The 54,878-nt window shown below is 68.1% G+C and carries 58 protein-coding genes and 5 pseudogenes (1 of these 63 running past the window's edge); 33 read left to right on the top strand and 30 right to left on the bottom strand.

Annotated elements, in window-relative coordinates; genetic code table 11:
- Window positions 1-381: the 5' end (the start) of an SDR family oxidoreductase gene (locus tag AB0H62_RS49150; RefSeq protein ID WP_220240289.1), read on the bottom strand. It extends 480 nt beyond the left edge of the window; only the first 381 of its 861 coding nucleotides appear in the window; the start codon lies at window positions 379-381; its stop codon lies off the left edge, out of view.
- A gap of 88 nt (window positions 382-469) precedes the next feature.
- Between AB0H62_RS49150 and AB0H62_RS49145 the strand changes: the two genes are divergently transcribed.
- Complete coding sequence (locus tag AB0H62_RS49145; RefSeq protein ID WP_220240290.1) at window positions 470-1,198, top strand: TetR/AcrR family transcriptional regulator; 729 nt, start codon at window positions 470-472, stop codon at window positions 1,196-1,198.
- A gap of 149 nt (window positions 1,199-1,347) precedes the next feature.
- On the opposite strand, the gene AB0H62_RS49140 is transcribed toward AB0H62_RS49145, so the two are convergent.
- A complete protein-coding gene (locus tag AB0H62_RS49140; RefSeq protein WP_360592802.1) occupies window positions 1,348-1,548 on the bottom strand; it encodes an ANTAR domain-containing protein in 201 nt (66 codons plus the stop codon).
- 94 nt (window positions 1,549-1,642) lie between these two features.
- Between AB0H62_RS49140 and AB0H62_RS49135 the strand changes: the two genes are divergently transcribed.
- The gene (locus AB0H62_RS49135; RefSeq protein WP_360592801.1) at window positions 1,643-2,113 is read left to right on the top strand and encodes a hypothetical protein; all 471 of its coding nucleotides are present in this window, start codon (window positions 1,643-1,645) and stop codon (window positions 2,111-2,113) included.
- 99 nt (window positions 2,114-2,212) lie between these two features.
- Here the strand turns inward: AB0H62_RS49135 and ligD are convergent, their stop codons facing one another.
- On the bottom strand, window positions 2,213-4,207 hold the full coding sequence (ligD, locus tag AB0H62_RS49130; RefSeq protein WP_360592800.1) for a DNA ligase D: 1,995 nt from the start codon (window positions 4,205-4,207) through the stop codon (window positions 2,213-2,215).
- Window positions 4,208-4,417: 210 nt separating this feature from the next.
- On the opposite strand from ligD, the gene AB0H62_RS49125 reads away from it, so the two are divergent.
- The 5 genes from AB0H62_RS49125 to AB0H62_RS49105 all read left to right on the top strand — a co-directional run bounded on the left by AB0H62_RS49125 (window position 4,418) and on the right by AB0H62_RS49105 (window position 7,817).
- Entirely contained in the window at window positions 4,418-5,221 is an 804-nt protein-coding gene (locus tag AB0H62_RS49125; RefSeq protein WP_220240292.1) for an alpha/beta hydrolase, read from the top strand.
- Window positions 5,221-6,468 carry a SpoIIE family protein phosphatase gene (locus AB0H62_RS49120; protein ID WP_360592799.1) on the top strand — a complete coding sequence of 416 codons (1,248 nt, stop codon included), beginning with the start codon at window positions 5,221-5,223 and terminating at the stop codon, window positions 6,466-6,468. The genes AB0H62_RS49125 and AB0H62_RS49120 overlap by 1 nt, the downstream gene beginning before the upstream one ends.
- Entirely contained in the window at window positions 6,465-6,830 is a 366-nt protein-coding gene (locus AB0H62_RS49115; RefSeq protein WP_360592798.1) for an STAS domain-containing protein, read from the top strand. The genes AB0H62_RS49120 and AB0H62_RS49115 overlap by 4 nt, the downstream gene beginning before the upstream one ends.
- 82 nt (window positions 6,831-6,912) lie before the next feature.
- Window positions 6,913-7,299: an STAS domain-containing protein gene (locus AB0H62_RS49110; protein ID WP_360592797.1), complete on the top strand. Its 387-nt coding sequence runs from the start codon at window positions 6,913-6,915 to the stop codon at window positions 7,297-7,299.
- An 11-nt stretch (window positions 7,300-7,310) separates the two neighbouring features.
- Complete coding sequence (locus tag AB0H62_RS49105) at window positions 7,311-7,817, top strand: ATP-binding protein (protein ID WP_255637981.1); 507 nt, start codon at window positions 7,311-7,313, stop codon at window positions 7,815-7,817.
- Between the two features lie 330 nt (window positions 7,818-8,147).
- Here the strand turns inward: AB0H62_RS49105 and AB0H62_RS49100 are convergent.
- From AB0H62_RS49100 to AB0H62_RS49090, 3 genes and pseudogenes are all read right to left on the bottom strand, one after another.
- Window positions 8,148-8,415: pseudogene (locus AB0H62_RS49100) on the bottom strand (cation-transporting P-type ATPase); the annotation flags it as partial.
- Between the two features lie 29 nt (window positions 8,416-8,444).
- Window positions 8,445-9,203 (bottom strand): SDR family oxidoreductase, encoded by a 759-nt coding sequence (locus tag AB0H62_RS49095; protein WP_360592796.1) that lies wholly within the window; start codon window positions 9,201-9,203, stop codon window positions 8,445-8,447.
- A gap of 235 nt (window positions 9,204-9,438) precedes the next feature.
- Complete coding sequence (locus tag AB0H62_RS49090) at window positions 9,439-9,765, bottom strand: helix-turn-helix domain-containing protein (RefSeq protein WP_360592807.1); 327 nt, start codon at window positions 9,763-9,765, stop codon at window positions 9,439-9,441.
- Window positions 9,766-9,961: 196 nt separating this feature from the next.
- Between AB0H62_RS49090 and AB0H62_RS49085 the strand changes: the two genes are divergently transcribed.
- Window positions 9,962-10,993, top strand: coding sequence for an LLM class flavin-dependent oxidoreductase (locus AB0H62_RS49085; RefSeq protein WP_360592795.1), 1,032 nt, complete (start codon window positions 9,962-9,964; stop codon window positions 10,991-10,993).
- Window positions 10,994-11,114: 121 nt separating this feature from the next.
- Here AB0H62_RS49085 and AB0H62_RS49080 read toward each other — a convergent pair whose 3' ends face one another.
- Entirely contained in the window at window positions 11,115-11,801 is a 687-nt protein-coding gene (locus tag AB0H62_RS49080; protein WP_360592794.1) for a hypothetical protein, read from the bottom strand.
- A 379-nt stretch (window positions 11,802-12,180) separates the two neighbouring features.
- Between AB0H62_RS49080 and AB0H62_RS49075 the strand changes: the two genes are divergently transcribed.
- Entirely contained in the window at window positions 12,181-12,498 is a 318-nt protein-coding gene (locus AB0H62_RS49075) for a hypothetical protein (protein WP_220240301.1), read from the top strand.
- Here the strand turns inward: AB0H62_RS49075 and AB0H62_RS49070 are convergent.
- The gene (locus AB0H62_RS49070) at window positions 12,477-13,127 is read right to left on the bottom strand and encodes an SAVMC3_10250 family protein (RefSeq protein WP_220240302.1); all 651 of its coding nucleotides are present in this window, start codon (window positions 13,125-13,127) and stop codon (window positions 12,477-12,479) included. The two genes, AB0H62_RS49075 and AB0H62_RS49070, sit on opposite strands and share 22 nt — an antisense overlap.
- Before the next feature lie 12 nt (window positions 13,128-13,139).
- Here AB0H62_RS49070 and AB0H62_RS49065 point away from each other — a divergent pair, with 12 nt between their 5' ends.
- Window positions 13,140-16,718, top strand: a complete 3,579-nt coding sequence (locus tag AB0H62_RS49065) for a protein kinase (RefSeq protein WP_360592793.1) — start codon at window positions 13,140-13,142, stop codon at window positions 16,716-16,718.
- Between the two features lie 563 nt (window positions 16,719-17,281).
- Complete coding sequence (locus AB0H62_RS49060; RefSeq protein ID WP_255637982.1) at window positions 17,282-17,947, top strand: hydrolase; 666 nt, start codon at window positions 17,282-17,284, stop codon at window positions 17,945-17,947.
- A gap of 584 nt (window positions 17,948-18,531) precedes the next feature.
- Here the strand turns inward: AB0H62_RS49060 and AB0H62_RS49055 are convergent.
- From AB0H62_RS49055 to AB0H62_RS49045, 3 genes are all read right to left on the bottom strand, one after another.
- A complete protein-coding gene (locus tag AB0H62_RS49055) occupies window positions 18,532-18,999 on the bottom strand; it encodes a peroxiredoxin family protein (protein WP_360592792.1) in 468 nt (155 codons plus the stop codon).
- A gap of 46 nt (window positions 19,000-19,045) precedes the next feature.
- Window positions 19,046-19,648: an RNA polymerase sigma factor gene (locus AB0H62_RS49050; RefSeq protein ID WP_360592791.1), complete on the bottom strand. Its 603-nt coding sequence runs from the start codon at window positions 19,646-19,648 to the stop codon at window positions 19,046-19,048.
- 192 nt (window positions 19,649-19,840) lie between these two features.
- Window positions 19,841-20,122, bottom strand: a complete 282-nt coding sequence (locus AB0H62_RS49045) for a helix-turn-helix transcriptional regulator (RefSeq protein WP_220240306.1) — start codon at window positions 20,120-20,122, stop codon at window positions 19,841-19,843.
- A gap of 344 nt (window positions 20,123-20,466) precedes the next feature.
- Between AB0H62_RS49045 and AB0H62_RS49040 the strand changes: the two genes are divergently transcribed.
- Window positions 20,467-20,847 carry a twin-arginine translocase TatA/TatE family subunit gene (locus tag AB0H62_RS49040; protein ID WP_360592790.1) on the top strand — a complete coding sequence of 127 codons (381 nt, stop codon included), beginning with the start codon at window positions 20,467-20,469 and terminating at the stop codon, window positions 20,845-20,847.
- Between the two features lie 277 nt (window positions 20,848-21,124).
- Here the strand turns inward: AB0H62_RS49040 and AB0H62_RS49035 are convergent, their stop codons facing one another.
- The 6 genes from AB0H62_RS49035 to AB0H62_RS49010 are packed head-to-tail and all read right to left on the bottom strand — an operon-like array spanning window position 21,125 to window position 26,409.
- Entirely contained in the window at window positions 21,125-21,673 is a 549-nt protein-coding gene (locus AB0H62_RS49035; protein WP_360592789.1) for a hypothetical protein, read from the bottom strand.
- A gap of 25 nt (window positions 21,674-21,698) precedes the next feature.
- A complete protein-coding gene (locus tag AB0H62_RS49030; RefSeq protein ID WP_360592788.1) occupies window positions 21,699-22,433 on the bottom strand; it encodes an FAD:protein FMN transferase in 735 nt (244 codons plus the stop codon).
- The gene (locus AB0H62_RS49025) at window positions 22,430-22,870 is read right to left on the bottom strand and encodes an FMN-binding protein (RefSeq protein WP_360592787.1); all 441 of its coding nucleotides are present in this window, start codon (window positions 22,868-22,870) and stop codon (window positions 22,430-22,432) included. The genes AB0H62_RS49030 and AB0H62_RS49025 overlap by 4 nt, the downstream gene beginning before the upstream one ends.
- 11 nt (window positions 22,871-22,881) lie before the next feature.
- On the bottom strand, window positions 22,882-24,291 hold the full coding sequence (locus AB0H62_RS49020; protein ID WP_360592786.1) for a ferredoxin reductase family protein: 1,410 nt from the start codon (window positions 24,289-24,291) through the stop codon (window positions 22,882-22,884).
- Between the two features lie 49 nt (window positions 24,292-24,340).
- Window positions 24,341-25,729 carry a HAMP domain-containing sensor histidine kinase gene (locus tag AB0H62_RS49015; RefSeq protein ID WP_220240311.1) on the bottom strand — a complete coding sequence of 463 codons (1,389 nt, stop codon included), beginning with the start codon at window positions 25,727-25,729 and terminating at the stop codon, window positions 24,341-24,343.
- On the bottom strand, window positions 25,726-26,409 hold the full coding sequence (locus AB0H62_RS49010) for a response regulator transcription factor (RefSeq protein ID WP_220240312.1): 684 nt from the start codon (window positions 26,407-26,409) through the stop codon (window positions 25,726-25,728). Before AB0H62_RS49010 ends, AB0H62_RS49015 begins: the two co-directional genes overlap by 4 nt.
- Window positions 26,410-27,364: 955 nt before the next feature.
- Between AB0H62_RS49010 and AB0H62_RS49005 the strand changes: the two genes are divergently transcribed.
- The 4 genes from AB0H62_RS49005 to AB0H62_RS48990 all read left to right on the top strand — a co-directional run bounded on the left by AB0H62_RS49005 (window position 27,365) and on the right by AB0H62_RS48990 (window position 33,738).
- The gene (locus AB0H62_RS49005) at window positions 27,365-27,586 is read left to right on the top strand and encodes a hypothetical protein (protein WP_360592785.1); all 222 of its coding nucleotides are present in this window, start codon (window positions 27,365-27,367) and stop codon (window positions 27,584-27,586) included.
- A 35-nt stretch (window positions 27,587-27,621) separates the two neighbouring features.
- A complete protein-coding gene (locus AB0H62_RS49000; RefSeq protein ID WP_360592784.1) occupies window positions 27,622-28,131 on the top strand; it encodes a hypothetical protein in 510 nt (169 codons plus the stop codon).
- Window positions 28,062-28,583: a hypothetical protein gene (locus AB0H62_RS48995; RefSeq protein WP_360592783.1), complete on the top strand. Its 522-nt coding sequence runs from the start codon at window positions 28,062-28,064 to the stop codon at window positions 28,581-28,583. The genes AB0H62_RS49000 and AB0H62_RS48995 overlap by 70 nt, the downstream gene beginning before the upstream one ends.
- A 94-nt stretch (window positions 28,584-28,677) precedes the next feature.
- Entirely contained in the window at window positions 28,678-33,738 is a 5,061-nt protein-coding gene (locus tag AB0H62_RS48990; RefSeq protein ID WP_360592782.1) for an AAA family ATPase, read from the top strand.
- A 364-nt stretch (window positions 33,739-34,102) separates the two neighbouring features.
- On the opposite strand, the gene AB0H62_RS48985 is transcribed toward AB0H62_RS48990, so the two are convergent.
- On the bottom strand, window positions 34,103-34,321 hold the full coding sequence (locus tag AB0H62_RS48985; protein ID WP_220240316.1) for a hypothetical protein: 219 nt from the start codon (window positions 34,319-34,321) through the stop codon (window positions 34,103-34,105).
- 343 nt (window positions 34,322-34,664) lie between these two features.
- Window positions 34,665-35,717 carry a hypothetical protein gene (locus AB0H62_RS48980; RefSeq protein ID WP_360592781.1) on the bottom strand — a complete coding sequence of 351 codons (1,053 nt, stop codon included), beginning with the start codon at window positions 35,715-35,717 and terminating at the stop codon, window positions 34,665-34,667.
- 557 nt (window positions 35,718-36,274) lie between these two features.
- Between AB0H62_RS48980 and AB0H62_RS48975 the strand changes: the two genes are divergently transcribed.
- The 6 genes from AB0H62_RS48975 to AB0H62_RS48950 all read left to right on the top strand — a co-directional run bounded on the left by AB0H62_RS48975 (window position 36,275) and on the right by AB0H62_RS48950 (window position 40,484).
- Entirely contained in the window at window positions 36,275-37,210 is a 936-nt protein-coding gene (locus AB0H62_RS48975; protein WP_360592780.1) for a hypothetical protein, read from the top strand.
- Window positions 37,211-37,350: 140 nt separating this feature from the next.
- On the top strand, window positions 37,351-37,611 hold the full coding sequence (locus AB0H62_RS48970) for a hypothetical protein (protein WP_360592779.1): 261 nt from the start codon (window positions 37,351-37,353) through the stop codon (window positions 37,609-37,611).
- 10 nt (window positions 37,612-37,621) lie between these two features.
- The gene (locus AB0H62_RS48965) at window positions 37,622-37,888 is read left to right on the top strand and encodes a hypothetical protein (protein WP_220240320.1); all 267 of its coding nucleotides are present in this window, start codon (window positions 37,622-37,624) and stop codon (window positions 37,886-37,888) included.
- 136 nt (window positions 37,889-38,024) lie between these two features.
- Window positions 38,025-38,768, top strand: a complete 744-nt coding sequence (locus AB0H62_RS48960) for a hypothetical protein (protein ID WP_360592778.1) — start codon at window positions 38,025-38,027, stop codon at window positions 38,766-38,768.
- A gap of 573 nt (window positions 38,769-39,341) precedes the next feature.
- On the top strand, window positions 39,342-39,617 hold the full coding sequence (locus tag AB0H62_RS48955) for a hypothetical protein (RefSeq protein WP_220240322.1): 276 nt from the start codon (window positions 39,342-39,344) through the stop codon (window positions 39,615-39,617).
- 66 nt (window positions 39,618-39,683) lie between these two features.
- Window positions 39,684-40,484: a hypothetical protein gene (locus AB0H62_RS48950; protein WP_360592777.1), complete on the top strand. Its 801-nt coding sequence runs from the start codon at window positions 39,684-39,686 to the stop codon at window positions 40,482-40,484.
- Here the strand turns inward: AB0H62_RS48950 and AB0H62_RS48945 are convergent.
- Window positions 40,481-40,651 (bottom strand): annotated as a pseudogene (locus AB0H62_RS48945) (TetR/AcrR family transcriptional regulator); the annotation flags it as partial. The gene AB0H62_RS48950 and the pseudogene AB0H62_RS48945 overlap by 4 nt on opposite strands.
- Window positions 40,652-40,758: 107 nt before the next feature.
- Here AB0H62_RS48945 and AB0H62_RS48940 point away from each other — a divergent pair.
- Window positions 40,759-41,265: a TniB family NTP-binding protein gene (locus tag AB0H62_RS48940; RefSeq protein WP_360592806.1), complete on the top strand. Its 507-nt coding sequence runs from the start codon at window positions 40,759-40,761 to the stop codon at window positions 41,263-41,265.
- Here AB0H62_RS48940 and AB0H62_RS48935 read toward each other — a convergent pair.
- Complete coding sequence (locus tag AB0H62_RS48935; protein WP_220240325.1) at window positions 41,258-41,722, bottom strand: ricin-type beta-trefoil lectin domain protein; 465 nt, start codon at window positions 41,720-41,722, stop codon at window positions 41,258-41,260. The genes AB0H62_RS48940 and AB0H62_RS48935 overlap by 8 nt on opposite strands.
- Window positions 41,723-41,977: 255 nt before the next feature.
- On the opposite strand from AB0H62_RS48935, the pseudogene AB0H62_RS48930 reads away from it, so the two are divergent.
- Window positions 41,978-42,151: pseudogene (locus AB0H62_RS48930) on the top strand (hypothetical protein); the annotation flags it as partial.
- Between the two features lie 6 nt (window positions 42,152-42,157).
- Here AB0H62_RS48930 and AB0H62_RS48925 read toward each other — a convergent pair.
- From AB0H62_RS48925 to AB0H62_RS48915, 3 genes and pseudogenes are all read right to left on the bottom strand, one after another.
- Window positions 42,158-43,168 carry an aldo/keto reductase gene (locus tag AB0H62_RS48925; protein ID WP_360592776.1) on the bottom strand — a complete coding sequence of 337 codons (1,011 nt, stop codon included), beginning with the start codon at window positions 43,166-43,168 and terminating at the stop codon, window positions 42,158-42,160.
- 665 nt (window positions 43,169-43,833) lie between these two features.
- Window positions 43,834-43,917: pseudogene (locus AB0H62_RS48920) on the bottom strand (hypothetical protein); the annotation flags it as partial.
- Between the two features lie 3 nt (window positions 43,918-43,920).
- Window positions 43,921-44,193, bottom strand: coding sequence for a recombinase family protein (locus AB0H62_RS48915; protein WP_360592805.1), 273 nt, complete (start codon window positions 44,191-44,193; stop codon window positions 43,921-43,923).
- 152 nt (window positions 44,194-44,345) lie between these two features.
- Between AB0H62_RS48915 and AB0H62_RS48910 the strand changes: the two genes are divergently transcribed.
- On the top strand, window positions 44,346-44,762 hold the full coding sequence (locus AB0H62_RS48910) for a CPCC family cysteine-rich protein (RefSeq protein ID WP_360592775.1): 417 nt from the start codon (window positions 44,346-44,348) through the stop codon (window positions 44,760-44,762).
- Window positions 44,763-44,906: 144 nt separating this feature from the next.
- Window positions 44,907-45,131, top strand: coding sequence for an SDR family oxidoreductase (locus AB0H62_RS48905; protein WP_360592774.1), 225 nt, complete (start codon window positions 44,907-44,909; stop codon window positions 45,129-45,131).
- Window positions 45,132-45,493: 362 nt separating this feature from the next.
- On the opposite strand, the gene AB0H62_RS48900 is transcribed toward AB0H62_RS48905, so the two are convergent.
- Genes AB0H62_RS48900 through AB0H62_RS48890 form a run of 3 tightly spaced genes read right to left on the bottom strand, consistent with a single transcriptional unit; the run spans window position 45,494 to window position 47,267 of the window.
- Window positions 45,494-46,135: a response regulator transcription factor gene (locus tag AB0H62_RS48900; RefSeq protein ID WP_360592773.1), complete on the bottom strand. Its 642-nt coding sequence runs from the start codon at window positions 46,133-46,135 to the stop codon at window positions 45,494-45,496.
- The gene (locus tag AB0H62_RS48895; RefSeq protein ID WP_360592772.1) at window positions 46,123-47,055 is read right to left on the bottom strand and encodes a sensor histidine kinase; all 933 of its coding nucleotides are present in this window, start codon (window positions 47,053-47,055) and stop codon (window positions 46,123-46,125) included. The genes AB0H62_RS48900 and AB0H62_RS48895 overlap by 13 nt, the downstream gene beginning before the upstream one ends.
- On the bottom strand, window positions 46,992-47,267 hold the full coding sequence (locus AB0H62_RS48890; protein ID WP_360592771.1) for a hypothetical protein: 276 nt from the start codon (window positions 47,265-47,267) through the stop codon (window positions 46,992-46,994). The genes AB0H62_RS48895 and AB0H62_RS48890 overlap by 64 nt, the downstream gene beginning before the upstream one ends.
- 357 nt (window positions 47,268-47,624) lie before the next feature.
- Here AB0H62_RS48890 and AB0H62_RS48885 point away from each other — a divergent pair, with 357 nt between their 5' ends.
- The 3 genes and pseudogenes from AB0H62_RS48885 to AB0H62_RS48875 form a co-directional block, all read left to right on the top strand.
- The gene (locus tag AB0H62_RS48885) at window positions 47,625-47,972 is read left to right on the top strand and encodes a hypothetical protein (RefSeq protein ID WP_360592770.1); all 348 of its coding nucleotides are present in this window, start codon (window positions 47,625-47,627) and stop codon (window positions 47,970-47,972) included.
- 324 nt (window positions 47,973-48,296) lie between these two features.
- Window positions 48,297-48,692, top strand: a complete 396-nt coding sequence (locus AB0H62_RS48880) for a hypothetical protein (RefSeq protein WP_360592769.1) — start codon at window positions 48,297-48,299, stop codon at window positions 48,690-48,692.
- Between the two features lie 341 nt (window positions 48,693-49,033).
- Window positions 49,034-49,144, top strand: a pseudogene (locus tag AB0H62_RS48875) (hypothetical protein); the annotation flags it as partial.
- Window positions 49,145-49,344: 200 nt separating this feature from the next.
- Here AB0H62_RS48875 and AB0H62_RS48870 read toward each other — a convergent pair.
- The gene (locus tag AB0H62_RS48870) at window positions 49,345-50,208 is read right to left on the bottom strand and encodes a LysR family transcriptional regulator (RefSeq protein ID WP_360592768.1); all 864 of its coding nucleotides are present in this window, start codon (window positions 50,206-50,208) and stop codon (window positions 49,345-49,347) included.
- Window positions 50,209-50,451: 243 nt separating this feature from the next.
- Between AB0H62_RS48870 and AB0H62_RS48865 the strand changes: the two genes are divergently transcribed.
- The 3 genes from AB0H62_RS48865 to AB0H62_RS48855 are packed head-to-tail and all read left to right on the top strand — an operon-like array spanning window position 50,452 to window position 52,522.
- Window positions 50,452-50,799, top strand: coding sequence for a hypothetical protein (locus AB0H62_RS48865; RefSeq protein ID WP_360592767.1), 348 nt, complete (start codon window positions 50,452-50,454; stop codon window positions 50,797-50,799).
- On the top strand, window positions 50,796-51,722 hold the full coding sequence (locus tag AB0H62_RS48860) for an NAD-dependent epimerase/dehydratase family protein (RefSeq protein WP_360592766.1): 927 nt from the start codon (window positions 50,796-50,798) through the stop codon (window positions 51,720-51,722). Before AB0H62_RS48865 ends, AB0H62_RS48860 begins: the two co-directional genes overlap by 4 nt.
- Before the next feature lie 50 nt (window positions 51,723-51,772).
- The gene (locus tag AB0H62_RS48855) at window positions 51,773-52,522 is read left to right on the top strand and encodes an SDR family oxidoreductase (RefSeq protein ID WP_360592765.1); all 750 of its coding nucleotides are present in this window, start codon (window positions 51,773-51,775) and stop codon (window positions 52,520-52,522) included.
- Window positions 52,523-52,536: 14 nt separating this feature from the next.
- Here AB0H62_RS48855 and AB0H62_RS48850 read toward each other — a convergent pair whose 3' ends face one another.
- Together AB0H62_RS48850 and AB0H62_RS48845 are read right to left on the bottom strand one after the other, a co-directional pair.
- A complete protein-coding gene (locus AB0H62_RS48850; RefSeq protein ID WP_360592804.1) occupies window positions 52,537-53,127 on the bottom strand; it encodes a hypothetical protein in 591 nt (196 codons plus the stop codon).
- Window positions 53,128-53,355: 228 nt separating this feature from the next.
- Window positions 53,356-53,532 (bottom strand): hypothetical protein, encoded by a 177-nt coding sequence (locus AB0H62_RS48845; protein ID WP_360592764.1) that lies wholly within the window; start codon window positions 53,530-53,532, stop codon window positions 53,356-53,358.
- Window positions 53,533-53,716: 184 nt separating this feature from the next.
- Between AB0H62_RS48845 and AB0H62_RS48840 the strand changes: the two genes are divergently transcribed.
- A complete protein-coding gene (locus AB0H62_RS48840; protein WP_360592763.1) occupies window positions 53,717-54,826 on the top strand; it encodes an IS630 family transposase in 1,110 nt (369 codons plus the stop codon).
- Window positions 54,827-54,878: the final 52 nt, after the last annotated feature.

Here is a 54,878-nt window from a genome sequence, read left to right as displayed (position 1 = left end):
CAACAGGTCCTCGGTTTCGGCGTGGTCGCGACATGCCTGGAAGAGAGATTTGTGGGCGGCGCCCATCTGGCTGGTGTAGACGATGCGGCCGACGCCGGCCTGCACGGCGGCGTCGATGGCGGTGCGGTGGCCGGTGACGCACTCCTCGCCTGTGCGGTCGAGGGACACGAGGAGCAGTTGCTCGGCGCCCTCAAAGGCGTGCGCGAGGGACGCGGGGTCGTCGAAGCTGCCCTGCCGGACGCGGACGCCACGGTCGGCGAGATCTTGGGCCTTGAGGGGGTCGCGGACGCTGACGCCGACCCGCTCGGCGGGAACGCGCTTCAGGAGGTGTTCGACGGTCAGACGGCCGAGCTTTCCGTTGGCTCCGGTGACGATGATCATGGGTTCTCCCAATGCTGTTTCCAGTGGAATCACTGTAACAGTAACATCGAAACTAACAGTGGAAGCAAGTATCCGATATCATCGATTCATGACTGCCCGAGACGCCACCGACAGCCCTCGCCATCGCATCGTTGGGGCGGCCATCGAGCTGCTGGAGAGTGGCGGGCCGGACGCGGTGAGTACCCGCGCAGTCGCTGCCGCGGCCGGGATGCAGCCACCGGCGATCTACCGCCACTTCGGCGACAAGGAGGGGCTGTTGGAAGCAGTCGCCGAGCAGGGCTACGCGCAGTTCCTGGAGAGCAAGCGCGTACCGCTCGACCCTGCGCCAGAGGACCCGGTGGAGGAGCTGCGTCGCGGCTGGGACATGGTGGTGGAGTTCGGAGTCTCGCGCCCCGAGTTGTTCGCCGTGATGAACAGGGCCACTGGCCGCATGTCGGACGTGGCGCACCGTGCTGGCCTCGAGATCCTCCGTGACCGGGTGCGCAGACTGGCGGCCGGGGGATGGCTCCGGGTTGACGAGGACCTGGCCGCTCAGATCATCCAGGCCACCGGCCAAGGCGCGGTCATCACCTGGAACTCGACTCCAGCAGAGCGCCGCAATCCGACATTGCTGACCGTGCTCCGCGAGTCCATGGTCGCGGCCGTCACCCGCGCCGAACCGACGATCTCCGCCGGTGAGCCCGGCCCCGCCCCGGCGGCTCGCGCGCTGCGCGCCGCCCTTCCCGACGACGCCGACGTCCTGAGTGACGCCGAGCAGCGTCTGCTGCTCGAGTGGCTTGCCCGTCTAGCGGTGGACCGCAGCGCGCCGCAGGCGTGAGCTCGCCTCCGTCGCTCTTGAAGGTGGCCGCCTGCGGCCGCGCGAGCAGCTGGTCACAGCGAGCGCCGACGGAGGGGCTTCACCGCCGGCATGCTCGCGATCGTTGGTTCGGCGGCGTCGATCTACAGCTCGGGGCGGTGCTCGACGAGCTATGCGGCGATCTGGTGGAGCTTCATGTTGGTCTGCGACGTCTCGACGAGAAGGCGGAAAGCCTCGGTGGCTCCGATGTCGTGGCGCTGCATCAGGATGCCCTTGGCCATGCCGATGACGTCGCGGTTTTCGAGGGTTGCGTGCAGATTGGCCTCGGTGTGCGCGCCGGCCGGCGCGATCGCGGCGTGCGTGGCGAACACACGCCCGTCCTCCTGCGTCGAATGCGTCGATCTGCGAGGAGTAGAGGTTAAGCGCCGTGCTGGGCGATCGCGTCCAGACACCCTGGCCTGTGCGGTGCTGGAACCCGTTGACCATGGCCGCGATCTCTGCGGTGGCGGCTACGGTGCGAACCCTGCCACCCTCCACGAGGAAGATCCCGGCGTTCTCGGTGCCGGTCACATGCTCCACAGCGGCATCCACGATGGCCCTGAGCGTCGCATCGACACACGAGAGGTCTGGGTCCAAGCCGTCGACCTCGACAACGGCGGCAGCTTCAACGACTTCCCGCCCGAACTGCTCGATGCACTCCTCGATGACGTCCTCGCGGGCTGGGATCGCCGGTGGAAGGCAGGCGAGTCCATCGCCGGCTTCGTGCTCGTCCCGTCCGACCGGACGAGAACGTTCACCGTCGGGCCGCAGGAGGCGCTGCTCATCACCCTCCAGGGAACCGCGGCCCAACTGGCAGCGTGGGCGATGGGGCGGCCGCACCGCAGCGTATCGACGATCGAGCGGGGGAACGTGCCGCTTCCACGGACGTGGATCTGAGCTGCCTGTGAGCTAAACGGAGTTCGGCAAGGCTCGTCCCGTTTGCCGGTGGTCGGCCTCGGCCGACGTGTGTCCGAGCTTCGCGGCCCACACCCGTGCCTAGCGCTCGGGCACTGGCGCGGTGGTGTTGGGTAGAGGTTGCAGGAGATCGCCGACCTCGTTGACTCGATCCAGCACGTCATCAGCGGTGAACGCGAGCTGGTGGGCCTGACGGCAAGCGGAAACTTCGTCCCATGTGATCGGAGTTGAGACAGTCGGCTGGTCGCGACCTCGCAGCGAGTATGCGGCGATCGTGGTTTTGGTAGGGCTATTTTGGCTCCAGTCAATGAAAACCTTTCCGTTTCGCTGAGCTTTGGCCATCACGGCGGTGACGGTCTCAGGGGTCTCCTCAACGAGTTGCTGCGCCAGCTCTTTCGCATATGCGGCCGGAGCGACTGCGTGATCGGTAAAGATTCCGCAGTACAGCTGCATTCCCTTCGAGCCTGACGTTTTGGCGAAGGGGGTGAGTCCGTCCGCGGTCAGGATGGCGCGCAGTCGCTCGGCGACCCGGCAGCATTCGACGACGGTGGTGCCGGGTCCGGGGTCGAGGTCGAACACGAGCCGGTCCGGCAGTTGCCGTTGTCCGTCGGCATCGACGGTCCATTGTGGAGTGTGGAGTTCCAGGGCGGCCATGGTGGCTGCCCACACCAGGCCCGGCAGATCGTCGATCAGCGGGTAGCTGATCGTGCCGGGGCCGCGGCCGCTGCGCGAACCGGTGCTCGGAAGCTGGACAGTGTGCAGCCATGATGGAGCCCCGCGGGGGAGGTTCTTCTCGAACCAGCTTTCGCCTTCGACGCCGTCGGGGTAGCGGATGAAGGTGACCGGACGTCCGGCAAGCTGCGGGAGCAATAGCGGTGCGATCCGGGCGTAGTAGTTGATCACCTCGCCTTTGGTGAAGCCGTCGTGCGGGTAGAGGACCTTGTCCAAGTTGGACAGCTTGAGCCGCCGATCGCCCACTTGTACCAGCTGCTCGGTGGCGGAAGGGGACGGTGCCGGCGACGGCTCGTCGTGGTGGCTCGGTCTGGGCGCGAGGACGTCGGCGGGCTTCTTGTCCTGTCGCAGGCCGCGCCAGGCGGTGTGGCGCACACGGCCGGCGCGGGTGAACTGGCGGTAGACGATCTCGCCGACCAGGCGGGGTTCGACCCACCGGGCACGCGTGGTGTCCTCCCGCGGTGGTGTCGCGGCGAACGGGTGGGTGCGGCGTTCGAGGGGCTGCAACTGGGCCATGAGGTCGGTGCGGGCGGCTTGGGAGAAGCCGGTGCCGACGTCGCCGAGGTAGACGAGGTCGCCGGTGTCGGGGTCGTGGGCGCCGAGTAGCAGGCCGCCGAGGGTGCCGGAGAAGCTGCGTTGGCCGGGGCGCCAGCCGCAGATGATGACTTCCTGGGTCTGGATGAATGGGTGCTTGAGCCACGAGTCCGGACGGCGCCCAGGGATGTAGGTGGAGTTGCGCAGCTTCGCGACGAGGCCTTCGTAGCCGGCGTGCGCGGCGTCGGCGAGGAAGTGGGCGGGGGTGCGGTGGTCGGCGTCGAGTTCGTCGAAGGTGACCGCGGGCACGACGGCGACCCGGTGCCGGTCGGGCATCGGCAGGCCGGTCAGGAGCCGGCGGCGTTCGTCGTAGGGCTCGGTCAATAGACTGCGTCCGTCGAGGTGGAGCAGGTCGAAGGCGAGGAACCGGACGGGCAGGTCGTCGAACGGTTCGTCGTGGCGGAGGGATCCGGCGTGTTTGGTGTAGCGGCCGCGGCGTTCCTGCATGAGCTCGAAGTCGATCCGGCCGTCCTCGTCGTAGACGACCACCTCGCCGTCCAGTACGGCGGAGCGTCCGTCCAGGGCGGGGCCGAGCACGGTGGCGAGGTCGGCGAACTCGGCGGTGAAGTCGATGTTGTTGCGGCTGGTGAGCACCGCGGTGCCGTCCGGCGCGATCCGCATCGCCGCGCGGTAGCCGTCCAGCTTGTACTCGTAGGTCCATTCCGGACCGCTGCGGAGCCGGCCACCATCCGTTTTGGCCAGCATCGGCTCGACCCAGGCCGGGACGCGAGACCGGTCGCGAGCAGCCATGCCGACCCTCCATCCGCACGCAGCGACCTCCTGACGGTAACCCGTTCGACCCGGCTTTACTGTGTTTGTGCTGGTCAACGGCTGGGTTGGCGAAGGCTGGCCAAGAAGAAGGCGGCGCTCCTCGCGGAACTCGCCGACGTGCTGTGACTCCCGCGCGGCTTGCCGTGGCCGGACGAGCCGCGCGGGGGGATCTGGTGACAGGATGAGGCGGTGGACGTGCGCAGCAGGAACCACGTGACCGTGACCGGCCGGGACGACGGGCCCACGGTGCTGCTTGCGCACGGGTTCGGGTGCGACCAGAACCTGTGGCGCCTGGTGGTGCCGGCTCTGGCGGAGCGGTTCCGGGTGGTCTTGTTCGACTACGTCGGTTCCGGCGGGTCGGATCTCTCGGCGTGGTCGGAGCCGCGCTATTCCCGGCTGGAGGGGTACGCGCAGGACGTGCTGGATGTCTGCGCGGAGCTGGAGCTGCGGGACGTGGCGCTGGTCGGGCACTCGGTGAGCGCGATGGTCGCGGTGCTGGCCGCCAACCGCGAGCCGGCGCGGTTCGCGAAGCTGGTGCTGCTGACGCCGTCGCCGTGTTATCTCGACGACGGTGACTACCGCGGCGGGTTCAGCCGCGCCGACATCGACGAGCTGCTCGACTCGCTGGACGCGAACTACCTCGGCTGGTCGGGCGCGATGGCGCCGGTGATCATGGGCAACCCGGAGCGACCGGAGCTCGGGGAAGAGCTCAAGGACAGCTTCTGCCGCACCGACCCGGCGATCGCGCGGGTCTTCGCGCAGGCCACGTTCCTGTCCGACAATCGCGCGGACCTGCCGAAGGTCGCCGTGCCCACGGCGGTTCTGCAGTGCACCCAGGACGCCATCGCGCCGCCCGAGGTCGGGCGCTACGTCCAAGAACACATCGAGGGCAGCGTGCTGGTGACCCTCGACGCCACGGGGCACTGCCCGCAGCTGAGCGCGCCCGAGGCGACCGCCGCCGCGATCACGGCCTTCGTCGGTGAAGCCGGTTGATGATGTGCGAGACCGGCGACGTCGCCGGTGGGGCAGAGGGGGAGCACGTCGGCGGTGTGAGCGCGTCGTTCTCCGCCCTGCTGGAGGACAGTGCCGAGGACCTCTACGAGCACGCGCCGTGCGGCTACCTGTCGACGCTGATGGACGGCACGATCGCCAAGATCAACACCACGCTGCTGGGCTGGCTGGGCTACCGGCGCGAGGAGCTGGTGGGGCGGCGCCGGTTCGCCGACCTGCTGACCGTCGGTGGGCGGCTGTACCACGAGACGCACTTCGCGCCGCTGCTGAGCATGCACGGCGAGGTCGGCGGGATCGCCCTGGAACTCAAGGGCGCCGACGGGACCCGGTTGCCGGTGTTGGTCACCTCGGTGGTGAAATTCGGCTCCGACGGGCAAGCCCAGCTCATCCGCACGACCGTGTTCGACGCGAGCGACCGCCGCGCCTACGAGCAGGAGCTGCTGCGGGCCCGCCAGGAGGCCGAGCGCGAACGTGACCGCGTGCAGCGCCTGGCCACGACGTTGCAGCGCACCCTGCTGCCGCCGGTGCTGCCGGTCGTGCCGGGCCTCGACGTCGCCGCGTACTACCACCCCGCGTCGGCCGATGAGGTCGGCGGCGACTTCTACGACCTGTTCCCGCTGACCGGCGGCACCTGGGGATTTTTCCTGGGTGATGTGTCCGGCAAAGGCGCCGAGGCCGCCGCAGTGACCTCGCTGGCCCGCTACACCCTGCGCGCGGCAGCGGTCTACGACCCGGATCCCGTCACGGTGCTGGGCAACCTCAACACCGTGCTCAACCACGAGTACCACGGCACCGACCCGCGGTACTGCACCGTCATCCACGGACTGCTCGTGCCCGACGCCGGCGGCGCGACCGTCATCCTCGCCGGGGGCGGGCACCCGCCCGCACTGCTGATCCGCCACGACGGCGCCGCCGAGCTGCTCGACACGCCCGGTGGTCAGCTGGTCGGCGCGCTGCCCGACGCGCGGTTCGCCGCCGTCGAGCGCCACCTCGGGCCCGGGGACACCCTCCTGCTCTACTCCGACGGCCTGACCGAAGCCCGCACCCGCGCTCGCGTCCGCTATAGCGAGGAGCAGCTGCGCGACTTTGCCGCGACCCTCGCCCCGGCCACCGCGACGACGGTGGTGGCCGCGATCACCGACCTGCTCGCTGGCTTCGCCGACGGCGTTGACGACGACACCGCCCTACTCGCCCTGAGCATCCCGCGCACCGGAGACGAGGAGCCGTGACCATCGAGTTCGCCGTCACCACCCGCGACACCGCGTCGGGCCCCGTGCTCGAGCTCAGCGGAGAGCTCGACGCCGCCACCGCTCCCGACGCCCTCGAAGCCGTCCGGCTCCTCGCCCCGTCGGCCGCTCAGCAACTGCTCATCGACCTGAGCGGCCTGCAGTTCTGCGATTCCAGCGGGATCTCGGTGCTGATCGCGGCTCGCAATGTGGCTGTCGCTGCGGGCGCGGAGATCGCGTTGGCCGCGGTGCCCGGCTACCTCGCCCGCACGCTCGGAACGATCGGGCTGGCCGAGCTTTTCACGACCTATCCCACCACCGAGGACGCTCGGAAGGCGTGGGCCACAAGCGCTTCCGGCCAGTGACCGAGCAGTGGCCGCGTCCCCGGTCGTCGGCCACGCCCGTCGTGGCTGTGCGCGCTGCCGCCGGCCGGACGAGGATCAGGAGATGCAGGCATCAGATTCGAACCCAGGACAAGACCCCGCCTCACTCGCGGGCGCGACGAACATCAGCCTGGGCCGCTCCGGTCCCGCCGTGGTGCTGACCGCACAGGGCGAATTCGACACGGTGACCACCCCGCAGCTGCGGACCACGATCCGCCAAGCGGTCGACGACGCACCCGAGGTGCTGGTGATCGACCTCACCGCCGTGGAGTTCTTCGGCTCGGGCGCGATCGCAGCCTTGGTCGACGCGCACCTGAGAGCCGCGGACCAGACCAGCCTGCGCATCGCGGTCGAGCGCTACCTCGACCGCATGCTGAAACTGGTCGGCCTCGACCAGCAGCTCGCGACGTACTCGTCGCTGGAGGACGCCCTGGCTGCCCGAGGAAGGTGACAATCCGGCGCTTGAGCACGCCGTGCGCGGGTATCCCGACCCATGACCTGCAGGCCAACCCTCGACCAGGAAAACGCGAGGTGGCACTCATGGCTCCGGCCGATAATCTCGGCGCGACCGTAACCCCCGAGCTCAGGATGACGTCGCCCGCCCGAACCGGCGACGTCACCAAGCTGCGGCACAAGCTCACCGCCTGGATCGCGGCGCACCACCCGCCGACCGACCTGGTCGGCGACATCGCGCTGGCCGCCTACGAGGCGCTGATCAACTCCGCCGAGCATGCCTACCCCGCCGGTGCGGCCGGCGACGTTCGGCTGCACGCCCAGCACCAGGCAGGCCTGATTCGCGTCACAGTCACCGACTTCGGCCTCTGGAAGCGCCCGCCGGCCGTGTCCGATCCGTTGCACGGCCGTGGTTTGACCCTTATCCGGGTCCTGACCGACGACGCCACCATCGTCTCCACCGACGCGGGCACCACCGTGACCATGACTTGGCACCTGCCCGCCGACGGCAGGTAGGTCGCGCAGGCCGCCGGTGGTGGTCTGCACGGTAACGAGCCCGGTGTGGCCTGTGGGCAAGCATGCCGGGCTCGTCGTCCGGAGGGGCCGCGTGGGACCTCGGGGTCAGTTCTTGTTGGTGCCCGGGGTGTGGACCTTGTCGAGAGCTCTATCTCGACGACGCCACGCCGGCGGAATGGCGTGCGGTGATCACCGACGACTTCGGATAGCGGATCCAGATGAGCGTCGAACAGCTGGACGTGCTGGTCGCCGACGTCAAGTCCGGTGCCCTGGACGCCGTCCTCGCCGGTTGACCGAAGCCGTGGGGTCGGACCGTTTCGTGGTCCGGTCCTACCGGTTCAGCATCGATGTTCGAAGTAGGCGCAGGCTTTTCGACACGACCAGCGCCGACGACAGCGACATGGCCGCACCCGCGATCACCGGGTTGAGCAAGCCGAGCGCGGCCAGCGGCAGTGCGGCGATGTTGTAGCCGAACGCCCACAGCCGGTTTCCGCGGGATGACCCGCAGCGTGCCGGTGGAGAGCCGCATGGCATCCGGGATCACGCGCAGGTCCTCGCACGCGATGTCGGCCGAGCGCAGCGCGATGTCATTGCCGTCCCGGCGGAGCCGGAAACCCACCGCCTGCCTCAGCGTCCCTGGCCGCCGGATGCTTCGATGATCTGTCCAGTGACCCACGCGACCGAGTCATCCAGCAGCGCTGCGATCACCTTGCCGAGGTCAGCGGACTCGCCGATGCGCCCGAACGGCACACCAGCGGCCACCTGCGGGACGAGCTCCGGCATACGCTCGAAGATGTCGTCCACGATCCGAGTGCGGGTCGATCGCGGCGCCACCGCGTTGACGCGGATCTTCCGCGGCGCGAGCTCCTTCGCCCAGCAGTGAGTCAGCGCGTGCATCGTGCCCTTCTGGCTGGCGTAGCTGGAGTACCCGGCCTCGATGCCGGTCACCAGCGCGGAGGTGCTGCCAGTGTTCACGATCGCGCCACCATCCTCGATCAGAGGCAGCAGTTGCTGGGTGAGGAAGTACGGGCCGCGGAAGAGCACCCGATGGAAGTTGTCGAACACCTCCTCGGTGACGTCTTCGAACGGCGCGCCCCCGCCGATGCCGGCGTTGTTGACCAGGTACTGAAATTGCCGCGTGCCCCACTTGGCCTGCAATATGTCCTCGAAGGCCTGCCGGAAGGCCGGGAAAGAACTCGTGTCGGCGACGTCGAGCGGCAACTCTCCGGCGCTGCCGCCATCGGCCTCGATCTCCGCCACCGTCTCCTTGGCCTCGGCCTCGTGGCGGTGATAAGTGATGACCACTCCGATGCCGCGCCGGGCGGCCTCGATCGCTGCGGCCTGGCCGATGCCCGCGCTGCCGCCTGTAATCAGAGCGACCTGCATATTCTGCTCTCACTTTCTAGAAGTCGATTTAGGCTTCACTAGTAAAGTGGCCGCAGCTGGCCCTTCTTAGATCATTCATGTCGTCCGATTGCACAATACTCGCAACGTCGGCAGCAAGGGGTTCTTGCTGGGCCCGGGGCGGCGGCCCACCCGAACCCGCGTCGCCGGTGGCCGGGGTGACGCGACAGAGTTTCGTCCTTCCAGGAGCTGTCTGCGATGGTGACCGCAACCGAAGCTATGGGCCCGGGTGAACCCTGCTGTCGAACTCTGCTCGTGCTTTGTCGATCGCTGCGATGTTCTCCAGGCTCCAGCGGACGACAGGCCGTGTCGCTATGAGGAGAGTTCGCCCCATGTCCGTGAGTTCGTAGGTGACGTTCGGTGGCATCACGGCGCAGACCGTGCGCGTGAGGATCCCGTCGCGCTCGAGTTCGCGCAACGTTGTGGTGAGCATCTTCTGGCTGATGCCAGCGATGGTGCGTTTCAGCTCACTGAACCTCTTGGGGCCTGAGCCGAGGGTGTCGACGACCCCGAGTGACCATTTGTTGGCTACGAGGTCGAGGATTTCGCGTGCGCGACAATTACGCCCGGCGGCGAGCTCGAGGGACGGTTCGGTTGGGTGCGAATCCGAGGTGCTGCCGGCGATGGTTACCTCCGGGAAACCCGGTCACGGGAAGGTGCCTGATTGACCCGGGTCACCGGGTAATTGCAAGGTACCAGTGATCGGGTACTGGTTGCCCGGATGGCGGAAGGGGCTCTGGGTGAAGTTCGAATTGGGTGTGTACAGCTTCGGTGTCGCGGGGCGTGATTCGGAAGGCCGCGACGTGACTACGGCGCAGGCGGTACGCAACGTGCTCGAGCAGATCCGACTTGCCGAAGACGTCGGCCTCGACTTCTTCGGTGTCGGCGAACACCACCACGAGCAGGTCCCGGTGTCCTCGCCGATCTCGGTGCTGAGCGCCGCCTCCGCGGTGACGTCGTCGATCACTTTGTCGACAGCGGTGAGCGTGCTGTCCACTGACGACCCCATCCGGCTCTACCAGCAGGCAGCTACCGCGGCGATCGTGAGTGGAGACCGGGTTGAACTTGTCGTCGGCCGTGGCTCATCGACCGACTCGTTTCCCTTGTTCGGCTATGATTTGGACGATTACGATCGGCTCTACGCCGACAAGCTCGGCCTTCTCATGGCGGTCAATGAACAGGAGCGAGTCAGTTGGCACAGTCCGCTCCGGCCACCGCTGGAGAACGCGCTCGTCGTGCCCCGGCCTGACAAGCCCCTGAAGATTTGGCTCGGAAGTGGCGGTAGCCCCGGTTCGTCGATCCGGGCGGGAATTGCGGGGCTTCCCATTTCCTACGGCATCCTCAGCGGCACGCCCGAGTATTGGGGCGAAGTGGGCGAACTGTACCGTCGGAGCGCGCGAGAGAATGGTGTCGATCCGTCACGCCTGGAGATCTCTGTGGCCAGTCATGGGTTCGTCGGCCGAGGTGGCCTCGCGACGAAAAAGCACTTCCACCAGCACGAGGTCGCATCGTTCGCCCTCGCCGGCAGGGCACTTCCCACGCGGTGGGAGCAGGTCGAGGCGAACTACGCACCCGGCGGTATGGTGTTCGCCGGCGAGCCCAGCGAAATCGCCGAACGCATCATCGACTTGCACCGGCACCTCCGCCACAAGCGGCAGTTCCTCCAGATGGACATCGGCGGTATGCCTCATCGCGACGTGCTCAGTTCCATTGAGCTACTCGGCACCGACGTCGCGCCGCTGGTGCGCGCCGAGCTCAACGCGGACAACTGAGCGCGGCTCCATGCGTTTGTCCGGCGGAAACTGCGACTTTGCACGTGTTCCCACCACTTCTCTTCCACCGGGTGCGGCCGTGTCCTGGGCCATGACCGATTGGCTTGGTGCCGCTCGCGGCCTATTTCTTCAGAATGAAACTCAAGATCCCGATGATCAGCGTGACGAAGATGGCCGTCAGGCCGATCATCGTCGAGCGCCATGCGTGGCTTGCCTGGGTCCGGTGCTTTCGGTAGTCCTCGTTGCTCAAGGGGTGTATTGCGGCGTAGGACTTGGGGAGTCGCTGGAGCGACCAGGTGCCCGCTACTGCGAAGAAGAGTGCCACTCCGCCGCCGAGAAGCCAGCCGGAGAGACCCAGATCAGGGACGATTCGCAGTGGTGTGACCACCGCCAGCACCGCTGCGAGCAGGTAGGGCCACGCTGCCGCCCGGTAGCGGGCGGCAGGTCGGCGACCAGGTCTTTCTTTCGTCTGCCGTGCTCGTGCCCACCGGGTGTAGACGGCTTCGCTCAGGTGTCGCGGTCCGATCGCAACGGCTTGGGTCGTGCTGAGGATGACTTCGACCTCCGCTGTTTTCGCGACGATGCGGCGAAGTTCCGTATCCGACAGCTTCGGCAGGTCAGCAGGTTCCTCGAACGAGCCGCCGTCGAACTCGAACTCGGTGCGAGTCGCCCCGCGGGCAAGACCCTCGTCGAGAAGCTCGCGGAGCGCTTGAAGGTCGTCGATCGTGACATGCACACGACCCAGTTGTCGTCTGTGCCGCGCGAGGTCTTGCTGCTTATCGATGAGCCCGCGTCGCTTGACCGTCATCAGTGAACCTTATCGAGCGGAATAAATGATCTTTGAGTCGTGCAAGAAGGTCGGGCATGAGCTGACTGCCGCGGCGAGAGCCATCTTCGGCCGGGGCGAAGCCGAGTGCGACGGCCTGATGAAGATCGTCATCGGCGCCGGTGCCGACCTAATCCTGGGAGGAGTGTTGCCGGGTGCGGATTCGACGGGTCTGGTCAACTTGGTGACACCCGCGGCACGACCACGAGTGAATTGCGAGTGCTCGAAGGCAGCGCGCATCTGATTGAGAGCGGACTTCTGGTCGCCGAAACGTCGTCGAGTACGGCGTGCAGTCGACGGAGACACGATGCACCGAACTGCCCGCGGTCCGTGGCTACGCCACCGAACTGGGCGCCCCGTCGTGCGCGATCGAGCGCGCCTGCTGACCTCGCCGACGCCGCGCCGCGTCGCCGCCGATGGCGACATCGCCGCGGCCCGGCTCCTCGAAGCCGATCATGTCTTCCGCCTCGCCGGCAGCGACGACCCTGCCCTGCAAATCCTGCTTGATCACACCACACCCGCCGTGACACCGGTCGGCACCCGCGGCAGGTTCCAAGCCTGCGCCCGCGCCCGCGGCGAAGCCGACGGCGCCGCCATCCACCTGCGCCACCGCGACGGCGACTACAACGCCCCTTCGCCCGCGCCCGGAATCGTCGCTCAGTCGATAAGCGCAATGTAGACGGGCGAGCCGAGCAACACCGGCACGCCGTCGAGCGTGCCGTGCAGGAGGCGCTTCGCCACGAACTCGACGTTCTGGGCCGGCCCGGTGAGCCGGTCGACCGCTTGGCGGACGGTCGTCAGCGCGGCCCGGTCGGCCCGGTCGAGGGGGTCGGCACTCGGCTGCTCGGCGGCCTCCACCAGGAGTTCGTCCTCCAGATCGGAGGCCAGCCCGTCGAGCATCGGCGGCAGGTGCGAGTACGCGGGGCCGGGGTCGACGTTCGGCACGGCCCCAAAGATGTGCCGGCCGGAGCCGCCGAGCGCCACCACGGTGTCGTCCAGCCGTCCGCCGGCGAAGACCATCGAGTCGGCACCGGGAAAACGCCCCCACTGCACGGGCAGTAGCCCCCAGAAGAACTGCCCTGGCTCGTCGACGGACCCGATGTCGCCGTGCTCCTCAAGGTGCCGCAGCACCCGCTCAAGCCGTCCGACCCGGTCGTTCCCGCCGTGCTCGGCGGTCTTCTTCAGGGACAGCACCGACAGCTTCACGCCGACCTCGGACTTGCGTTTCGCGGCGAATCCGGGGTCGATCTGCGGGAGCAGCATGTCGACCTTGCAGTCGCTGATGTAGAGATAGTAGTAGAACGACACGGACGCAATGATATGAGGAGTTCTGTGGCGGCGGGGGCGATTTGGCACGTCGGCGATGAGGTGGAGGGCCTCTACCGCGTGACCGCGGTGCACTCACACGGCGGCATGGGCTTGGTCTACCGGGTCCGGCACCTGGGCTGGGATCTGGACCTCGCGGTCAAGAGCCCACGGGCGGTGCTGTTCCGTCACCAAGCCGGCCGAGACCAATTCGTGGCCGAGGCCCAGACGTGGATCTCCCTCGGCCTGCACCCGCACCTGTGCAGCTGCTACTACGTGCGCACGATCGACGGGATGCCGCGGATCTTTGCGGAGTACGCCCCCGACGGCAGCGTGCGTGACCTGCTCGACAGCGGCCGGCCTTGGGCCCCCGGCTTCAGGCTCGACCTGGCGATCCAGATGGCGTGGGGCCTCGACCACGCGCACCGGCTCGGCGTCGTGCACCAGGATGTGAAGCCTGCGAATGTGCTGCTCGGCGCGGACGGCGTGGCCAAGGTGACCGACTTCGGCCTGTCGAAGTCCCGGGCGATCCTGGCCGTCGAGTCACGCGCTGGTGAGGTCACGGACGCCAGCGTGGCGGTGACCGCCGGCGGATACACACCGGCGTACGCGTCGCCGGAGCAGGTGGCGGGTCGCCCGCTCGGCCGACGCACCGACGTGTGGAGCTACGCGGTCACGGTGCTGGAGACGTTCACCGGCGCGCCGACCTGGGGCGCCGGCCCGAACGCGCCGGCGGCGCTCGTCGAGCACCGGGCGGCCATGCCAGCGGGACTCGCCCGGCTGCTGGACCGGTGCCTGCGGCACGACCCGGCCGAACGCCCCGGCAGCATGACCGAGATCGCCGACGAGCTGTGCGACGTCTACGGGACGGAGGTCGGTCCGTACCCGAGGACCGCGCCGGCCGAGGCGGCGCTGCGTGCGGACGAGTTGAACAACCGCGCCCTGTCGCAGCTCGACCTTGGCGAGGAAGCCCAGGCCCGGGCGACGTTGACGGAGGCGTTGGCGGTCGATCCGAACCACCTGGAGGCCACGTTCAACTCGGTCACCCTGAGCTGGCGGCGGGCCGAGATCAGCGACGACGCGGCCGTGACGGCGATGGCCGTGTCCCGTGACGCGGCGCCGAGCCGTTGGGAGGGCGCCTATCTTCTCGGCCAGCTCCATCTGGAACGCGGGGACCTCGACGCGGCGCTCCCCTTGCTGCGGCAAGCCGCCACGCACGACGACCCCGAGGTGACCACGACGCTCCAGCGCGCGGAGGCGGGCGAGCTTGCAGGGCCGTTCGAGGAGCACGTCCTGTCCGGCGAGGCCCAGCTGTCCCAAGAGGAACGCCGTGACCGGAGGATGACCGCCTGCGCGATCGGTGCCGACGGTCGGGTCGTCGCGACTGGTCGCTACGTCCGCCCGCCCGTTCAACAAACCCTCAAGACCTACCTGTTCGGCTACGACCGACCGCCGGACGAGTACACCCTGCGCATCTTCGCCCTGCCGGACGCGGAGGCCAGGGTCCTCGAAGCCGACAGCATCATCCACGAGTTCGACTTCAGCGCTGATGGGCGGCTCCTCGCCTCTGCCACGGAGAACGCCGTGCACGTGTTGGACGCCCGCAGTGGCCGTAGTGTGCTGCACTTCGCCGAGCGGCAGGGCCGTGTCGGCGCCCTGCGGTTCAGTCCGGACAACAAAATGCTGGCCGCCGGGTTCCGGTCGAACCGGCAGGTCATCGTGGTGCGAGACGTCGGCACGGGCGACCTCGTGCACCTGCTCGACGGGCATACCAGCGACGTCCGTGACCTCGAATTCGCCGCCGACGCACCCATTCTCGCGTCGGTGGAGGACCGCGCGCTGCGGTTGTGGAACCTGATCGACGGGCGGTGCCAACTGACGTTGCCCCACCCCGTCAACCTGAAGGCGGTCGCACTCAGCGGCGCCGCGCACGTGGTCGTCACCGGCGCGCAGGACGGACTGCATATCCGGGGTGTGCACACCGGCGAAACCCGCCGGCTGTTCGCCGGCGCGATCGAGGACGTCTGGCTGCACGACAAACTTGTCGCGGCCGTCGGCTCCGACGGCGAGATCCGGTTGTGGGACACCGTCGACGGGCGCTGCCTGCGGACCTTCGGAGGTCACCGCGACGAGGTCGCTACACAGCTGTCCCGCAACGAGGCGCTGCACATCCGGGTCAGCGTCGACACGACCGGGCGGCGTCTGCACTCGATCAGCAACAACGACACTGTCCGGTCCTGGGGGCTGCCCACGGGATACCAGGCGCCGCTTCGGGTCTGCCGCCCGAGAACCCACGCCCGGATGCGCGAACTCGACGACCGGCTGGCGAGCTTGCTCGAATCGACCGAGTCCGCCCTCGCCGACGGAGATGTCGGTCGGGCGCTGAGCGGCCTGACCCATGCCCGTGGCGTGGCGGGATACGAACGGGATGCCTCCGTGGTCGCCGCTTGGCGACGGCTTTCCCTTGCGACCGAGCGCGTCGGCCTGCGGACCGCTTGGCTCGCGCGGACCATCGTCCTCCCGGGCGAGGCGAATGCCTTCTGGCATCCACAGGTCGCGGTCTCCGGCGACGGACGGCGGGCGCTCACGACGACCCGCGAGCACACGATGGTCCTCTGGGACGTCGACACCGGCGACGTCGTCCGGACGTATGCGCTGGACGACGATCGGAACTACATCAGCGTGCTCGACATGACGGTCGATGCGGTCCACGCGGTCGCCGGCGACGCATATCGCCGGATCCACCTGTGGGACCTGCGGACCGGCGTCAGGGGCCCCGAGGTGGGCGAGGACGTGTCGAGCCAGATGTCGGTCGCGATCGACCGCACCGGCCGCAAGGCCCTGCTCGAACGAGGCGACGGTTTGCTGCGGTTATGGGATCTCGCGCGCGACCGCGAGCTGCGTACCTTCCGTTCGCCGAGCCGCACGGCGCACTTCACCGACGGACGGTCCAGGCGTGAGCCGGAACAGGTGAACGGGGTGGCGCTGAGCCCAGACGGCCAGGTAGTCGTGTCGGCGATGCAGTACTCGGGACTCACCAGCTGGCGGGGCAACTGGTGGCGCCGGCGGGACTTCAACGGCTACGCCGACCGCGTCGACACGGTTCGGGTCAGCGCCGATGGTCGGCACGCCCTCTCCGGCGGCTGGGACGCCTCGCTTCGGCACTGGGATCTGGCGACCGGGCGATGTCTCCGTCTCATGAAGGGGCACACACATCCCGTGATCGGCGTCGACCTCACCGCCGACGGGCGATTCGCGTTCTCCGCGGGCATGGACGAGACCGTCCGGATTTGGGACGTCACCACCGGTTCGTGCGTCCAAGTGCTAGAAGCGATCAGCCGCCTGAAGGTCGTGCGCGTCAGCGAGGACGGCTCGCGCGCGGTGTCCTTCGGCCACGACGGGACGCTCCGCGTCTGGGAACTGGACTGGGAGTTGGCCGCGCGGGAGCCGGCGGACTGGGACGACCGCGCGCAGCCCTATCTCGACCAGCACCACGCCGACGAGAGCTTCGACGAGCTGCTGACGCGGTTGCAGCGAGCCGGTCTGGGCTGGCTGCGGCCGGACGGCGTGCGGCAGCGGCTGAACCAGTCATAGGGCGACACCGCGCGACGGCGACCAAACCGGCCAGCAACTCGGCCAGATCGTGGGCCTGCGCCGGCTCGGCCACCGCGCGAACTGTGTATCAGCGCCAGCGTGATCCTCGATTTTACTCTTGAACACCAGGTGGCTGCGATCTCGAGGCGGGTTTCGGGTCCGGCTCCGGATCCTGCCTCGGACCGTTCTGTGTCTCCTATTCGTGGGGGCCTTCAGACGACGGCTTCGTCAACGCGCTCGGCCTCACTTTTATCCCGCAGCGGGTGGATTTCCCCGGCAACCCACGTTTGAGCGGCGGTGGCCGTGCCACCCGTTGCACGACGCAGTGGCCCCCGTTCGTGCCCTCGCCGCACATAGGACCCGAAACCTACCCACCACGCATCGTGCCCCCTGTCGTCAGCTTGCAGCCGGGGCACGACGCCCAGCTGTACGGCGCCTTACCTTCTAGGTCTGACACCACCCAACCCCAGGCAGGTGCGTGCGCGATCTGCTCAGACGACCGGCAGTGGGTACCGAGCTCAGGCCAGACGTGGACGAAGCTGGCCGCTGACGGGCACGAGTTGGTGCACCAGGAACTCGAGCCCGGCATCCACCGGCTCAACCGGGAACCGACGTTCGGTATCGGCCAATGGGCGCATCTGGTACAGACCGCGCAGGGCAACCTGCTGTGGGACCCGCCGAACCACCTCGACCAGTCGCTGGCCGGCAAGGTCGACGAACTCGGCGGAGCAGCGATGATCGTGGCCAGCCATCCACATATGTACGGCTCGCAGGTCAGCTGGAGTCACCGGCTCGGGCACATCCCCGTGTTGGTGCACTCCGCCGATCGGCAGTGGGTGCAGCGGGAGGACCCGGTGATCCGGGAGTGGTCCGGCACCGAGCGGATCCTGCCCGGGGTGACCCTCATCGAGGCGGGCGGGCACTTCCCCGGTGCGTCGGTGGCCCACGTCGCCAGCGGCTCCGACGGCAACGGCACCCTGCTTGCCGGAGACACCATCGTGCCGGTCGCCGCCGCTGGCTGGGTGACGTTCATGCGCAGCTACCCGAACAAGATCCCGCTCTCCGCAGGGCTGGTGCGGCGGATCGTGGACCGGCTTGAACCCTACGAGTTCGACCGCCTCTACGGACTGCTGGGCGCCACGGTGCTCGGCGACGCCAAGGGCGCGGTACGCCGTTCCGCGCAGCGCTACATCGCCTGGGTAAGCGGAGCGAACGACCACCTGGGCTAACGCGATCAACACCCGCACCTCGCCGCGGCGGCCTTGCCCATAAGCAGTCTTCACCGGTAGCCGGGACCTTCCGTGGTGCTAGCGCGGATGCTCAAGCGGTGCTCATCCGCACGCGGAAATGCTCGAATCGACGCGGAAACTACACATCTGTACTTTCCGCCTTGAATTGATCATTTTGATGGCGTCCTCCTGCCGTTTCCGTGGCAGTTGACCACTGTCGTCGGTCTCGGGTTTCCGTGGTAGTTGATCGCTGGCTTTGCTTTGGTCACACTCCCAGGCGAGGACGTGGGCGTGTGCCTGGCGCCCGAATCGCTGGAGATCCAAGGCTGCGGCAAGCGACTGCTCTCGGTGAGGGCCTGGAGGGCTCGGCCTCACATGACGAAGGCCGGTCGTGTCCGCGAAAGGCGCGGACATGACCCGCCCGAGACATACCGGGTAGTGGATTCGAACCACTGTTGGTGTGCCTTGTTATCGATTGCGGAGCTTGTCGGCCACCAGGCTGATGACCAGCCTCACCCGAAGTGGCGACTGGGCGGAGGCTTCGTGGTCGGACGAGGCTTGGCGTGCGGCGAGGGTCGGCCCGGTCAGGCCGGGGTGCGCAGGGATGCGATGGCCGCGGTGATTCCCTTCTTGTCGTAGCTGCTCGTGGGCATGGCGGCGCCGTGAGCGTGGCGGATGATGCCCTGGCGGTCGATGAGGATGCTGCCGGACTGCTGCATCGAACCGAAGACCTTCCTGCCCAGACCGATCATCTCGTGTGGGCTCTCGTGGCGGCCGGTGAGAACGGGGAAAGGGATCTGGTGTTTCGCCTTCCACGTGGTTGCCTTCTCCTGATCCTCCGGGACCGCGAGAAGGACACGGACGTTGTCGGCCGCCAGTTCGTCACCGCGGTTGACGAGATCTCGGACATGCCTGTTGCAGACCGGACACGACGTTGATCGCATGAAGAAGAGCAGTACCGCGTGCTTGCCCTGGTAGTCGGACAGGCGGACGGTCTGTCCCGTGGTGTCTTCCAGCACCATCCGTGGTGCAGATGATCCGGCGTTGAGCATGGTGAGATTCCCTTCGAACCGGGTTTGTGAAAGGCGTCAGTTCGGGTCAGATGCTGGTGGGGTCGAGGGGGCCTTGGGTGCCCTCGACCCCACCACGCAGGCTGAGACGGAGCGCGGTTCTGGCTCGATGCAGGTGGGACTTCATCGCCGGGGTGCTCAGCCCGAGCGCCTCGGCGACTGTTCGTCCTGGGTGACCCAGCACGTCACGCATGATCAGCACGCGGCGTTGGATGTCGGGCAACGCCCGGATCGCCTCTGCGACACGCTCGGCGTCCAGACGCTTGAGGACTTCGTCTTCGGCCGATGCCACAGGGCCGATGCCGGCCCCGTCGTGGTGGTCGAACACTCGCTGGGCGCGGCGCGCGCACTCTTGCCGGACGATCCGGAACATCCAGGAAGCAAGCGCCGCCGTGGCGCGCAAGGAACCGATCTTGCGATAGAGGATGATCAACGCTTCCTGCGCCGCGTCCTCGGCGTCCTGCGGAGATGCGCACAGATGTCCGGCGAAGCGCCGCACGTGCGGATGAGCCCCGTGCACCACTGCGGCCAGCGACTCCAGGTCACCGCCCTGTGCGGCCTTGATGAGCTGCTCACTTGCCCAACCACGGTCAACCACGTCCACCCCCGGCGCCGCACGTAGCGAACCCATCGCACGTGTCCCTCCTGATGTAACCATCGCCCATAAGAGACCCCGGCACCGCGAAAGGATTCACCCCGTCCCCGAAACGACCCCTTCGGCTACGGAGAGGACAGAAGCGATCACCCTGGAGAACCGGCTTGACGCTCTTTCCGCAGTTCCTGATCAAAAGATCGGACACCTGTCATCTACACGCGGAGACTGTCATTCTTGCGCGGAAGCTACACATCGATCAGTGTGTCGGAGAAATCCCAGCTCGGTGATGGCGACGTCGAAGAAGTCGGAGAGTAGCTGGAGGAAGAAGCCCTTCGGCTTCTCGGTGTCGCCGCGTTCCCAGCGCCAGACGGACTTCTTCGTGAGGTTGGTTTCGCGGTGGTACTTCGTGGTGGCGAGGCGGTTGAGTTCTCCGGCGAGCTCGTGCTGCGACAGCCCCCTTTGCTCCCGGAGCGCGATCAAGACGATGTTGGGACGCCGCTCGCCTGCCATGCCTCGTACGTTACTGGAGCTGCAGGGCACTGCGGATCTTCAACGTCCACGGTCCGTCCACTCCTCGCGGCTCACCCCGACAACTGGGGGCGCAAACCATGCCAGGCCCGGTGAACGGAGCTCCTTGATCAGGAACTACGAGAGTAACCGGGGATTGGGATAAGTCGGGCACGTCTGGTGTTGGTCGCATCCTAGGTCTGTCTTCACCGCGTCGTGCGCATGCTGCTTTCGGCCGGTGAGCACAGTGGGCGGGGGTAATCGATGAAGCCCCCGGGCAGCCCGAATCCTGCTTACCATGGCGGACAACGGCACCGCGACGGGTCGCGGGTGTGAGGGAGGGTGGCATGTTCGGTCTCAGCCTGGAGCACCTGTTGGTCCGACTAGTCGCTGCGCTGTTCATCCTTGGCCCCGAACGGCTGCCCGAGACAGCCCGCTGGCTCGCCCGGACCATCCACAAGATCCGCGGTTTCGCCGCGGGGGCCCAAGACCAGCTCCGCGCTGAACTGGGCCCGGAGCTCCAGCAGCTGCGTAAACCGCTACAGGAGCTGCAAGCGCTGCGCACGTTCGACCCGAAGACCGCGCTCAGGGGCTACCTGCTCGACGACGTGTTCACCGAGCTACCGTCAGGGGCTGTCACCAACACCGCGCCCGCGACCCAGGCCACCACCATCAGATTGCCGCTGAAGCCGGGTGAACGGCCCCCGGTCGACCCGGACGCCACCTGATATCGCACCCCAGACCCGAGGCGGCGCCGCTCGCTCGCGCTCTCCGTCCAACACGCCACTGCGTGTGGCTCACCAGGCAACGAGCCGTTTTGCTGACGCGCGGGCGAACGATTGGCTCCATGTCGTCGGCTTTCTGGGCTGCATCGTCCTTGTGAGCACCCTGCCGTGGCCCTCAATCGTCGCGGGATTTCGGTTTCCGCAGTCCGGCCTCGCCGGCCGGTTCGTCGTGCTGGCTAGGAGGCGCTGGAGCCGCGAAGAGAGTGCGTGACGGCGGTGGTCACCGGTGGCCGCTGCGCGGTGCGGGTGCGGCGGAGAATTGACCTTGCCAGCTGGCTTGCGCGCCGGAGTCGCCGATGCGGTAGATGTCGTAGGCGGCGGCGCCGCCGATCAGGATCGCCGCGACCGCGATGACGGCGGTGACCGGCGTCGAGCGGGGAGCGAGGAAGGTCCGGCGAGGGACCGGCAGTCGCAGCACGCGCTTGGGGCCGTTGTCTTCCGGGTAGGTGCTTTCGCGGTGGCGCCACCAGATCACGAGGGCGAGCGCGGCGACGGCGATGGCCGCGTAGACGGCGGTGTCGCCGAGTTCGGTGTGTGCGCGCACGAGTGGCGTGGTGGGCACGCGTCGCTCAAGCCATTCGCCGGCGTCGGTGGTGATCGGGACGAGGATCAGCACGAGGACGGCGAGCGCTGCGTTGGGGCCGGCCAGCTTGCGCCGCGCGGCGGGCCACAGCGCGCAAAGGACGAGGAGCAGCGCGGCGAGGGGGAGCAGCACGACGATCGCGTGCACGAGCAGGACGTGAGCGGGCAGACCGTTGAGTGTGGTCATCGGTTCCTTCGAGCGGTGACGGGGTTCAGGGACAGCGGACGACGGCGCAGGCTTCGTAGTCGGGAGCTCGGGCGCGCACCCAGCGTTCGACGTTCCCGCCGCGGGCGATGGCGGCGGTGGCGTAGACGTCGGCCCACAGCAGACTCGGGCCGACGACCGTCGCGGACATCAGGGCCCGCGTAGGGGTGCCGGTGCGGGGATCGACGATGTGGTGTCCGCGGGCCGCCGTGCCGGACGTGGCCACGCCGCCCGCGCGCACGGTTCGCACGGCCAGCAGGCGGCCGCGGTCGCGGGGGTCTTCGACGCCGACCCGCCACGCCGCCGATTCCGGGACGCGCACGGCGACCACGACGTCGCCGCCCGCGTTGAGGCAGTAGTCGTGGTCCGGCATCCGGTCGAGCAGCGCGGTGGCGGTCTGGGCGGCCCAGCCCTTGACCAGTCCGGACGGGTCGTACCCGCCGGGGAGGTCGGCGTCGAACCAGCCGTCGGTGCGCTCACGGGCTTCGACGCACAGCCGGGCGACTTCGCGAACCCACGGATGCCGATCGCCGGGTGGAAGTTCGCCTCGGCGGAGGCGGTTCACCTCGCTCCCGGGCCGGTGCAGGCTGAACAGCCGGTCGATCGTGCGCAGGTACGAGAACACTTCCGCGACAACGGATTCCGCCGCTGCGTTGGTTCGGACGCCGGGGCCTCGCAGGTGCAGGCTGATCGGCATCCCCATGATCACCCGCGTCCACGCGCGCCGGTCTGGCAAGGTCATCGGTGCGCGGCGTCGATCGCGGACTGCAGGGACTGGATGTAGCCCTCCGACGTGTAGGTGGCGCCGCTGACGGTGTCGATCTCTGCGTTCTGCGCCTGGAGCGTCTCCTGGTTGAGCACGGGCACGGCGGCGGAGTTGATGCGCACGTCGCGGCCGGACTCCTGTGGCACCTGCACGACGCGTGCGGCCGTGATCCGTCCGCCGGACACGGTGATCTCGACCTGGACCGGTCCGTACGGGGTGTCGGCGGCTTGGCCGGTGAACGGGCCACCACCCGAACCGGTTCCGGAGGCGGTCGGCGGTGCCGACGGCGACCGGACGACGCCGGGCACCTGTGCGGGTGCGGCGACCGGGTCCTGATTCGTGCTCGTGCGGTAGCTGAAGAGCAGTACGACGATCGAGACGGTGGCCGCGATGGCGATGGCGATTCTTCGCATGTCCGGAGCTCCTACCAGGCGAAGTGTTCGAAGTGGATCCGCTGCCGTGGAACTCCGCACTGCGAGGCGCACTCGATTGCGGCGCTTGCCCACGCAGTGGGGCCGCAGACGTACACGTCGTGCTCGGCGATGTCAGGGACGAAGTGCGGCAGCACGGTGCGGTCGGGCACGGGCGCGTAGCCCGCGGGCAGCCACGAGACGCGGTCACGGGCGCGGCGGCCCGGCAGATAGTGGATCCGCACGCCTCGGGTCCGCGCGAGGTGCTCGAGCTCGTGGTGGAACAGTGGCTGCGCGGGGGAGGAGAACCGGTAAAAGAGGACGGCTTCGCCGGGTTCGTAGGGCAGTTCTTCGAGCAAGGCGCGCAATGGCGTGATGCCGATCCCGGACGCGAGCATGGTGATCTTGCGGCTGGTTCGGACCGCGCCGGTGAGGGTGCCGTAGGGGCCTTCGAACCACACCCGCGTCCCGACCGGGAGGTTCGCGAGTCGCGCGCTGCCGGGGCCGAGGTCGCGAGCGGTGATCCGGAGGCGGCGGCCGTCCGGGGCGGCGGACAGGGAGAACGGCTTGCCGCGCGTCCAGCCGGTGCCGTGCCGGAACCGCCACACAAAGAACTGCCCGGCCACCACTGGCAGCCGGTCGAGCCAGCGGCCGCGCAGGTGGACGGAGACGACCCCGTTCCCTTCCCGCACCACGCGATCGACCACGAGCCTGTGCCGCAGGCTGCACGTCAGCGGCAGCGCCACCCGGAACACCAGCACCGCGGTGGCCGCGGTGGCGTAGGCGGTCCACCAGAACATCGTCGCCGCGGCCGAGGCGGTGAAGTCCGCGCCCGTCCACAGCTGGTGCGGCAGGACGAGGCCGACACCGAGGTAGGCGTAGAGGTGCAGCAGGTGCCAAGACTCGTACCGCAACCGGCGCCGCGCGGCCCGGACCGACGTGACGACGACCAAGACAAGCGCGGCCGTGCCCGCGGTCGCCAGCAGCATGCCCGGGTACGTCGTCACGAGGTCCCACACTTCGGCGATCAGTCCGGTGTGGTCGGTCGCGGCGTAGCCGAGGGAGATCAGGACGATGTGCAGGCACAGCAGCACGAACGAGGTGAACCCGGTGAGCCGGTGCCGGCGTGCCAGCGCGTCCTGGCCGTAGCTGCGCTCGACCCACGGGATCCGCGCCATGAGCAGCACTTGCAGCAGCAACAGGGCGGCCGACAGCAGGCCGGTCAGGCGCCCGGCCGACGTGAGTCCGGACGCGACGGAGTTCAGCTGTTGCACGCCGTGGCCGGCGACCCATAGCGCCGTCACGAACAGCACTATCGTCCAGGCCGCCAAACCGGCGGCGTCGCGCCACCACCGGCGGACCGGGCGGGCGCGGCGCTGGGCGCGAGCCTCGCCGGGCCGGATCGAGAGGGGAACGGTGGACATCGGGTGCTCCTGGTGGTGTTCGTGGTGTCACCACCCTTGCGGAGCCCGGTTAGTCCCCGGCGTGATCCGGGTGAGAAGACGGTAAGAGCCGATCACCGCCGACGGTGAACCCCACGACGGCCCCGCCACCCGGGCGCGGACGGGCGAGGACTTCGCCTTGGTGGGCAAGGGCCGTTTCGCGCACGATCGCCAGTCCGAGCCCGGAACCCGGCAACGCCCGGGCGGCGTCCGCGCGGTGGAAGCGGTCGAAAACGTGCGGCAGGTCCTGCTCGGGAATCCCCGGGCCGCGGTCGAGGACTTCGATCTGTCCGCTTCGGACGGTCAGCTTGATCGGCTCGGTTCCGCCGGCGTCGAACTTGACCGCGTTCTCCAGCAGGTTCGTCACCGCGCGTTCCAGCCGCCTCTCCTGACCCGACGCGACGGTGTCATCGGCGTCGACCACGACCGTTCGGCCGGACCGGCGCCGCACCCGTTCGGCGGCGCGTTCGGAGACCACGGCCAGCTCGACCGGTCCGGCGTCTTCGCTGTCATACCGTCGGGTCGCGAGGTCGACGATCTCGGTGATGAGGTGCGTCAGCTCGCGCGTTTCGCCGTCGACGTCGTCGAGCAGCCGGGCGCGGGAGTCGGGGGACAGCTCGTCGAAGCGCCGCATCACCTGCGCGTTGGTCCGCAGGCTCGTCAACGGTGTCCGTAGCTCGTGCGCGGCGTCTTGAACGAGCCGTTCCTGGTCGGCGCGGGCGTCGGCGAGCCGGCCGAGCATGCGGTCGAAGGACGTCGCCAGGCGGCCGACCTCATCACGTCCGTCGGCGGGGACGTCTGCCTGCACGAGGCCGCCGTCGCTCACCTGCTCGGTGACGGCCGTGAGCCGCACGAGCCGGCGGGTTATCTGGCGGGCCAGCAGCCAGCCGGCCAGCGCGGCGGCGGCGAGGACCACCGCGCTGACCAGCGTGATCCGCGTGGCGAGGGAGGTCAGGACGTGACGGGACTCGTCGACGTCGACGCCGAGCTGGATCGCCCCGCGGCCCTGACCGAGTGCGACGGTGATCACGCGATAGTCGTCGGGGCCGACGGTCAGGTCGCGGTAGGCGTGGTCACCCGGGTGGCCGTTCGCCGCCAGTGCCCGGTCAGTGCCGTCGACGGTGTAGGAGACCGCCGGGCGGCCGCCTATCCGCCGCATTTCGCCGTCGGGAGCGATGGACTGCGCGACCATGGGCTGCGCCTCGTCGTGGTCGTTGTCGTGGGGGCCGCGGGTGAACGGGCTGGGCGCGAGCACCTGCGTCGCGCCGGCCTGGATCTCGGCCGAGGTCGTGAGCAGCGAGCGGTCGAGCTCGTCACTGATCCGCTGCGACGCCGTCTGGTAGCTGAACACGCCGACCAGCACGCTCGCGGCGGCGCCGACCCCGGCGAACGCGATGACCAGCTTGCTGCGCAGGTTCACGACACCCGCACCGAATACCCGACGCCGCGCACGGTCCGGATCAGGTCGGTCGCCCCGGCCTTCTCGAGCTTGCGGCGCAGGTATCCGATGTAGACGGCCAGGTTCTTCGAGTCCGAGCCGAACTCGTAGCCCCAGATGCGCTGGTAGATCGTGGTGCGGTCGAGCACGATCCCGGCGTTGCGGACCAGCAGTTCCAGCAGGTCGAACTCGGTCTTCGACAGGTCGACCTCCACGTCCTGCCACCGCACCCGTCGTGCTGCCGGATCCACGGTCAGCGCGCCGAGTCGCAGGACCCGCGGCGCGGTGGCGTCGGGCGAGGTTCGCCGCAGCAGCGCCCGCAGGCGAGCGAGCAGCTCGTCGAGATCGAACGGTTTGACCAGGTAGTCGTCCGCGCCCGCGTCGAGCCCGGCGACGCGGTCGGGCGGTTCGACGCGGGCGGTGAGCATCAGGATCGGTGTCGGGTCACCGTCGGCGCGCAGCACGCGACACACGCCGAGCCCGTCGACGCCGGGCATCATCACATCGAGGATCAGCACGTCGAAGCGATCACGCCGCGCCAGGGCGAGCGCGGCGACCCCGTCGGTCACCTCCGTGACCTCGTAGCTCTCCAGCTCCAGCGCGCGTAGCAGTGACTCGCGGATGGCGCGGTCGTCGTCGGCGAGCAGGACGCGGGGCTGCATGCCGCCATCATGCCCCGGGTGCTTCGTGGGGTGCCGGAGCTGACGGTCCGCGCGGGCGAAAGAAAGGTAAGAAGACGGTAAATTTCAGTCCATTGACACCTGCGCGCCGGCGCCAGTTAGGTGACGTTGGTCCTTCGCTCCGATGCCTCGTGGCCGGCGGTTGGGCTGAGCGAAGTCAGGTCCGCACAGATCTCTGCTGAGACGGCTACGTGGGATGTGAACTGGTGAACCTGCAGGGTGATCTCGGGGAGGTCGGACAGATGGCAGCGGTGGGACTGTGACGAGGCAGCGGCATGCCGATATGTCCGGTGACGTGATCGATTCCATGCGCTCAACTCATCGCCGGCGACTACGCGGACGGCGCCGAGTTTCGAGTGAGCTGGCAGATGACGGTTGTTGCCGCTGCTGTGCCGGACGATGCGACAAGATCCGGACGTATCCTTACGCCGCCTCGCGATCATGTCGCTGCTGTTCTGGGGCCCAGATTCCCGCTACCTGGCGGACGTGATCCGCGAAGCATAGGACGACCCGGCGGTCGAGGTGCGTGAGACAGCCGAAGTCCGCGGACGTCGCCATCGACGGCTGGGGTGAGGCCCTGGGCTACCACGTCGGGCTGGGCCGTGAGGTCGCCGGATTCGCCTGGCAGGAGATCGCGCTGATCCACCCGGCGGGCTTCGACGACTCCTCCTGGACCGGCTACCAGTGCCTGTCCGGAGACGGAAGTTCGCAGCCCTGGCGATCCTGCCCTAGCCACGGGCAAGATCGATGCGTCGGTCACCGCGGGCGGTCAGATCACGTCGGCAGTGCCGACCGCGAACTCCATCGTCGGTGTCGCGGGCAACCATCTGGTTTCGGTGCCCACCAAGGGAAAGCCGTCCGTGCTGGCGACGCTCACCAGTTGCGGCCCGCCGCCGACGGCGGGGTCAGCTTCCTATACACGGAGCCTGGGGGGAAGATGGCCACTGCGGCACACGAGAACGCGGGCAAGCTGACCGTCCTCGGCGAGGGCGATCTCACTCGCGTCCAGCTGTTCCAGGGCAGTGCCGGGCACGCTGTCCTCTCGGGCGCTAACCCCGCGGGGGTCGGCGTTCTGGCCCACGCCGGTGTCACGAGCGTGAACGACAGTGGTCTCGTGCGGGGGCCGCCGCATCGTCGCTGGACGGCGATGCCCTGCTAGGCGCCGATTCCGACGGCCGGAAGTCCGCCCCAGCGGTGTTGGCGACGAAGGCCGGCAAGGTCTTCGCGCCCGCCCTGCCCTCCGGTGCGGCGAAGGCCGCCACGGCTGTGCCGACGTACTCCGCCGTGCCCGGCATTACAACGGCCGCGCCGCGTACGAACCGCTTGAGTCCCAAGGCCGATGCAGCTCCGGCTGCCGGTGCCGCACCGAACACGACCCAGGCCCAGTCGCCGAAGTGTGCCGTGCCGCCGTTGAACGCGAACCGGCAGGTCATGCAGCCCAACCCCGCCCAGGTCAACTGGGCCGTGCAAATGGCCGAGCAGGGTCTGCTCACCGGGAGCGCCTACACGCGCCCGGCCGGGTTCGGCAACATGGGCTTGGTCGCCTACGCGCCCAACAGCGACTTCCCGCTGATCCCGCTGTCGCACCCGGCGGGCGGCACGAACACCGTGCCGCGTCGATCTTCGAGGGCATCATGGCGCAGGAGTCCAACTGGTCACAGGCCTCTTGGCACGCTCCGGCTGGCACCGCGGGCGACCCGCTGATCGCCAGCTACTACGGCGCCGGTGGCGACATCGTCTCGATCGACTACGCCCCTTCCGACTGCGGCTACGGCATTAGCCAGGTCACCGACGGGATGCACATCGGCGACCACTCGCTGTCCGAGCACGGCCAGTGGAAGGTCGCGGTCGACTACCAGGAGAACATCGCCGCCGGCCTGCAGATCCTCGAAACGACCTTGAACCAGCTCTACTCCGCCGGGATCACCGCCAACAACGCCGACCCGCGTTACCTGGAGAACTGGTACTTCGCGGCCTGGGCCTACAACTCGGGCATCCAGCCGAACGCGGCCAACGGCAACACCACCGGCTGCACACCGGGCCCGTCCTGCACCAGCGCGCACGGCACGGCCAAGATCTTGACGCAAGACAAATCAGGTCTGCCGACGCGCTCGTCGGGCCCGATGCTTGTGACGGTGATCTTTTTGCACTGGTGAGCGGTATCCGTCACCAGCTTGGCTCTTGTCCTGAGGGACGTGCCGCGATGGGCAGGAACTTGTGCAAGCAGGTGGCCAAGCGTAGACACTGTGGATGGGGACAGGCGTGGCCCTGCCGGGCCGGGATCCGCCCGACGCCGTCGTGCTTCAGCAGAGCGCGCGTACTCGGGTGACTCGAGTGTCCCTGCCGGGTGGCGTCGCCGTCGTCTGCAAGGAGCCACTCGGGCCGGACGCGCAGCGCCGGTTGCGGCACGAGGTTGCGATCCTCGAGCGGCTGCGCGGTGTCGACGGGGTTGCGCAACTGATGGATGCGCCGCGGTACCCGGGATCGATCGTGCTGGCGGACGCCGGTGACACCACCCTTTCCGGGCCGGCCAAGCCACTGGCCATCGATGAGCTGATCCGGCTGGCCGGCAAACTGGCCCAGGCGGTCGCGGGAATGCATCGCCGCGGAGTGCTGCACCGTGACATCACTCCGGCCAACATCGTCGTCTCCGGGGACGGGGACCCGTGCCTGGTGGATTTCGCGCTGGCGACGCCGTTCGCCGAGATCCGTCCCGAGTTCACCCACCACAGCGAGATCGTCGGGTCGCTCGCGTACCTCGCTCCCGAGCAGACCGGGCGCACCGGCCGTTCGGTGGACCAGCGCGCGGACCTGTATGCGTTGGGCGCGACGCTCTACGAGCTGGCCACGGGCGGGCCGCCGTTCGGGTCCGGCGACCCGCTGCGCCTGACCCACGATCACCTGGCACGGGTGCCGGTACCCCCGGCCCAGCTGAACCCGGCGGTGCCCGCTGCGCTGTCCGAGGTCGTGATGCGGCTGTTGGAGAAGGAACCCGACCACCGCTACCAGTCCGCCGAGGGCCTGGCCCACGACCTGCACCAGGTCCGCGACGTCCAGGCGCATCCGGCGGCGGCGTGGGTGCGCATCGGCGAGCACGACGTTCCGCAGCGGCTGCTGCCGCCCTCACGGCTGGTGGGACGTGATGCCGAGGTGGCAGCGCTGGAGGTGGCGTTCGAGGAGGCGCTGGCCGGCCGCTGTCAGGGTGTGCTGGTCGGCGGGGCGCCGGGGGTGGGCAAGACCGCGTTGGTCGATCAGCTGCGGTCGGTGGTGACGGGCCGGGACGGCTGGTTCGTGGCCGGCAAGTTCGACCAGTACCGGCGGGATATCGAGTTCAACGCGGGATATCAGGCGTTCCGGGCGTTGGGTCGGCTGTTGCTGGCCGAGCCGGAGGATGTGCTCGCCGCGATTCGTGAACGGATCGTCGATTCGGTCGGGGCGACCGCGGGTCTGTTGAGCGCGGTGGTGCCGGAGTTCGCGGTGCTGCTGGGGGTGCCGCCGGATGCGGGGGATCCGCTGACCGCGCAGGCGCGCATGCAGCAAGCAGGTGTGCAGGGGCTGCGGGCGGTCGCGTCGCGGGACCGGCCGGTGGTGGTGTTCCTCGATGACTTGCAGTGGGGTGGGCGCACCCCGCTCGGCTTCGTCGATCTCGTGCTGTCGGAGGAACCGGTCGAAGGCCTGTTGCTGGTCGGCGCCTACCGCGACGTCGAGGTGGACGCGGCGCATCCGCTGACCGCGCTGCTGTCCCGGTGGCGCGAGCAGGCCGGCGTGCGCTGGCTGGGGCTGGACAACTTGGCGGTGCCGAGCCTGGTCGCCATGGTGGCGGAGGTGCTGCGCGCGGATCGGGCCACCGTGGCGGGACTGGCCGAGATGCTCAGCGAGCGCACGTCTGGCAACCCGTACGAGACGGTGGAGCTGCTCAACGCGCTGCAGCGGGAGGGCGTGCTGGCGGCGACCGCCGCCGGGTGGCGGTGGGATGACGCGGCGGTGCGGGCTCGGCTGGGCCAGTCCGAGGTGGCCGGACTGCTGGCGGCGCGGGTCGCGGCGATGCCGCCGCCCTCGCGGGCGCTGGTCGAGGCGATGGCGTGCCTGGGCGGGCGAGCCGAGGTGAGTCTGCTGCAGACCGCCACCGCCGCACAGGCGGGCGTGGTGGACCAGCAGCTGGCGCCCGCCCTCGACGAGGGCGTCCTGGTGATCGAGCCGGGACTGCGGGAGGCCGTGCGGTTTCGCCACGACCGCACCCGCGAGGTCATCCTGAGTGGGCTGGACCCGCCTCGGCGCTGCGCCCTGCAGCTGGCGATCGCGCGGCGGTTGGCCGGGCTACCGGAGCTCTTCGCGGTGGCGGCCGAGCAGTACCTGCGGGTGATCGACGCCGTCGTCGATGCGGCGGAGCGCCGGCAGGTGGTGGGGCTGCTGCGCCGCGCCGCCGACCAAGCGGCGTTGATCGGCGAGTACACGCTGGTGAACGCGCTGCTGGTCGCCGCGCTGCGGCTGATCGGCCCGGGGGAGACTGCCACGCTGATCCAGGTGCACACCGGCCGCCACGCCGCCCTGTACAGCCTCGGGCGACTGGACGAGGCGGACGAGGAGTACCACACGATCGAGCGGCTGTGTCCCAGCACCATCCGACGCGCCGACGCGATCGCGGTGCAGGTGCGCAGCCTGACCCACCGCAAACGCTTCACAGAGGCGATCGATCTGGGCCTGAAGTCGCTGCGCGCGTGCGGAATCACCATCCCGGCCGCCGACCAGCTCGCCGCCGATCTCGACCGCCAGTACGAGTACCTGTACCGGTGGCTGGAAACCGACACCGCCGAGGATCTGGTTCGGCCGGAGATCACCGACCCCACGCTGCTCGCTGCGACCCGCCTGCTCGACGCGACCCTGCCGCCGGTCTCTTTCCTCGCCGACCACACCAGGCTCGAGTGGCTGAGCCTGGAAGCCCTGCGGATCTGGCTCGAGCACGGACCCGGACGTACCCTGGTCTGCCCCGCCTGCTTCGCCTCTTACTACACCGTGGTACAGCGCGGCGACAGCGCCGGATATCGGGCGTTGGGGCGGCTCCTGGCGTGGGGCGAAGCCCGCGGCTATGAGCCCGAGACCTCGTACGCGCACTACTACTTCGCCATCCTCAATTGCTGGTTCGAGCCCCTCGAAAACGGTCTCCACGCCATGCTGCGTGCCCGCGAGGGGCTGATCGCAGGTGGCGACCTGGCGTACACCGGCTACACCTATCACTCGATCGAGTACTTCTTGCTCGACTGCCCGCCAACCCTCGACCACCTCGTCGAGCAACTGGAGGCGGGCGTCGCCTTTGCACGGCGCACCGGCAACGAACAGATCGGCCAGGTGCTCGACGGTCACCGATGGCTGGCCGGTGTGCTGCGTGGCGGAAGCTCGGACGCGATCGGTGCGGCGGATCCCACCGACAGGTACGCCGACAATCCGATGGCGCTTTTGTACGCGCATCTCAGCCGGGCGCTCGCCGCCGCCGTCTTCGGCGATCCATCCGGCTTGGCACAGCACACCGCGGCGGCGATGCCGCTACTACCGGCCATCCTGGGCCACTACTCGACCGCCGTGGCCCGCCTGCTGCGTGGGTTGGCCCTGGCCGGGCAAGCCCGCAACACGGCCGGTGACGAGCGCGCCGCTCTGCTGGCCGAGCTGGACGAGACGACGCGGTGGCTGGCTGCACGTGCCGCAGCCGCGCCGGACAACTTCCTGCATCTGCAGCGCTGGCTGGAGGCCGAGCGGGCGTGGGTGGTGGGGGATTACCGGGCCGCCGAGCTGGCGTTCGACGCCGCCCGACGCGAGGTCGCCGGCCGTGCGCGGCCCTGGCACCGGGCGTTGATCACCGAACGCGCAGCCCGCTTCTACCTGGCCCACGGCCTGGACCGCGTCGGTGGTGAGCTGCTCGCCCAGGCCCGCCAGACCTATGCCGCCTGGGGTGCGAGCGCGAAGGTCGACCAACTCGACTGGGCCTACCCCAGACTGCGGCCACACTCCGACGTGACCACTGGGCTGAGCGGAGACCAGCCCGCTCATCTGTCGCAGCAAACAGGCCCGGTCACCACCGGCACCCTGGACCTGCTGGGCATCCTGGCCGCCTCCCAGGCCCTGAGCTCCGAGACCAGCATCGAACGCCTGCGCACCCGCGTCGTCGAGGTCCTCAGCGCGCTGACCGGCGCCACCGGTGTGCAGCTGCTGCTGTGGAACTCCGAACGCGACGACTGGCTGCTCCCCGCTCCCGACAGCGACACCGGCACCACCGAGATCCAAGACATCACTCAGATCGCACGCACCGCCCCGAGCGCCGCCGGGGAACCCATGGTCCCGCTGTCTGTGCTGCGCTATGTCCAACGCCTCGGCGAATCGGTGCTGGTCGCCGACGCCACCGAGGACGACCGCTTCGCCCGTGACCCCTACTTCTCCGACCTCGACCGCTGCGCCCTACTGGCCGTGCCCATCCTCAGCCGCGGCAGCCTGCGGGCGGTGTTGCTGCTGGAGAACCGGCTCATCCGCGCCGCGTTCACTGCCGAGCGGCTCGACGCGGTCAGCCTCATCGCCGGGCAACTGGCTGTGTCGCTGGACAACGCGCAGCTCTACGCCGAGCTGACCACCTCACGCGCCCGCGTCGTCACCACCGCCGACCAGACCCGCCGGCGCATCGAGCGCGATCTTCACGACGGCGCGCAACAACGGCTGGTCTCCCTCGCTCTCCACGCCCGCACGGCACAAGCATCAGCACATCTCGACGCCACTGAGCTCCGAGCTCAGCTGGACAATCTCGCCACCGAAGCGATCACCGCACTCGACGAACTGCGCGAGCTCGCCCGCGGCATTCACCCGGCCGTCCTCGCCGACGGCGGGCTGCACTCCGCGCTCAAAGCCCTGGCCCGCCGCTCGTCGGTCCCGGTCGAGCTGGACGTGACCATGCCGCGGCGGCTACCCGAGCAATTCGAGATCGCCGCCTACTACCTGGTCGCCGAAGCCTTGACCAACACCGCCAAACACGCGCACGCCACCATGATCGGCGTCACGGTCGACACCACCGACCAGGAGACCGGCGACGTCCTGCGCGTCTGCATCCGCGACGACGGCCGCGGCGGGGCCGACCTCACCCGCGGCACCGGCCTCGTCGGACTCAAAGACCGGGCCGAAGCACTCGGCGGCCGACTGGTGGTGCACAGCGCCCCCGGCGCAGGCACCACCCTGCATGCCGAACTCCCATTGTCACACGCCCACGGCGCCGAGCGGGCAGTCGCCCTTCGACGTGCGCCCGACCCAGCTGGGAATGCAGACGCGCAGCATTGATGACGCGCCTCGTGGTCATCGGCCGCTGTCGGCGTCGAGCCCGCGGTTGGCGCGCTGGGCGGCGACAGAAACCATGCGCACCAGGTGAAAACTGTCGCCCACACGACGACCAAACCGCGACGTCGCTGACGTCGCATGATGACATGGCGTGTCTCGTCGCAAATGCTCACTCGAGGATGCGCTCGAGCTCGCCGTTGGCTCGCCGCTCACGGCGACCTCGGACATCGGTGAAGGAGAAGGCGATCTCGAAGTACCTCGGATCCAGCCCGAGCGGTAGTGGAAGTGTCCGCGCTGCTCAACGACTCGGTCCGTACGAACTCGAAAGGCGGAGCAGCATTGGCTGCTGCCCCGCCCCTCAAGATCACTACGCGTTCAGGACGTCATCGCGAAAGCGCCACGCGCGGTCGAGGATGCATGCGCCTGGTGACGCCATCGGCTCTTGTGCCAGGAGTCGCGTCACGTTCTCCTCTGTGAACGGGACGCCTTCGGACACGGATGTCGCCTCAGCTGCCGTGATTGGGACTCCCTCGGCGTTGACCTGCACGGAGTCGCCAAACAAGTCATCGAACACGTCGTCGTCCATCACGAGTACTCCGAGAGCCCGTGAAGCTTCCACAGCAAGATGTCGCGGGCGGCCTGCAGATACCTGCGAAGATCCGCCTTCGGCTCCGACCCAGTCATGCCTGGCAGCCTCTCACCCACCACTCACAGTCTGGGAGCTACGGTCTGCGGTTTCGTCGAGTTCGGCGGCGAGTCGCCTTTTGTACGGGCTGAGTGCCTGGAGGAGTGCGTGCGCGTTTCCGCCGCGGCCGCCCAAGGCATCGCGACGGATGTGCATCATCAGCTTGTAGGTGAGCTGTCGGGACGGCTCGTCGATGGGGCGGATGGGGGTGTGGTCCCGGTAGAGCACCGGTGTTACGGCCTGCTCAGGTGAGTCGGACCGTGCCCATGACCGCATGGCCGGGGATGCCGGCGGTGGCGGACTTGCCGGGACGCGGCACCCCGGCGATCCACAGCTGCCCGGTCGTGGTCGTCGCGAGGCCGAACGCGACGGTCACGTTCCGCATTCGGAAGCCGACCGTGCGGCCGTCGTGCAGGACGGCCCGGCCCTGGAGACGGACGAGACCACGGCCGTTGATCGAGACCGGCCGGTCGAGCACCACGGCCAGCTCGGTCCAGGTGTCGGCCGCGAGTGGAGCGCGCAGCCGAAACACGCGGACCACCACAATCAGCGCTAGAACACCGACGAACGCCGCGATGAACACTGCCCCGCTTCTGGCCGTTTGAAGGGCCCGATCCTCCGGCAGGTTCGCCGACGCCCAGCCCGCGAGGACGGCGACGACGCCGTATACCGCTGCCGGGTACCAACACAGGCGTGCGACGTAGCGCCGATAGGCCGTGAGCACCGGATCGAGCCGCGGCGAGGTCGGCTCCCGGGAGCCGACCGGCAGTACCAGCGCACCGGGCAGCGGGCCGTCGGTGATCCGCGCCGCCCCGAGAACGCCGGACCCCGGCAACGTGACCATCGCCCGCTCACCCACCCGCAGCAGCCACAGCCGGCGCTCGCCGGCCAGCTGCACCCGCAGCGGTGCAGGCATCCTGGACCGTAGCCACCGGCCGTCGGGCAGGCGGACGCCGACTTCGCGACCCGCGAGGACCACCCCGTCCGGCGCGCAGTCGACTGGTTCGAACCGGGCCCCGAGGAACGGCACCGCCCGGCGGAGTGTGGTGAGAATGGCGATGGCCGCGACCAGGGCGACGCCGAAGAACACGACGAGGAAGAGTGGCGCGGCGACACCCTTACCGGCGAAGAACAGGGCTATCCCGCCGATCACGAACGGCAGCGGGAAAAACAGGCTCGCAGCCGCGCGGCGGCGCGCGCTCGTGTGGAGCTCACCGAACACCGGTAGCGCACCGGCCGGCACGGCGGGGTCGGGCTCCCAGAGCCGGACGCGATCGGATTCCGGACGAACGGTCATTTCTCTCCCTACGTGCGCACAAGGTCACCCGATCTTCGCTACCCGGGCGAGCGGCGTTACGTCACACCACGTCCCCAGCGCACGGAAGCCAGGTTAGACAGCTCGGCGCCGTGGCCGGTCACCTGTCGGCGTGCGCTCGAGCCGTCTGCGGACGCAGACACGCAGCGGTGAATGGCAAACCGGCGCTGCCCGGCGGGTTTGGGACACCCTGGCGGGCATGAAGGGTCTCCCGGCCGATGACATCTTGATCTTCCGTGACCTGCGCCTGTCTGAACTGTCTCACGGCGATGTCACCACGATCAGTCTCAGGTGTCATGTCACTTCCTCAACCGTGGTGCTGACCTGTCGGCTCCGCTCAGCACAACCGTTTAGCACTTTTCGGGGAGGTAGGTCGGTTGCCAACCCCGGTTGGTTCGCAACGGACACCGCGGCGCCGGGTGGCCCGCCGGCGCTGAGCCGGGGCCCGTCGGTCGTCGCTGGGCTATCAGGGTGATCGGGAGCCTCGGCATCTCGCCTGCGCCGGACAATGACGGTGAGCGTCGGTACGGTCTCTCCGGGTGAGCGGTGATGAGGGCAGGGAAACCTGGAGGAAGTTCGTCCGGGGCGGCTACGGGTTCTGGCCGTGGCAGACCGCAGGCGTGTGGGGCAACCCGCGGTTCGGGCGCGGTGACAAAGTAGGTCTTCTGTCTTACGTGTCGACCCTTCGCAGTGTGCTGGGGTTGCTGACGCTGGTCGTTGTCGGCATTTACACCGGTACCCGGTCGGCGGGCCAGGTATTGACGGATGAGGGCTGGGCAAAGACCGCGGTGAACGTGACGATCGCGGTGGGGCTTGTCCCGCTGGGGATGATCGTGACGTTCGCGGCGACCAGGCGGGGGTTTCATCGTGACTTCGGCTGGCGCCGCTGGCTGGCGCCGCTGTGGCGGATCGTGATCATGGCGGTTACGACGTACGCGTTGATGATGCCGATCATCTTGGAGAACATGGGCGTCTTGCCAGGGCTGTGGGGGCTTCTCGCAGTCGCGCTGGAGATGGAGATCATCGGCATAGTTTTTGTTGCGAGGTCCACCGACAACGCCGCACTCATCATCTTCGGAGGAGTCTTCCTCGGGTGGCTCGTCGGTCTCGCGTGGATGATCCTCTACATATTGTTTGTGGCGTACTGGGCGAGCCGGACCAGCTGCTGGGCGGGTGAGTTCCACCGATTGCTGGCACCCACGGTGTCGGCGATCCTGGTCGTGGCCACCACCATCGTCGCGCTCGTCGGCCACGACACCCAGGGTGTGTCGATGGGGCTGTGGCTGTTCCTGACGCTGGGCGGGATGATCACCACCCTTGCACTGGCCATCGCCGAACACGAGACACTGCGCCGGCACGGGTACCGCTGGAGGTACGGACCGGTGCCGATACCGCTGGCGCCGCTCGGGCAGCCCACGGCTGAACCCGGAAGCCCGATCCCGGCGCCCGGCCCTGCGCCCCGATCACGACCCTGATTCGATGCGCACGTGCGCCAGATGGACGACCACGCCGACGCCCTCCACCGCCATAACCGCGGCCGCTGAGCACGTCCAGACCACCAAGGAGACGACATGATGAACCTGGTCGAAGGTGCGTGGGCGCTGTTCCTGCCCGGGTGGGACGAGCTGAGCATCTGGGCTACGACTCGGGCACCCGCAGCTTCTTCGCGCGGCTGACGCGCAACGGCAACAGCGACGACGACGGCCCCGACGTCTGGATCACCCCGGGACCGCGGTTCCCGCCGGTCACCAGCACCGCGCAGCTGCAGGCCGTCATCGCCCAAGCCACCGGCGCCGGCGCCACTGACGTCGCGGCGGCGATGAATCACGCCGTCGACGCTCAGGGCGCACCCGCCCACTACCGCCTGCCGGTCTGAGGAGATCGCCGTGGCACAACCGTCCGCTTGGTCGCAGTCCGGCCGCCCCTGCTACCGCACTGGTTCGGCCCCGTCGTTCCTGTGGACCGAGAAGCAGCTGCGCGACCACGGGCTGCGGCCCGCCACCGGCGCCGCCGACGCGTTCGTCGAGTCCCAGCACGGGCCCGCCGCGCTCTACCTGATCACCGCCTGCGAGCTCGACGACCCGCACGCGTGGCCACCGATCCGTCCTGCCGAGGGCGGGCCCGGCTCGAACACCCCGACCTGGCGGGTATGACCGCACCGAGCGCCGGCGGGACGACCGCTCCGTCGCCGGGCCGGCGCCCCACCGCGGCGGTCGGCTACACCAGGAGGACGGGCTTGCCGGCCGCGGCCGCACGGAAGACTGAGCTCGATGTCGGAGAGGGGACTACGTGGCGAAGCCGCCTTTGACGGTGCAGAATGCCGCGATCACCACCGCGAGCGTCGAGATCAAGACGCTGACGGTGTCCGGGAAGCAGGTCACGCTCGCGGTGTTCCGGCAGCTGCTGGAGCGACCGCTGGTGCTCGAGGACGGCACCCTGGCCGGCCAGCCCTGGGGCGTCGTCAACTACCACCCCGACAAGTGCGCGGACTCGCCCGAGCACTGGCACGTGGTGTGGCAGGAGGGCTGTGATCTGCGCCGGAGCCGGGTGCAGGTCACCACGAAGTTCGGCGAATTCCGGGCGGACGAGGCCGACCGTTTCATCGCGTCCTGTGCCCACGACGTGCTCGTTTCAGGCACCACCAACTACTTCAGCGGCACATTGCCCCTGGAGCAGTTGGCGTACGGACAAGAGCTACAGGCCGCCACCGACCACGACTTCCCGACGATCATGTCGATGTCGAAGGCGGGGCGCGCAGCCATACAGGCCTCCGTCAGTCTCGAATCCACGAAGGCACGACTCGGCAGCATCTCGGCCAGTGGTTGGGGCGCAAGCCAGGTCGACGAAGCGGAGGAGCGCTTCACCAAGGCCTTGACCGTCTTCACCGACGAGGTCCAAGCCTTTGGCGCGACCACCGGCGACCTCTACGCGCGCTACACCTCGGCGGCGGATGAGGAGAAGCAGCGTCGGGACCGGCACACCGCCGTGCGCAAGGACCTGGCTCAGCTTCCGCAGTTGTTCATCGCCGTGTGACCGAATCACCGGGCCCCTGAGGATTGAGCCGGCGGTGGGCTCGTGTCCGATGGTGCTAGCCCCGTTTCCGCTCCGCAAAGAGGTAGCCGACAACTGCGGCCAGGGCGCCGATCACCGGACCGACGGCCACCTGCAAGATCGACTTTCCGTGCGTCAAGCCAGCTTGACGATCCACTCGTTTGGCGGCGCTGCGGTCACCGAGGCAACCCGGCGTTTCAGCGTGGCCGATCCTGTTCCGTCACGGTCGCGGCGAGGCGCCGTACGCGGTGCCCGCCCGGGTCGTCGGCGCGCGTGCAGCGGACTGAACAAACGCGGGGGAAGGTCGTTCGGTTGCCTCCGGCCCCGGTGTTCTCCATCGCAGGATTTTCCCTGGTGGAGCCGCATTTCTGCGCCGTACGCTCAGGAAATGGAGCTGGGGATGGCGAACGAAGAAGGCGACAGGCCCGAGCGGGCCGCCGACGACGGTGAACCACTGCTACCCGCCACAAAGCGGGCCGGCGGGCGCGCAACCGCCTGCGGGCGCACGAGCCGGCCCGGGGGGAGCGGGCGCGCCGCGGACCGACGGAGTCCGCGATGGGGGACAGGGCGCTGTCCCTGCGGTTCTGGCGGGCCGCGATCGCCGGGGCGTTGTGGTTCCTGGTCGTGCCGGGGGCGCCGGTCGGGATCTCGCGGCTGTGCGACGCGTCGGACGCGTTGCTGGAGAACGGTTTCACCGCGTCCGGCGAGATCCTCGTCGTGGACATGCCGCGGCGCGGGACGCCCGGCCGTCATCGTGTCCTACCTCGCGGGGGACGTGTACGACGAGCAGAAGATCAACCGCGACTCCGGCGCCGCGTGGGTGGCTGGTGACGGCCGCAGCCCGGCCGCGTACGCAGCCGGGGTGCGCGTCCCGCGCGGTTCGAAGTGGACCACTCGGTGACGCGGCGACCGGTCGGCAAACGCTCGCGGCGCGAGTTCGTGTTCCCGGCGGACCGCAGCGCGCCCGAAGACGGGGAGCCCTGGCTTCCGCCCGGCGACGACGCCCGCCCGGACGGCCGTTTCCGCGTGCTGTCCTGGCTGGCCCGTCGTGCGGGCTGGGCCGTGGCCGGTGTGGTCGCGGCTGCCGGCGTGCTGGCCGCCGGAATCGTTCTGCTCGGGATCGAAGAAGACGCGGCAGCCCGGGCGCACGCGGACGACCTCACGGTGTACGGCGTTGTGGTGGGGCTCGCCGACCGGCACTTCGAGGTGTCCTACCCGGGCTCGGACGGTCCGCACGTAGTCGGCTTTCCCTACCGCAAGACCGAACACCTCGGCATCGGCGACCGGATCGAGGTGACCTACGACCAGACCGAGCCCGCTGCCGCGCGCCGGGCCGACGACTCCGTCCTGGACCCGCTCGGAGGCGCGATCGCCTACGGCCTGATGTTCGGCGGACTCGGCGGCGGGTCGGTCGCCGCCTGGTTCGCCGTGATCTGGTGGCGCCGCCGCCGGGCGGTGCTCAATACGGGCTGGCGCGCGGCCACGCTCGACTTCGGTGAACCCGGCGTCACCCACTCCACGTACACCGACGGCAGTCACCTGCGGCTGAGGCCGGCCCGCGGGCTGTCCGACCGGTACGCGCGGCTCGGCGCCCGCCGGCGCGGCGGGTTCCTGGCGGGCGAGGGAAACCGGATGGTCCTGCTGGTGCCCGGGCTCGACCCGGTCGACGTGCAGGCCGTGAGCACCCGGTGGGTCTAGCCGAGGCCGAGGTTGTCGGTCAGGTAGCGCTGCAGGGTGGGCGCGACGGCCGTCACGAGGGTCTCGACGGCGGTGGACGCCATTGGTTCGAACCGCGCGATGTAGCGGATCACGCCGAGTCCGACCAGCTGTGAGGCACACAGCGTGGTGCGAAGGGCGCCGCGGTCACATGGGCAAGCCCGTCGTCGCAGACCCTGTCGCCGCGGCTGGCGCTCGCACCGGCAAGACCACCGCGATCACTTAGCTCGGCCGCGCCCACGAGCTCGCCGTCGCACTGCGCCATCCCGAACCGGGGCACCGGTTCCCGGTCGTCTACATCACCGTGGCCCCGGAGGCGACGCCGCGGATGGTGGCGGCGGAGTTCGCGCGGTTCCTCGGCCTGCCGTTCACCGCGCGGCACAACCTGGCCGACATCACCAACGCGGTGTGCGCGGTGCTGTGCGACGTCGGCTGCGAGCTGGTGCTCGTCGACGAGATCCACAACCTCAACCTCGCAACCCGCGCCGGCGCCGAGGTCTCGGACCAGCTCAAGTACTTCTCCGAGCGGATCCCCGCCACGTTCGTCTACGCCGGCATCGACGTCGAGCGCGCGAACCTGTTCGCCGGCACCCGCAGAACGAACACCGCCGTCGTGCAGCAGGGCAGCCGAACACCCACGACGCCTTCCACCGGCACTCAAAGCCCGCCGGGTGCCAGCTGCCGTCAGGGTTCCTTGGAGTCACCCGATTCGAACCGGGAGACTCCAAGGAACGGTTCGGCGGGAACGGCTTCCGCTAGTTGACGTACGGATCCCAGGACTGCGCGGCGCCCAACCCGCAACCGCTCAGGGTGACGTGATGGATATTCCCGGGCTGTTCGGTGAGGCAAGTCCCGGTGACGTTGTTCTGCAACCGGTAGTAGCCCGATGCCACCGCCACCATCCGCCACAGGGCCGCCGGGTCGGACGCGAGGCAGTCCCGCATCACCGGTTGGCCCGAGCGGGCGACAAGGCAGAGCCTCGTGCTCTCCTGCCGCATCGCGGTGGGCGCCGTTCCCAGGGTGGCGAGCCACGCCTGGTATGTCCCGCGGTTGCACGTTGTGGCGTAAGGCCCGTAATCGGACCGATAGTCCAGGCATTCCCCGGTTCCGTCGTTCTCCCAGCTCACGTAGACCGCGGCGTGGGCCGGGATGGTGCCCAGTCCGAGCGTCAGCACCGCCGCCGAGCCCACCACCGCCAACTTCCTCCAGAACGAGCGCATTTGCCCGGTCCCTCCCCTTCGCCGATCGGAAACACGTCCGGGCACCCAGCCTGCCGTGTCGGCCACCACCGACTGTCCCGCCAACCAGGCGAATATCGCCCACGACCGGGGGATCACGCAGCCGCGCCGCGCTCGGCAAGGGCCCCCGCCGAGCGATACTGCAGGTGAACTACGTGCTGCGGCTCGAGGCACCGGACACGTCTTACCAATTGACCAAACTCAGGAGCAGTCGGTGGACGTCGGCTACTCGGTGCCCACGGGCACGTTCCGCTGCGCGTGGCCCTGCTGCTGGCCGCGGTGGCGGGCATCCTCCTCACCGCGCTGGCGGGCAGCGCGCGGATCATGCAGTTGCGCGCGACCGCCCACAAGCACCGCCGGGCCCACCACAGGGCTGTGAAGGCCAAGGACTCGTCGAAGGCCCGGCGGTAGCCCGGACTACCGGGAGCCCGCCACAGGGTGTGGCTTGTAGAAGGACTCCTCCAGGTAGGCGGCCTCGTGCGGCTGGTAGGGCTCCTCCAAGTAGGCGGCCTCGTCTTCGTCGAGTTCGACGTCCACCGCGGCGACCGCGTCGGCCAGCTGGGCCGGCTTGGTGACCCCGACGATGGGCGAGGTCACCGCCGGGTTGCGCATGACCCAGGCCAGGGCGACCTGGGCTGGGGACAGACCCCGCTTGCCCGCGATTTCGTGGACGCGCTCGGCCACTGCCTGGTTTTCGTCGCGGTAGAGGATCTTGCCGCCCTCGTCGGTCTCGGCACGCGCCGTGGCGGTGTCCCGGGCCCGCGTCAGCCTGCCCCGCGCCAGCGGGCTCCACGGGATCACGCCGATGCCCTGGTCGGCGCAGAGCGGGAGCATCTCCCGCTCTGCTTCTCGGTGGATGAGGTTGTAGTGGTCCTGCATCGACACGAACCGGGTCCAGCCGTTCAGGTCAGCCAGGTACAGGGCCTTGGCGAACTTCCAGGCGTGCATGGAAGAGGCTCCGATGTAGCGGACCTTCCCGGACTTGACCGCGTCGTGCAGCGCCTCGAGGGTTTCCTCGATCGGGGTGTCGTAGTCCCAGCGGTGGATCTGGTACAGGTCGATGTAGTCGGTCCCCAGTCGCTTCAGGGAGGCGTCGAGCTCGGCGAAGATCGCCTTGCGGGACAGCCCGGCGCCGTTCGGGCCGGGGCGCATCCGCATCCAGACCTTGGTGGAGAGAACGACCTCCTCGCGCCGGGTGAAGTCCTTGACCGCCTGGCCGACGATCTCCTCGCTGCTTCCGGCGCTGTACCCATTGGCCGTGTCGAGGAAGTTGACGCCGCCCTCGAGGGCCTGCTTGATGATGTCCCGGCTGGCGTCCGCGCCCAGCGACCAGGGCTCGCCGCCCCGGTCCGGCTCGCCGAAGCTCATGCAGCCGAGGGTGATGGCGGAGACTTCCAGTCCGGTCGTTCCGAGTTTGATGTATCGCATGCTTCCGAACCTAGGAGCTGGAGTGCGCTCTAACGCAATACGCTTCGGTCCGGAATTCGGACGCGTGGGGCATGTGCGCCCTGTCAGGTTTCGACCGTTTCGGCCAGACGTACCAGAGAACCCAGTGGTAGCGAGTACAAACTGTCAATTCTCGGCCGAGCGCGTGGGGCACTACTCACCCCCCGACGGCAATCCGCCCTCGCGGGTCGGTCGCCACGACCGATCATCGCTCGATCACTAAGAGATTCCGCTGGTCCGGGCGGTGGTATCGCGGCGCTCGCGACGGCGCCCCTACCCGCGGCATCTCTTAGTAAGTGCTGCAGCCAGCAGCGCCAGCGCAGCCAAGTCCATGCGGTGTCGAGCACGCAGGAGCTGGCTCGATCATCCCTTCAAGATGGTTGGTTCCGTCGTGCAATCACGTAGCGTATCCAAGCCAAGATCGCGCCTACGGTGACGAAGACGGCAAGATACTGGGCTGCGTCGAACCCAGTTCGGGCTGACGATGAACAAGATCCACAGCACGACAGCGATGAGTGTTTGGACAGTGTGTAATACAAGATCGGGCCTGGTTCTTCGATTTTTCGCGTCACTCACGGAACGGTCCTCTCTGCTAGCCGCCTCCGACGTGCTGGCGTCCGGTGGCGCTGATCAGGCCGACGTGGCCGTCACTGGTGCGGTGTCGAGGCCTTGCCCAGGTGCCGGTAGATGGTGGGACGGGTGACGCCGAACTCCGCGGCGATCTGGGCGACCGTTTAACGACGCTTGCCGTCATCGCCGCGTTCGTCGTACATCTGCCGGGCCAGCTGCACCTGACGGGACCCGAGCTTCGGCTTCTGCCCGCCGGTGCGACCGCGTGCACGGGCAGCGGCCAGGCCGTCCATCGTCCGCTCGGACATCAGGGCGTGCTCGAACTCCGCGATCGAGCCGAGGATCTGGAAGAACATGCGCCCGACCGCGGTGGAGGTGTCGATGCCCTGGTCGAGCACCACCAGGTCCACACCTTTCGCCTGCAGCTGCTTGGACAGTCGGCCCGTAGTGGAAATAAAGTAAATTGGCAGTACTAAGTATTATTTCGACCCGCATACTGGCGAGTTTTGGATACTGTAGCAGAGGGGATAGTCACATATTTTCGAGCCGATCAGGCCTGCTTCAATAGGAAACCTGGGATATTGGTGCCATGACGGTCGATCAGATTGAAAGATTCCCTTGTCCGTGCTGTGGACAGCAAGTCCATGAGGGTTTGCACGGATCGTCGATGATCTGTCCGATTTGCCGTTCGGGGGACGACCTTGTTCAGCTCCGATGGCCAATGTTGCGCAGTGGGGCGAATAACGTCTCGCTCATTGAGGCCCAAAGTAATTATCGGCGGATGGGGGCAAGTGAACATCGACGGAGGGGAAGGGTGCTTCCAGCCAGCGCTCGGGAATTGCCCGATGACGGCTGGCGGCCCATTTACCTACGAATTGATAATTTCGAAGATGAGGATAGTCAGGTGACTCCTTGGCCTGATGATCGGCGCGTTCTTTATTGGTGGAGGCCTATGTTTTTGGCGACGATTTTTGTAATCGCGCAGACAACGCTGATCGCAAGTTGACGGCCACCGACGGGACCGCGACCAGGTCGGGTGGTGCCGCGATCGGCGTTGTCTGGCGCAACGCCTCAACCTCCTACGGTGTGGCCAAAGCGGCGCTGGGCCGCATGGACCGCCGGGCTGTCGTCGGCCGTCGGCCCCAGGGGGTTGACGGCCAACCTGATTGCGCCCGGCTACATCGCCGAGACCGACTTCTTCCGGGGAAATCTCAGCGAGCGACGGCGGACTGCACTGATCGACGCCACCCACAACGGACGAGCAGGACACCCGGGCGACATCGCCGAGACCACCTACTTCCTGGCCTCCGACGGCGCCCGCCACATCACCGGGCAGACACTGCACGTGAACGGCGGAGCCCACACCACCCGATGAGGTGTCGATGTGGGGGAATCCCGTTCGACGCACGGGCATGACCGAGCCGATCGCGACTCCTAATTTCGACCAATGCGGTCATGCGGAGCTGCCGTGGAGCCGTCCAGGTAACGTCCTCACCAGTGGCTCGACAACGGCCGTCATGACGTTCTTCGGTGCGAGTGCTGCGAGGGGTCCGCGGGGGTGGGCTGGGACCCGATGCCGTGCCGGTTGAGCAGGGTTGGTGAGGTTGTGTCTGCCGGTGGGTTGCCCGGGGATTCCGGCGGCAAACAGCCAGCGAGGCATGTTCGGCCCTTCGGCGCCCATCCGCGGTGCTGGTGGTGCTGCGGCCCGCCGCGTCGAGGGTCTGTTGATGGCGTGGGTCATCGTTTTTGCATATAGCACAGTACTGCAAGCACCCGGCGGTCGCCGTTGCCCGGTGTCAGGTCGAGCTTGGCGAAGATGGCATTGATGTGCTTGGCGACCGCGCTTTCGGTGACGACCAGTGTTTCGGCGATGTCGGCGTTGGCGCGACCTTCGGCCATGAGCGCAAGTACTTCCCGCTCGCGCCGGGTGAGCCGGTCGAGTGGGTCACTGGTGTGGCGCAGCAGCAGCTGCGCTACGACTTCAGGGTCCAGGGCTGTGCCGCCGGCGGCGACCCGGCGTAGCGCGTCGACGAACTCGGCGACGTCAGCCACCCGGTCTTTCAGCAGGTAGCCGACCTTGCTGGTATTGGCCGACAAAAGGTCGGCGGCGTAACGCTCCTCAACGTATTGGGACAGCATCAAGACCGCCACCGCGGGCCATTGACGTCGGATCACCAGTGCCGCCTTGATGCCTTCGTCGGTGTGGGTGGGTGGCATCCGCACATCGACGATCGCCGCGTCGGGCTGGTGTTCGGCCACGGCCGTCAGCAGCGTTTCCGCGACCCCGACGGTGGCGACGACCTCGATCCCGGCCAGGCCGAGCAGCCGGGCGAGGCCGGCTTGCAGCAAGACCGAGTCCTCGGCGATCACGACACGCACGGCAGCTCCGCGCTCACGACGGTCGGTCCACCGGCCGGACTGCTGACCGAAAGTGTGCCGTCAACCGAGTACACCCGGTGTGCCAGTCCGGTCAGTCCGGTCCCGTTGGACGGGTCGGCTCCACCGATGCCGTCGTCGGTCACGGCCACCGTCAGCACGTCGCCGTGCCGTCGCACCTCAACCTCGGCCCGGGAGGCCTCGGCGTGCTTGGCGACGTTGGCCAGCGCCTCCGTGACCATAAAGTAGGCGACCGCCTCGACGGTCGGGGACGCCCGATCGGGCAGGTCCACGCGCAGGCGGACTGGAACCGGAGCCCGCGCGGCGATGCCGGACAACGCGGCGTCCAGGCCGCGGTCGTCCAGGATGGCGGGATGCAGGCCGCGGACGAGGATGCGTAACTCGGCGAGGGCTTCCTTGGCCTGCTCGTGCGCGTCGACGATCACCTGTTTCGCCTCATCGGGCAGGTCAGGCAGGCCGGCCCGGGCCAGGCCGAGGTTCATAGCCAGCGACACCAGCCGTTGCTGAGCACCGTCGTGCAGATCGCGCTCGATGCGGCGGCGCTCGGCATCGGCGGCGTCCACGACACCCGCGCGGCTTTCGGTCAAATCTGCCAGCCGGCGTTGCCATCGGTTCGGGCCCAGCAGCGCGTCCGCGGCCGAGGCGTCCAGCTGGGCGATGACGCCGGCCGTGCGTGATCCGGCCACCAGCACCGGCCGTATCACGCCGAGCGCGGTTGGTCGGGCGTCAGAGGTGGTGCGCAGCAGGCCGTTGATCGGGAATATCAGCAGGTACGCGACGGCCCCGGCGAGGATGACACCGGTCGTCCATACGACTGCCGCCAGCAGTGCATACGCGGTCAGGGCAGGCCCACCAGGGCGTGATAGCCGAGCTGTCGCCCGGTCGCCGTGGAGCCGCGCCAAGTCCATCTCCTCGCGGTGACCGGCGGGATGTCCACGCCGAGCCAGGCGCGCAGCCGATTCCCCTGAACCGCAGTCAGCACCGGGGACGAGGCCAACAGCACGACAACCGTGAAGATCACGCCACCCAAGACGACGTCTCTGGCGAACTTCACATCCGTCTGGTGCAAGCCGAACCAGAGCACGGAAGTGATCCCCAGGGTGATCAGCTGCACTGACACCCCGGCCGCGACGAACCCGACAGCCGGGGATACACCGCCCCCGGTCCACCCGTGAGGTGACGTATCCATGATCCAACGGTAATCGAGACGGAACCGGCGTCACCATCCTGCACCCACCTGGATCGGTGCGGTAGCAGGCACCACCACGAAGCCGGAACCCCGGGCTACTGATCTTGGCCGGATCCGGCGGCAAGGTTCCACCGCAGAGCTGGCCGACACCGGTGTCGGGCAGCATCACCACGACATTCGGCGGAGGAAACTCATGACCGTTCAGACGATGCCCTCTGGCCGCCATGCACGGCGACGTTGCCGGGTGTCCGGACGCGACCACGAAACACGTGGGTGCCCAGGGTGCTCAGCGCGGTGGCGACGGGCATGGTGCCGTGGGTGTTCGTGCTGGGCCGCACCCTGCCTGAGACCGCCCAGGTGCGGCACTGGCCGGCCCTGTGGATCGGCCTCGACCTGGCCATGGCGCTCGGCTGCGCGACCACCGCGCGGTTGTACCGCCGGGGCGACGGCCGCGCCCGCCTGTCGGCATCGGCCGTCGCGGCACTCATAGGGATGGACGCCTGGTTCGACGTCCTCACCGCCCGGCCCGGCACCGAACTCACCCAGGCCCTCATCTGCGCCGTTCCGGAACTGGCCCTGGCCGGAATGTGCACCTGGCTTGCCCTTCGCACTACCGAAAGCCTGTCATGAAAACGAGAACATCCACGGCTGCTCCGGCAGTCGCTTACGATGCCCCTATAAGCATTCCGGGAACGGTAGAGGCGGTTGTCGGCGGCGACCAAGCCAATCAGCCGGTCCGGTCCATTCGCTGCAGTAGGGCTATGTCCTTCCCTCGATCGGTGTCCGATTCGTGACCCCGAACCCGTCGGCACCGAGGACAAGAAGACCGCCCACGCCCAGGGCCTGTGGCACCGCACCTTCTCCGCGCTCGCGATCAACCCCGCCACCCAGCGTGTATTCCTCCAGAAGAAGGCTCCGGGCCGATACAGCTTCGATCGGCCTGACTATGCCGACATGTTGGGCCTGCCTGTTGCTTACGGTGACCTGCACCCGATCGGGTTGCGGCAGACCGCCGTGACTCTCGCCCCCGACTACATCGAGCGCGAGTTCCAGCACTGGCACCTGATCCCGCTCAACGTGGCGTTGGAAGACGTCCCGCTCGCCGACGCCGAGGTATCCGGCCTCGTGGACGTCGCTTTGGACGACGCGATCAGGCTTGCCGACGGCGACACCGACACTGTGCCCGCACGTTACGCCACCCGAACCGACACCGGCCTCGAGTACAGCGAGGCCACCCTGACCACCGCCGACCTCATTCCCAACTACCTCAAACTCGATCAGCTCTACCTGCGGCTGTTCGTCGCCGCGCGCCGGTTCTGCGGCGGCGAACGCACGCACCTGTTCTGGTAAACCGGGGATTCAGGCAGCCACGCCGGCTGTGCGATCACCGTCTCTTGGGCCAACCTGGCCGCCGCGCGGCGGAACAACGAGACCACGAAGGCCTTGTTTCGTCTGCGAGTGATCGAGAGCTTGCCGATAGTTTGGGCCCATAGGATGATGCACGAGTACTGTGAGTGTTCGAGGGGGCCGTTTCAGTGGTGGATGGGCCGGGGTTCCCTGTCGATGTCGACAAAGTAGCTGATGCTGGAAGCGGGATCAGCCGCAGTGTCACGGATCATCAGGGGTTCCAGCTCCGCAGCCTGTGTGGTGACTCAGAGTTGTATGGACATCAGGGTGTGCACGATTCGCTGATGGACTTCTGCGTGCGGTGGTACGCAGCGGCCGACTCCTTGCAGGCCGCCAGCGGGGCGCTCAATGACCACGCCAGCACGCTGCGGTGGGCGCAAGCTCAGGCAGCCGAGGCCATCTCGCTGCGGCACGCAGTGCGAGACCTTCACCTCTCATCCGAGATTGTTGCCGTCTATGAGGTGTTTGAGCGGGTGGCGGACGGATCGGCTGAGAAGGGTGTGCGCAAGCGAGGTGCACGAAAAGGTTGCGGCCGCGCGGAAGCGGAGCTGAGGTTGGCTCCGGGGCTCGCATTCGACTACCGCCGTGATGCCGTTCATTTCGTGAGGCGCAGGGGCGTGTTCCGCAAAACATCGACATATCCCTGCGCCAGCGGCGAGAACGTCATCCTCGCGTACACCGACAACGGACGGCGAAAGGGCTTCCGCAGTCGCATCACGGGGGCTCTCAACTCCGGCGGCACGACGTTGTCGGGAATGATCATGGGGCCCAGGCCGGCAGCGGCCAGGCGTACCCCGGCGGAGATCTGGGTCGTGTGGAGGACTCCTCGGGGCACGAACCCGGCAGCCCTGCAGAGTCCTTCGACGATGTCCGACAGCCCGTTTTGACGATCGAACAGCACCCAGCTGCGATCCGCCAGCATCTCGAGATCAATCACACCGCCGTGCTCGGCGACAGGGTCGTGCGGCGGGAGGACCACCACGAACTCCTCGGCGCCCAACGGGACCACCGGCCCCTCCCACCCGACAGGCGTCGGACCCACGGCGAGATCGGCCACGCCGTTGGCGACGTCCTTGGCCAAACGGTCGGCGTGGGTGTATTCGAACAGTCGGATGGTCGCACCCGGGGCACGCTTGTTCCACTCTGCGACTGAGGCCGGCAGTACGCCGGCGGCCACGGAAAGTACCGTGGCGATCTCGAGGTCTCCGCTGCCCGTGTCGGTCGCCACAGCCGCACGCTTCGCCTGGCGGGCCGCAGTGACCGCCCGCCTGGCGTCCGGCAGGAACGCGCGGCCGGCCGGAGTCAGGCAGGCCAGCCTTGGCAGTCGTTCGACGAGTACCGCCCCGATCTCACGCTCGAGCTGCTTGATCTGTTGCGACAAGCCGGGTTGCGAGACGTTCAGCGACTCGGCGGCCCGGGAGAACGATCCCGTCTCCGCTACCGCGATGAGGTACTCCATCTGCCTGAGGGTCACTCGTCCGAAGATAACAGATGATTATGGATTCAGTCGAAGACTGTGATTGGACTTATCGATCGGTCCTCCGCAAACTGGTCGTGACACCTGAAGCAGTCACCTCTGGAGAGACTTGAAAGCCATATGCCACCACTGAGAACATCGCCCAACGAGCTTGCCGGGACACTCGTCTCGGCCGAATTCGCAGGCTGGAGTCCCGAGCTCCGCGCAGAGTTCGCTCGAAACGAGATGAACGGCAGAGTCGGCACCACGTTGTTGAGCCAAAGCGACCGCGTCCGGGTTTGGATGATCACGGTCGGCCCCGGGGAGCGGGTGCCGGCGCATCGGCACGTCCTCGACTACTTCTGGACGGCGCTGGCACCCGGCGTGAGTGTCCAGCACACGTCCGACGGGACCACCCGACGCGTGTCGTACGAGCGCGGCACGACAAAGCACTTCACGTTTCGTCGCGGCGAGTACCTCCTGCACGATCTCGAAAACGCCGGCACGGACAACCTCACCTTCGTCACCGTCGAATTTCTCGACAGCGCCAACGCACCCTTTCCGCTGACCGACACCTCTGAGGAAGAATCATGAAAGTTCTCGTCACCGGAGCCAACGGGTACCTCGGCCTCGCCATCGCCGCGGCGCTCGACAGGCATGGCCACGAAGTGCACGGGATGGCTCGCACCGAAGCCGGCCGCCGGACCGTAGCCGCCGCCGGGATCTTCGCCGTCGCCGGAGATCTTGACTCCCCGGAAGAACTCCAGCAGCTCGCCGTCGGCTACGACGCGGTGGTCGAGACCGCTAACGCCGATCACTCGGCCTCGGCCCACGCCCTGGTGGCGGCGCTCTCCGGAACCGACAAAACCCTCATCCGCACGTCCGGAACGGGTGTCTACAGTGACCTCGCCGGTGGGAACCCCAGCGCGGTCGTGCACACTGAAGACGCACCTTTCGAGCCCCTCGAACCGATCCGGCCGCGGTACGAGCTTGATGACCTCGTACTCAACGCCACTGGCCTTCGCGGCATCGTGATCCGGCCCTCGTTGGTCTACGGGTACGGCGGGAGCCAGCAGCTGCCCGTGATGCTGCGCGCTGCGCTCCGACACGGATTCAGTGGATTCCTTGGCGCCGGGCTCAACGTGTACGGCAACGTGTATCTCGAAGATCAAGCTGAGGTCTACGCGCTCGCCCTGGAACTGGCCGAAGCCGGTTCTGCGTACAACGTGGCAGCCGATGAGATGCCCTTCGTGCAGATCGCGTCCCTGATCGGATCGCTCGCCGATGTTCCGACGCGGCCCTTCGCTGACGACGCGGAAGCCGCCAAGGTGTGGGGTTCGTGGGTGCACGGTCTCGGGTCGAACACCCGCGTGGACTCCGCCAAGGCCGTCGCTGAGCTCGGCTGGTTGCCGGTTGGCCCTTCGCTGGAACAAGAACTCACGAGCGGCTCGTACAAGAAGATCTGGGGCGACGCGCCGCTGATCATCGAGAGCACCGCCACCTCGGCGGCTCGCTGACCGCCGATCTCTTTGACTGCTCGACTACCAACCTCACCAAGGAACGAAGAATGAGCACGCAATCACTCACCGTCGGAGCTCTTTCCGGTCGCACCGCCGTGATCTACGGTGGCAGTGCCGGGATCGGGTTCGCAACGGCACGGCTTTTCATCGCCGAAGGCGCACAGGTCTACCTCACCGGCCGCCGCGAGGCCGAGCTCGATGCCGCCGCCGACGACCTGGGGACGAGCGCCCACGCGGTGCCGGGAGATCTCGCCTCCGCGGAAGATCGCACTCGCTTGTACGACCGAATCCGCGCAGACGGCCATCGCATAGATGTGCTGTTCCTCAACGCCGGCGTCGGAGCCTGGGGCACGGTCGAAAACACAACCCCAGCCGACTTCGACCACGTCATGTCGATCAACCTCAAGGGCTCGCTTTTCGCCCTGCAGGAGGCTGTTCCTCTGCTGAACGAGCGCGCGTCGGTCATCATTACCGGATCCATCGCCGCGCAGAAGGCCAATCCTCAGCTCCTCGTCTACTCCGTTTCCAAGGCAGCTCTCCGATCGGTGGTCCGCAACGCGGCAGTCACCCTGGCCGACCGGGGCATCCGGGTCAACATGCTCACCCCCGGAACGACCGACACCGACATCATCGCGCCCTTCGATCCGTATTTCCGGGAACAGCTCAAGGCCGGGATCCTCGCCGGTCGGTTCGGCACGCCTCGAGAACTCGCCGAAGGGGCGCTGTTCCTGGCGTCTGACCGATCGAGCTTCATGACCGGGGCCGAACTGGTCATGGACGGCGGTGTGCAGCTCTGAACGCCGCTCGCGCTCTATGAAACGCACTCGCTACGAGCCTGCCAGTCGATGAAGACCTTTCCGGTCCGCTGGGCTTTGGCCATCACGGAGGTGAGGGCGTCGGGTGTCTCGTCGGCGAGGTGTTGCGCGAACTGTTTGGCGTAGGTGGCCGGTGCGCTGGCGTGGTTGGTCGTGATTTCGCAGTACAGCTGCAGATCCCTTCGAGTCACTGGTCTTCGGCGTCGGGGTGAGCCCGTCGGCGGTGAGGACCGCGAGGAGGCGCCCGGCCACACGGGCGCACTCCACCACGGCGGCACCGGGCCCGGGTCGAGGTCGAACACCAGCCGGTCCGGGTGGCGCCGCGTCGGGCCGGGGCCGATGGTCCACTGTGGCACGTGCAGCGCCAGCGCCGCCAGGTTCGCCGCCCGCACCAGGCTCGGCAGGTCCCCGATCAGCGGGTACGTGATCGTCCCCGGTCCCTTGCCGCTGCGGGAGCCGGAGGCAGTGCCGCGGTCTGGACCCAGTCCGGGCGCCGCAGGGAAGCTTCTTCTCGAAGAATGCCTGAGTGCGGGTGCCCTCCGGTTATCGGACGAATATGACCGGCCGGCCCTCGAGATGGGGAGCATGACCGGTGCGATGCAGGTGTAACAGTGGATGGTTTCCCCTTTGGTAAAGCCATCCGGGTGCAGCCCTCGCCCGTGGGTGGTTGCGCCTGCGGATTCGGGCACGGTTCGGCAGCTTGGTTGGCTACGTAGTCCGCGACACCGTCGTAGTCGAGGCTGAGCGCGAACCGTCACAACAGCGCTTCGCGGCGGCGTTCAGGCCATTCGTCAGGGCTGTGTGTTCGCAGTCGTCTACGTGCGCTCGCTCACTCGGTGGGCACAGAACGCATGTGGTGCAATGCCACGCTGGCCATCTGTCTTGACCACTGCGTGCGAGGCCTGCCACAGGATGCCCTCGCCGTGGTCGTCCTCGGCCGCCCGGCGGTGGTGGACGAAGGCGACCTGGATCGGCGCGACGAACTTTGTCACGGCCTCCTCCAGAGAGCCCGCGCGGTCAGCGCGCAAGTACTCGCTCACAAGACCCGTGTAGTAGGGCAACGCCGTATCCCAGTCCAGTAGTTGGCTTTCGTCAGGGGCTCGGTGGTCATGCCGTTTTCTTCCTCCGGCTAGTGTCCTGCGTCGGAAATCCTATGACTAAGTCTAGTGTGGGTGGATGGCGCGTAGTGGTCGGCCGGTGGCCGAGGTGGTGTTGACCGCTGAGGAGCGGGAGACGTTGTTGCGGTGGTCGCGGCGGGCAAAGTCGGCCCAGGCGTTGGCGGTGCGGTGTCGGATTGTGCTGGCGTGCGCGGAAGGCCTGTCCCATATGGAGATCGCTGCCAGGTTGGGTGTTCATCGGACGATGGTGGGCAAGTGGCGGTCTCGGTTCGTGGCTGACCGGCTTAACGGGCTGTTGGATGAGCAGCGCCCGGGCCGGCCGCCGTTGATCACCGTCGATCAGGTCGAAGAGGTGATCGTGGCGACGTTGGAGCAGACCCCGCGCAACGCCACGCGTTGGTCACGAGCGTCAATGGCGGAGAAGTCCGGGTTGAGCAAGTCGACTGTCGGGCGGATCTGGCGCGATTTTGGGCTGAAGCCGCATCGGGCGGAGACGTTCAAGCTCTCCACGGATCCGTTGTTCGTGGAGAAGGTCGTCGATGTCGTTGGCCTGTATCACAACCCGCCGGAGCGGGCGGTGGTGTTGTGTGTGGACGAGAAAAGCCAGATCCAGGCGTTGGACCGATCCCAGCCGGTGTTGCCGATGATGCCCGGCATCCCTGAGCGCCGTTCCCACGACTATGTGCGGCACGGCATCACCAGTCTGTTCGCCGCGTTCAACATCGCCGACGGCACCGTGATTGGCGAGCTGCACCGCCAGCACCGGGCCAGCGAGTTCAAGAAGTTCCTGGTCACGATCGATAAGACGGTGCCTGCGGGGTTGGACGTGCACCTGGTCTGCGACAACTACGGCACCCACAAGACCCCGGAGATCCGCGCGTGGCTGGCCAAGCACCCGCGGTTCCACATGCACTTCACCCCGACCGGCTCCTCCTGGATCAACCAGGTCGAACGCTGGTTCGGCTTCCTCGCCGACCAGCAGATCCGACGCGGTGTCCACAAGAGCGTCCAGGCGCTGGAGAAAGACATACGTTCCTGGATCGCCGACTGGAACACCCACCCCAGGCCATTCCTCTGGACCAAGACCGCCGAAGAGATCCTCGACTCACTCACACGGTTTTGTCGGGGTCTATCCCGTGATCGGTGTTTCCGGCGGGTCGGTCAGTAGGTTTCGGCTCCCGGCCAGCGGTCACCGAACGTGATGGCGAACGCGTTGATCA

The organism is Amycolatopsis sp. NPDC050768, assembly GCF_040654155.1.
Taxonomy (GTDB): domain Bacteria; phylum Actinomycetota; class Actinomycetes; order Mycobacteriales; family Pseudonocardiaceae; genus Amycolatopsis.
Note: the sequence above shows the minus strand (reverse complement) of the source record. Positions and strands in the feature narration are given on the sequence as shown.

What these genes read in the sequence shown, in the direction of transcription:
- AB0H62_RS48925 (WP_360592776.1), bottom strand. Translation starts at nt 43,168, where the DNA reads ATGCGATACATCAAACTCGGAACGACCGGACTGGAAGTCTCCGCCATC.
- AB0H62_RS48910 (WP_360592775.1), top strand. Translation starts at nt 44,346, where the DNA reads ATGACGGTCGATCAGATTGAAAGATTCCCTTGTCCGTGCTGTGGACAG.
- AB0H62_RS48980 (WP_360592781.1), bottom strand. Translation starts at nt 35,717, where the DNA reads ATGACCGTTCGTCCGGAATCCGATCGCGTCCGGCTCTGGGAGCCCGAC.
- AB0H62_RS49045 (WP_220240306.1), bottom strand. Translation starts at nt 20,122, where the DNA reads ATGGCAGGCGAGCGGCGTCCCAACATCGTCTTGATCGCGCTCCGGGAG.
- AB0H62_RS49080 (WP_360592794.1), bottom strand. Translation starts at nt 11,801, where the DNA reads ATGACGGTCAAGCGACGCGGGCTCATCGATAAGCAGCAAGACCTCGCG.
- AB0H62_RS48955 (WP_220240322.1), top strand. Translation starts at nt 39,342, where the DNA reads ATGGGGGACAGGGCGCTGTCCCTGCGGTTCTGGCGGGCCGCGATCGCC.
- AB0H62_RS49040 (WP_360592790.1), top strand. Translation starts at nt 20,467, where the DNA reads ATGTTCGGTCTCAGCCTGGAGCACCTGTTGGTCCGACTAGTCGCTGCG.
- AB0H62_RS48995 (WP_360592783.1), top strand. Translation starts at nt 28,062, where the DNA reads ATGGCGCAGGAGTCCAACTGGTCACAGGCCTCTTGGCACGCTCCGGCT.
- AB0H62_RS48990 (WP_360592782.1), top strand. Translation starts at nt 28,678, where the DNA reads ATGGGGACAGGCGTGGCCCTGCCGGGCCGGGATCCGCCCGACGCCGTC.
- AB0H62_RS49010 (WP_220240312.1), bottom strand. Translation starts at nt 26,409, where the DNA reads ATGCAGCCCCGCGTCCTGCTCGCCGACGACGACCGCGCCATCCGCGAG.
- AB0H62_RS48855 (WP_360592765.1), top strand. Translation starts at nt 51,773, where the DNA reads ATGAGCACGCAATCACTCACCGTCGGAGCTCTTTCCGGTCGCACCGCC.
- AB0H62_RS48880 (WP_360592769.1), top strand. Translation starts at nt 48,297, where the DNA reads ATGTTGGGCCTGCCTGTTGCTTACGGTGACCTGCACCCGATCGGGTTG.
- AB0H62_RS49095 (WP_360592796.1), bottom strand. Translation starts at nt 9,203, where the DNA reads ATGCAGGTCGCTCTGATTACAGGCGGCAGCGCGGGCATCGGCCAGGCC.
- AB0H62_RS48850 (WP_360592804.1), bottom strand. Translation starts at nt 53,127, where the DNA reads ATGCTCCCCATCTCGAGGGCCGGCCGGTCATATTCGTCCGATAACCGG.
- AB0H62_RS48870 (WP_360592768.1), bottom strand. Translation starts at nt 50,208, where the DNA reads ATGGAGTACCTCATCGCGGTAGCGGAGACGGGATCGTTCTCCCGGGCC.
- AB0H62_RS49030 (WP_360592788.1), bottom strand. Translation starts at nt 22,433, where the DNA reads ATGACCTTGCCAGACCGGCGCGCGTGGACGCGGGTGATCATGGGGATG.
- ligD (WP_360592800.1), bottom strand. Translation starts at nt 4,207, where the DNA reads ATGGCTGCTCGCGACCGGTCTCGCGTCCCGGCCTGGGTCGAGCCGATG.
- AB0H62_RS48840 (WP_360592763.1), top strand. Translation starts at nt 53,717, where the DNA reads ATGGCGCGTAGTGGTCGGCCGGTGGCCGAGGTGGTGTTGACCGCTGAG.
- AB0H62_RS49035 (WP_360592789.1), bottom strand. Translation starts at nt 21,673, where the DNA reads ATGACCACACTCAACGGTCTGCCCGCTCACGTCCTGCTCGTGCACGCG.
- AB0H62_RS49145 (WP_220240290.1), top strand. Translation starts at nt 470, where the DNA reads ATGACTGCCCGAGACGCCACCGACAGCCCTCGCCATCGCATCGTTGGG.
- AB0H62_RS48935 (WP_220240325.1), bottom strand. Translation starts at nt 41,722, where the DNA reads ATGCGCTCGTTCTGGAGGAAGTTGGCGGTGGTGGGCTCGGCGGCGGTG.
- AB0H62_RS49065 (WP_360592793.1), top strand. Translation starts at nt 13,140, where the DNA reads ATGAGGAGTTCTGTGGCGGCGGGGGCGATTTGGCACGTCGGCGATGAG.
- AB0H62_RS49055 (WP_360592792.1), bottom strand. Translation starts at nt 18,999, where the DNA reads ATGCTCAACGCCGGATCATCTGCACCACGGATGGTGCTGGAAGACACC.
- AB0H62_RS49110 (WP_360592797.1), top strand. Translation starts at nt 6,913, where the DNA reads ATGCAGGCATCAGATTCGAACCCAGGACAAGACCCCGCCTCACTCGCG.
- AB0H62_RS49050 (WP_360592791.1), bottom strand. Translation starts at nt 19,648, where the DNA reads ATGGGTTCGCTACGTGCGGCGCCGGGGGTGGACGTGGTTGACCGTGGT.
- AB0H62_RS48860 (WP_360592766.1), top strand. Translation starts at nt 50,796, where the DNA reads ATGAAAGTTCTCGTCACCGGAGCCAACGGGTACCTCGGCCTCGCCATC.
- AB0H62_RS48865 (WP_360592767.1), top strand. Translation starts at nt 50,452, where the DNA reads ATGAACGGCAGAGTCGGCACCACGTTGTTGAGCCAAAGCGACCGCGTC.
- AB0H62_RS49025 (WP_360592787.1), bottom strand. Translation starts at nt 22,870, where the DNA reads ATGCGAAGAATCGCCATCGCCATCGCGGCCACCGTCTCGATCGTCGTA.
- AB0H62_RS49020 (WP_360592786.1), bottom strand. Translation starts at nt 24,291, where the DNA reads ATGTCCACCGTTCCCCTCTCGATCCGGCCCGGCGAGGCTCGCGCCCAG.
- AB0H62_RS49005 (WP_360592785.1), top strand. Translation starts at nt 27,365, where the DNA reads ATGGCCACTGCGGCACACGAGAACGCGGGCAAGCTGACCGTCCTCGGC.
- AB0H62_RS49120 (WP_360592799.1), top strand. Translation starts at nt 5,221, where the DNA reads ATGATGTGCGAGACCGGCGACGTCGCCGGTGGGGCAGAGGGGGAGCAC.
- AB0H62_RS48985 (WP_220240316.1), bottom strand. Translation starts at nt 34,321, where the DNA reads ATGGACGACGACGTGTTCGATGACTTGTTTGGCGACTCCGTGCAGGTC.